This window comes from Mesobacillus sp. LC4, assembly GCF_053543455.1.
Map to the genome: position 1 here is coordinate 748,004 of NZ_JBGCUB010000002.1, position 57,378 is coordinate 805,381.

At 44.4% G+C, this 57,378-nt stretch carries 57 protein-coding genes, 1 pseudogene, 2 riboswitches and 1 other annotated feature (2 of these 61 only partly in view); of the genes and pseudogenes, 36 read left to right on the top strand and 22 right to left on the bottom strand.

What is annotated here, in order from left to right; translation table 11 throughout:
- Nucleotides 1-211: the 3' end of an FAD-dependent oxidoreductase gene (locus AB5I83_RS09985; protein WP_448974972.1), read on the top strand. Its footprint begins 353 nt before the window's first position; only the last 211 of its 564 coding nucleotides appear in the window; its start codon lies off the left edge, out of view; its stop codon occupies nt 209-211.
- Nucleotides 212-268: 57 nt separating this feature from the next.
- Here the strand turns inward: AB5I83_RS09985 and AB5I83_RS09990 are convergent, their stop codons facing one another.
- Nucleotides 269-538 (bottom strand): DUF2188 domain-containing protein, encoded by a 270-nt coding sequence (locus AB5I83_RS09990; protein ID WP_167833081.1) that lies wholly within the window; start codon nt 536-538, stop codon nt 269-271.
- 90 nt (nt 539-628) lie between these two features.
- Nucleotides 629-1,183, bottom strand: coding sequence for a DUF6944 family repetitive protein (locus AB5I83_RS09995; protein WP_448974974.1), 555 nt, complete (start codon nt 1,181-1,183; stop codon nt 629-631).
- Nucleotides 1,184-1,366: 183 nt separating this feature from the next.
- On the opposite strand from AB5I83_RS09995, the gene AB5I83_RS10000 reads away from it, so the two are divergent.
- From AB5I83_RS10000 to AB5I83_RS10015, 4 genes are all read left to right on the top strand, one after another.
- On the top strand, nt 1,367-1,795 hold the full coding sequence (locus AB5I83_RS10000; RefSeq protein WP_448974976.1) for a cell wall hydrolase: 429 nt from the start codon (nt 1,367-1,369) through the stop codon (nt 1,793-1,795).
- Nucleotides 1,796-1,933: 138 nt separating this feature from the next.
- The gene (locus tag AB5I83_RS10005; protein ID WP_448974978.1) at nt 1,934-2,389 is read left to right on the top strand and encodes a MarR family winged helix-turn-helix transcriptional regulator; all 456 of its coding nucleotides are present in this window, start codon (nt 1,934-1,936) and stop codon (nt 2,387-2,389) included.
- 1 nt (nt 2,390) lies between these two features.
- On the top strand, nt 2,391-5,510 hold the full coding sequence (locus AB5I83_RS10010; RefSeq protein ID WP_448974980.1) for an MMPL family transporter: 3,120 nt from the start codon (nt 2,391-2,393) through the stop codon (nt 5,508-5,510).
- A gap of 513 nt (nt 5,511-6,023) precedes the next feature.
- Nucleotides 6,024-6,566 carry a GNAT family N-acetyltransferase gene (locus AB5I83_RS10015; protein ID WP_448974982.1) on the top strand — a complete coding sequence of 181 codons (543 nt, stop codon included), beginning with the start codon at nt 6,024-6,026 and terminating at the stop codon, nt 6,564-6,566.
- Between the two features lie 47 nt (nt 6,567-6,613).
- Here the strand turns inward: AB5I83_RS10015 and brnQ are convergent, their stop codons facing one another.
- A complete protein-coding gene (gene brnQ, locus AB5I83_RS10020; RefSeq protein WP_448974984.1) occupies nt 6,614-7,945 on the bottom strand; it encodes a branched-chain amino acid transport system II carrier protein in 1,332 nt (443 codons plus the stop codon).
- Between the two features lie 95 nt (nt 7,946-8,040).
- Nucleotides 8,041-8,283, bottom strand: a binding site (T-box leader).
- A gap of 466 nt (nt 8,284-8,749) precedes the next feature.
- Between brnQ and AB5I83_RS10025 the strand changes: the two genes are divergently transcribed.
- The 3 genes from AB5I83_RS10025 (at nt 8,750) to AB5I83_RS10035 (ending at nt 10,259) form a co-directional block, all read left to right on the top strand.
- Nucleotides 8,750-9,628, top strand: coding sequence for a selenium metabolism-associated LysR family transcriptional regulator (locus AB5I83_RS10025; protein WP_448974986.1), 879 nt, complete (start codon nt 8,750-8,752; stop codon nt 9,626-9,628).
- Nucleotides 9,629-9,712: 84 nt separating this feature from the next.
- Entirely contained in the window at nt 9,713-9,985 is a 273-nt protein-coding gene (locus AB5I83_RS10030; protein ID WP_448974987.1) for a ubiquitin-like small modifier protein 1, read from the top strand.
- Between the two features lies 1 nt (nt 9,986).
- Entirely contained in the window at nt 9,987-10,259 is a 273-nt protein-coding gene (locus AB5I83_RS10035; protein WP_448974989.1) for a hypothetical protein, read from the top strand.
- A gap of 273 nt (nt 10,260-10,532) precedes the next feature.
- Here the strand turns inward: AB5I83_RS10035 and AB5I83_RS10040 are convergent, their stop codons facing one another.
- On the bottom strand, nt 10,533-12,374 hold the full coding sequence (locus AB5I83_RS10040; RefSeq protein WP_448974991.1) for an aldehyde ferredoxin oxidoreductase family protein: 1,842 nt from the start codon (nt 12,372-12,374) through the stop codon (nt 10,533-10,535).
- Nucleotides 12,375-12,519: 145 nt separating this feature from the next.
- Here AB5I83_RS10040 and AB5I83_RS10045 point away from each other — a divergent pair, with 145 nt between their 5' ends.
- The 3 genes from AB5I83_RS10045 (at nt 12,520) to AB5I83_RS10055 (ending at nt 16,064) form a co-directional block, all read left to right on the top strand.
- Complete coding sequence (locus AB5I83_RS10045; RefSeq protein ID WP_448974993.1) at nt 12,520-13,548, top strand: ThiF family adenylyltransferase; 1,029 nt, start codon at nt 12,520-12,522, stop codon at nt 13,546-13,548.
- A gap of 279 nt (nt 13,549-13,827) precedes the next feature.
- Complete coding sequence (locus AB5I83_RS10050; RefSeq protein WP_448974994.1) at nt 13,828-15,195, top strand: FAD-binding oxidoreductase; 1,368 nt, start codon at nt 13,828-13,830, stop codon at nt 15,193-15,195.
- 386 nt (nt 15,196-15,581) lie between these two features.
- On the top strand, nt 15,582-16,064 hold the full coding sequence (locus AB5I83_RS10055) for a hypothetical protein (RefSeq protein WP_448974996.1): 483 nt from the start codon (nt 15,582-15,584) through the stop codon (nt 16,062-16,064).
- A gap of 104 nt (nt 16,065-16,168) precedes the next feature.
- Here the strand turns inward: AB5I83_RS10055 and AB5I83_RS10060 are convergent, their stop codons facing one another.
- On the bottom strand, nt 16,169-17,188 hold the full coding sequence (locus tag AB5I83_RS10060) for a YeiH family protein (protein ID WP_448974998.1): 1,020 nt from the start codon (nt 17,186-17,188) through the stop codon (nt 16,169-16,171).
- A gap of 184 nt (nt 17,189-17,372) precedes the next feature.
- Between AB5I83_RS10060 and AB5I83_RS10065 the strand changes: the two genes are divergently transcribed.
- The 4 genes from AB5I83_RS10065 to AB5I83_RS10080 all read left to right on the top strand — a co-directional run bounded on the left by AB5I83_RS10065 (nt 17,373) and on the right by AB5I83_RS10080 (nt 21,542).
- The gene (locus AB5I83_RS10065) at nt 17,373-18,578 is read left to right on the top strand and encodes an MASE3 domain-containing protein (RefSeq protein WP_448975000.1); all 1,206 of its coding nucleotides are present in this window, start codon (nt 17,373-17,375) and stop codon (nt 18,576-18,578) included.
- Nucleotides 18,579-18,868: 290 nt separating this feature from the next.
- Nucleotides 18,869-20,245 (top strand): N-acetylglucosamine-specific PTS transporter subunit IIBC, encoded by a 1,377-nt coding sequence (gene nagE, locus AB5I83_RS10070; protein WP_448975002.1) that lies wholly within the window; start codon nt 18,869-18,871, stop codon nt 20,243-20,245.
- A 104-nt stretch (nt 20,246-20,349) separates the two neighbouring features.
- A complete protein-coding gene (locus AB5I83_RS10075) occupies nt 20,350-21,267 on the top strand; it encodes a DUF7916 family protein (RefSeq protein ID WP_448975004.1) in 918 nt (305 codons plus the stop codon).
- Between the two features lie 83 nt (nt 21,268-21,350).
- A complete protein-coding gene (locus AB5I83_RS10080) occupies nt 21,351-21,542 on the top strand; it encodes a hypothetical protein (protein ID WP_448975006.1) in 192 nt (63 codons plus the stop codon).
- A 58-nt stretch (nt 21,543-21,600) separates the two neighbouring features.
- On the opposite strand, the gene AB5I83_RS10085 is transcribed toward AB5I83_RS10080, so the two are convergent.
- From AB5I83_RS10085 to AB5I83_RS10130, 10 genes are all read right to left on the bottom strand, one after another.
- Nucleotides 21,601-21,756: a hypothetical protein gene (locus tag AB5I83_RS10085; protein ID WP_167833554.1), complete on the bottom strand. Its 156-nt coding sequence runs from the start codon at nt 21,754-21,756 to the stop codon at nt 21,601-21,603.
- 166 nt (nt 21,757-21,922) lie between these two features.
- Nucleotides 21,923-22,231, bottom strand: a complete 309-nt coding sequence (locus AB5I83_RS10090; protein ID WP_448975008.1) for a hypothetical protein — start codon at nt 22,229-22,231, stop codon at nt 21,923-21,925.
- A gap of 45 nt (nt 22,232-22,276) precedes the next feature.
- The gene (locus AB5I83_RS10095) at nt 22,277-23,626 is read right to left on the bottom strand and encodes a HAMP domain-containing sensor histidine kinase (RefSeq protein WP_448975010.1); all 1,350 of its coding nucleotides are present in this window, start codon (nt 23,624-23,626) and stop codon (nt 22,277-22,279) included.
- Nucleotides 23,627-23,772: 146 nt separating this feature from the next.
- Entirely contained in the window at nt 23,773-24,525 is a 753-nt protein-coding gene (locus AB5I83_RS10100; protein WP_448975012.1) for a (S)-benzoin forming benzil reductase, read from the bottom strand.
- Between the two features lie 44 nt (nt 24,526-24,569).
- Nucleotides 24,570-25,040 carry a hypothetical protein gene (locus tag AB5I83_RS10105; protein WP_448975014.1) on the bottom strand — a complete coding sequence of 157 codons (471 nt, stop codon included), beginning with the start codon at nt 25,038-25,040 and terminating at the stop codon, nt 24,570-24,572.
- 268 nt (nt 25,041-25,308) lie between these two features.
- Nucleotides 25,309-26,040 (bottom strand): ABC transporter ATP-binding protein, encoded by a 732-nt coding sequence (locus AB5I83_RS10110; RefSeq protein WP_448975016.1) that lies wholly within the window; start codon nt 26,038-26,040, stop codon nt 25,309-25,311.
- Nucleotides 26,037-26,735, bottom strand: a complete 699-nt coding sequence (locus tag AB5I83_RS10115) for an ABC transporter permease (RefSeq protein ID WP_448975018.1) — start codon at nt 26,733-26,735, stop codon at nt 26,037-26,039. The genes AB5I83_RS10110 and AB5I83_RS10115 overlap by 4 nt, the downstream gene beginning before the upstream one ends.
- A 51-nt stretch (nt 26,736-26,786) precedes the next feature.
- The gene (locus AB5I83_RS10120; protein ID WP_448975020.1) at nt 26,787-27,647 is read right to left on the bottom strand and encodes a substrate-binding domain-containing protein; all 861 of its coding nucleotides are present in this window, start codon (nt 27,645-27,647) and stop codon (nt 26,787-26,789) included.
- A 2-nt stretch (nt 27,648-27,649) separates the two neighbouring features.
- Entirely contained in the window at nt 27,650-28,570 is a 921-nt protein-coding gene (locus AB5I83_RS10125) for a substrate-binding domain-containing protein (RefSeq protein WP_448975022.1), read from the bottom strand.
- A 762-nt stretch (nt 28,571-29,332) separates the two neighbouring features.
- The gene (locus AB5I83_RS10130) at nt 29,333-30,115 is read right to left on the bottom strand and encodes an undecaprenyl-diphosphate phosphatase (RefSeq protein WP_448975024.1); all 783 of its coding nucleotides are present in this window, start codon (nt 30,113-30,115) and stop codon (nt 29,333-29,335) included.
- Nucleotides 30,116-30,522: 407 nt separating this feature from the next.
- On the opposite strand from AB5I83_RS10130, the gene AB5I83_RS10135 reads away from it, so the two are divergent.
- Nucleotides 30,523-31,698, top strand: a complete 1,176-nt coding sequence (locus AB5I83_RS10135) for an FtsW/RodA/SpoVE family cell cycle protein (protein WP_448975026.1) — start codon at nt 30,523-30,525, stop codon at nt 31,696-31,698.
- A gap of 43 nt (nt 31,699-31,741) precedes the next feature.
- On the opposite strand, the gene AB5I83_RS10140 is transcribed toward AB5I83_RS10135, so the two are convergent.
- From AB5I83_RS10140 to AB5I83_RS10155, 4 genes are all read right to left on the bottom strand, one after another.
- On the bottom strand, nt 31,742-32,809 hold the full coding sequence (locus AB5I83_RS10140) for a Ger(x)C family spore germination protein (protein ID WP_448975028.1): 1,068 nt from the start codon (nt 32,807-32,809) through the stop codon (nt 31,742-31,744).
- A complete protein-coding gene (locus tag AB5I83_RS10145; RefSeq protein ID WP_448975030.1) occupies nt 32,796-33,896 on the bottom strand; it encodes a GerAB/ArcD/ProY family transporter in 1,101 nt (366 codons plus the stop codon). The genes AB5I83_RS10140 and AB5I83_RS10145 overlap by 14 nt, the downstream gene beginning before the upstream one ends.
- Before the next feature lie 19 nt (nt 33,897-33,915).
- A complete protein-coding gene (locus AB5I83_RS10150) occupies nt 33,916-35,460 on the bottom strand; it encodes a spore germination protein (protein ID WP_226085787.1) in 1,545 nt (514 codons plus the stop codon).
- Between the two features lie 385 nt (nt 35,461-35,845).
- Nucleotides 35,846-36,811 carry an ABC transporter substrate-binding protein gene (locus tag AB5I83_RS10155; RefSeq protein ID WP_448975032.1) on the bottom strand — a complete coding sequence of 322 codons (966 nt, stop codon included), beginning with the start codon at nt 36,809-36,811 and terminating at the stop codon, nt 35,846-35,848.
- 277 nt (nt 36,812-37,088) lie between these two features.
- Between AB5I83_RS10155 and AB5I83_RS10160 the strand changes: the two genes are divergently transcribed.
- From AB5I83_RS10160 to AB5I83_RS10180, 5 genes and pseudogenes are all read left to right on the top strand, one after another.
- Nucleotides 37,089-38,093, top strand: a complete 1,005-nt coding sequence (locus tag AB5I83_RS10160; protein ID WP_448975034.1) for a FecCD family ABC transporter permease — start codon at nt 37,089-37,091, stop codon at nt 38,091-38,093.
- Nucleotides 38,090-39,145: a FecCD family ABC transporter permease gene (locus tag AB5I83_RS10165; protein ID WP_448975035.1), complete on the top strand. Its 1,056-nt coding sequence runs from the start codon at nt 38,090-38,092 to the stop codon at nt 39,143-39,145. The genes AB5I83_RS10160 and AB5I83_RS10165 overlap by 4 nt, the downstream gene beginning before the upstream one ends.
- 23 nt (nt 39,146-39,168) lie before the next feature.
- Nucleotides 39,169-39,990: an ABC transporter ATP-binding protein gene (locus AB5I83_RS10170; protein ID WP_448975037.1), complete on the top strand. Its 822-nt coding sequence runs from the start codon at nt 39,169-39,171 to the stop codon at nt 39,988-39,990.
- On the top strand, nt 39,987-40,748 hold the full coding sequence (locus tag AB5I83_RS10175; RefSeq protein WP_448975039.1) for an IucA/IucC family C-terminal-domain containing protein: 762 nt from the start codon (nt 39,987-39,989) through the stop codon (nt 40,746-40,748). Before AB5I83_RS10170 ends, AB5I83_RS10175 begins: the two co-directional genes overlap by 4 nt.
- A gap of 19 nt (nt 40,749-40,767) precedes the next feature.
- Nucleotides 40,768-41,009: pseudogene (locus AB5I83_RS10180) on the top strand (YusU family protein).
- Nucleotides 41,010-41,643: 634 nt separating this feature from the next.
- On the opposite strand, the gene AB5I83_RS10185 reads toward AB5I83_RS10180, so the two are convergent.
- On the bottom strand, nt 41,644-41,991 hold the full coding sequence (locus tag AB5I83_RS10185; RefSeq protein ID WP_226643472.1) for a spore coat protein: 348 nt from the start codon (nt 41,989-41,991) through the stop codon (nt 41,644-41,646).
- A 24-nt stretch (nt 41,992-42,015) separates the two neighbouring features.
- Nucleotides 42,016-42,300, bottom strand: a complete 285-nt coding sequence (locus AB5I83_RS10190; protein ID WP_167833572.1) for a hypothetical protein — start codon at nt 42,298-42,300, stop codon at nt 42,016-42,018.
- A gap of 217 nt (nt 42,301-42,517) precedes the next feature.
- On the opposite strand from AB5I83_RS10190, the gene AB5I83_RS10195 reads away from it, so the two are divergent.
- Entirely contained in the window at nt 42,518-43,435 is a 918-nt protein-coding gene (locus AB5I83_RS10195) for a proline dehydrogenase family protein (protein ID WP_448975041.1), read from the top strand.
- An 84-nt stretch (nt 43,436-43,519) separates the two neighbouring features.
- Here AB5I83_RS10195 and AB5I83_RS10200 read toward each other — a convergent pair whose 3' ends face one another.
- Entirely contained in the window at nt 43,520-43,651 is a 132-nt protein-coding gene (locus AB5I83_RS10200) for a YuzL family protein (RefSeq protein ID WP_192470116.1), read from the bottom strand.
- A 237-nt stretch (nt 43,652-43,888) separates the two neighbouring features.
- Here AB5I83_RS10200 and AB5I83_RS10205 point away from each other — a divergent pair, with 237 nt between their 5' ends.
- From AB5I83_RS10205 to AB5I83_RS10270, 14 genes are all read left to right on the top strand, one after another.
- Nucleotides 43,889-46,273 carry a 3-hydroxyacyl-CoA dehydrogenase NAD-binding domain-containing protein gene (locus AB5I83_RS10205; RefSeq protein WP_448975044.1) on the top strand — a complete coding sequence of 795 codons (2,385 nt, stop codon included), beginning with the start codon at nt 43,889-43,891 and terminating at the stop codon, nt 46,271-46,273.
- Between the two features lie 61 nt (nt 46,274-46,334).
- Nucleotides 46,335-47,510 (top strand): acetyl-CoA C-acetyltransferase, encoded by a 1,176-nt coding sequence (locus tag AB5I83_RS10210; RefSeq protein WP_102264238.1) that lies wholly within the window; start codon nt 46,335-46,337, stop codon nt 47,508-47,510.
- A 54-nt stretch (nt 47,511-47,564) separates the two neighbouring features.
- Nucleotides 47,565-49,349, top strand: a complete 1,785-nt coding sequence (locus AB5I83_RS10215) for an acyl-CoA dehydrogenase family protein (RefSeq protein WP_448975046.1) — start codon at nt 47,565-47,567, stop codon at nt 49,347-49,349.
- A gap of 256 nt (nt 49,350-49,605) precedes the next feature.
- On the top strand, nt 49,606-49,962 hold the full coding sequence (locus AB5I83_RS10220) for an arsenate reductase family protein (protein ID WP_167833576.1): 357 nt from the start codon (nt 49,606-49,608) through the stop codon (nt 49,960-49,962).
- Nucleotides 49,963-50,015: 53 nt separating this feature from the next.
- Nucleotides 50,016-50,396, top strand: a complete 381-nt coding sequence (gene gcvH, locus AB5I83_RS10225) for a glycine cleavage system protein GcvH (protein ID WP_448975048.1) — start codon at nt 50,016-50,018, stop codon at nt 50,394-50,396.
- Between the two features lie 132 nt (nt 50,397-50,528).
- A complete protein-coding gene (locus AB5I83_RS10230; RefSeq protein ID WP_448975050.1) occupies nt 50,529-50,768 on the top strand; it encodes a YusG family protein in 240 nt (79 codons plus the stop codon).
- 197 nt (nt 50,769-50,965) lie between these two features.
- Nucleotides 50,966-51,322 (top strand): toprim domain-containing protein, encoded by a 357-nt coding sequence (locus AB5I83_RS10235; protein WP_448975052.1) that lies wholly within the window; start codon nt 50,966-50,968, stop codon nt 51,320-51,322.
- 6 nt (nt 51,323-51,328) lie between these two features.
- Nucleotides 51,329-51,640 (top strand): thioredoxin family protein, encoded by a 312-nt coding sequence (locus AB5I83_RS10240; RefSeq protein WP_448975054.1) that lies wholly within the window; start codon nt 51,329-51,331, stop codon nt 51,638-51,640.
- Between the two features lie 132 nt (nt 51,641-51,772).
- The gene (locus AB5I83_RS10245) at nt 51,773-53,038 is read left to right on the top strand and encodes an MFS transporter (protein ID WP_448975056.1); all 1,266 of its coding nucleotides are present in this window, start codon (nt 51,773-51,775) and stop codon (nt 53,036-53,038) included.
- 182 nt (nt 53,039-53,220) lie between these two features.
- Complete coding sequence (locus tag AB5I83_RS10250) at nt 53,221-53,559, top strand: hypothetical protein (protein ID WP_448975058.1); 339 nt, start codon at nt 53,221-53,223, stop codon at nt 53,557-53,559.
- Nucleotides 53,560-53,644: 85 nt separating this feature from the next.
- Nucleotides 53,645-53,749: riboswitch (SAM riboswitch) on the top strand.
- Between the two features lie 83 nt (nt 53,750-53,832).
- Complete coding sequence (locus AB5I83_RS10255; RefSeq protein WP_448975060.1) at nt 53,833-55,149, top strand: O-acetylhomoserine aminocarboxypropyltransferase/cysteine synthase family protein; 1,317 nt, start codon at nt 53,833-53,835, stop codon at nt 55,147-55,149.
- A gap of 112 nt (nt 55,150-55,261) precedes the next feature.
- Nucleotides 55,262-55,376, top strand: a riboswitch (SAM riboswitch).
- A 257-nt stretch (nt 55,377-55,633) separates the two neighbouring features.
- Nucleotides 55,634-56,659 (top strand): methionine ABC transporter ATP-binding protein, encoded by a 1,026-nt coding sequence (locus AB5I83_RS10260; RefSeq protein ID WP_448975061.1) that lies wholly within the window; start codon nt 55,634-55,636, stop codon nt 56,657-56,659.
- The gene (locus AB5I83_RS10265) at nt 56,652-57,320 is read left to right on the top strand and encodes a methionine ABC transporter permease (protein WP_226643489.1); all 669 of its coding nucleotides are present in this window, start codon (nt 56,652-56,654) and stop codon (nt 57,318-57,320) included. The genes AB5I83_RS10260 and AB5I83_RS10265 overlap by 8 nt, the downstream gene beginning before the upstream one ends.
- 14 nt (nt 57,321-57,334) lie before the next feature.
- On the top strand, nt 57,335-57,378 hold the 5' portion of the coding sequence (locus AB5I83_RS10270; RefSeq protein ID WP_448975063.1) for a MetQ/NlpA family ABC transporter substrate-binding protein. 796 nt of this gene lie beyond the right edge of the window; only the first 44 of its 840 coding nucleotides appear in the window; it begins with the start codon at nt 57,335-57,337; the stop codon falls past the right edge of the window.

The window sequence follows — 57,378 nt, forward strand, 5'->3', positions numbered from 1 at the left end:
AAAAGATGGCACAGAGCCAAGAATCAAGACGGTTTTTGATGTAGATGCTGCCGGAAAAACAAATGTTGAAGGCGTTTGGGCTGCAGGCACTTGCGCAGGCGTCAGCATGCACACAATCATCACAGCTGGAGACGGCGCGAAGGTTGCCATCAACGTCATCAGTGACCTGAATGGCGAGCGTTATGTAGACCACGATGTATTAAAAGCATAATTTATCAAAGCCTTGCAGCGGTCTGCAAGGCTTTATCTTAGTAAAATTCTATTGAAATCATCTGCTGCTGTAATTGACCTGGTCCTCAATCTGCCCGTCTTCATCATGGATGTAGGCTATCGTACCGGCTTCTTCAGCCATTCGTTGGGCTTCATTTACAGCCTCGGATTTTGAATCAGTCGTGAGTTCCGGCTCATCCTGTCCTTCTCTTTTGACTGCCCAGCCTTCTTCATCATGGGGCACGGCGTGGAATCTTGCATCATCTGTTCCAGCGCGGTCCTTGAAATAACCTTCGCGTTCCCTTCCGTTATCACTATTCTTTGCCATGTTTATTACCTCCTCGATTGCTGGATTACCTGTATAAAGGTATTATGAATTTACCCTGGGCTGATTTGAAGGAAACAAGAATATTTCTGCTTATGAACCATATTTATCCACAAAATCATTTGTAACACCGACTGCCTGGATAATGGAACCTATGGCTTGAATCCAGCTTCCAGAGGTGATGATTTTCCCGCCTTCACCGCCGCGCAGGTCAATAATTCCCCCGATTGCCTGCATCGAGTTGCCTATTACTTGCAAGAGTATTCCATATAAAATGTAGAGAGCGTCAATTGAAGATTCCTCAACTAAAATTACTGAGAGGGAAGCACTGCCACCGAGGGCTTGGAGCAGATTACCTTTAATATCTAATTTCAATGTAGTCCCTTCACCGACAGGCAGAATAAAGCCAGCGAGCGTGGTGACATTTCCGGTAGCCTGGATTTGGTTTCCGATCTTGTCTATTGTAAAGTTGGTTTCACTGTCTGCAATCAGTGAATTGCCTAAAGCCTGCAGTTCGTTCCCCCACACAATAAAATTTATAAGCTGACTTTCCGTAAAGCTCTTCAGAGGAGTACTGCCAATTGCAGCTAGTGTTGTTCCGGCCGCCTGTACCCACTCACCAAAAAGTTCCTTGGTCTCATTTTTCATCCTAATCTCCGCCTTCGTCCTTCTAACATCTTATACAGTGCAAAGGGATTTCGTTATCAAATAACAAGAAATCCGTATAGCCCGAGCTCTTGAACAATATGTTTAATAATGCAAGAGTGCAGCCTAAGAGAGCAGAAGAATTATTCACCTATGTAATAAGAATTTGTTGGTGGAGGTATTGCCATGGCAGTTGTTAAGCATACAGAAGCAGATATAGATTTGTTGGCGAGGCTCCTGAGGGCAGAGGCAGAAGGGGAAGGCCAGCAGGGAATGTTGATGGTCGGGAATGTTGGCATCAATCGGATCAGGGGCAATTGTTCTGACTTTAAGGGGTTGAGGACGATTCCACAGATGATTTACCAGGAACACGCCTTTGAAGCTGTCCAGAAGGGATATTTTTACCAGAGAGCCAGGGAAGTGGAAAAAAGGCTGGCAAGGCGGGCCGTTAAAGGCGAACGTATATGGCCGTCTAAATTCGCTCTCTGGTATTTTCGGCCATCTGGTGATTGCCCGCCGACCTGGTATAATCAGCCGCTGGCAGGGCGTTTTAAGCTGCACTGTTTCTATGAGCCGACTGGGGAAGAGTGCGAAAATATTTATAATACTTTCTGATGGCTGCCAATTCATTTTTGGCAGTCTCTTTTTATATTGACATCATAATTGTTTAAGATTAAAGTTAAATTTGTTAATAGTTAAACAGTTTAACAGTTAAACAATGGAATAAGTTTTGAGCGAGGTGAATAGACATACATGTGTGAGAAATCAATAAAGGATTTAGTGGACCATTATATTCATGTTTCTTTTTCAGTCAACAAGATTGCCGAGGGGATGATCAAGGAAGAAATCGGATCAGATCTTACGAATGATCAGCACTATACATTGCGCTATATCAATAAGGTAGGTTCATGCACATCGTCCGAGCTGGCAGAAGTTTTTGATGTAAAGAAGAGCGCAATCACCGCAATCATTTCGCGCTTATGGGAAAAAGGCTTCATCCAAAGAACGAGGGATGAAAATGACAGGCGTTTGGTATATCTGGCTTTGACGGATAAAGGAAACGAAATGTTTCAAAAAACAGAGGAGCGGATTCACTCACTTGTTGAATCGTTTATTACACAGTTCGACCAGGATGAAATCGTCCAGTTCCTTAAGACATACGACAAGCTGAATGATATTTTAGCAGAAAGAAAGAATAGGGTGGAATAGCGTGAAATTCATAATTAAGCAGAAATGGATTGTTATTATTGCGTGGATTCTTGTGGCTGCAGGTCTGTTCATGGCCGCACCGAATATGGCGGATCTTGTCCGGGAAAAAGGACAAATCACCGTACCTGATGAATATTCATCGACCCTGGCTGGCAAGATCATGGATGAAGTCAGGGAACAGGAAGGCGGAGGCGATGAAACCCAGGTCGCTCTCGTCTTCCACAGTGAGAAAAAATTGACTCAGGCAGAAATCAAGGAGGCGGAAAAAGCAATCCGCGAACTTGAAGCTAACAGGGATGAAATCGGGATTACCGACATCCTGACTCATTTCAATGAGGAGAGCCTGAAGGAACAGCTTGTATCAGAAGATGGAAAGTCAATTTTGACATCGGTGACGGTCAGCTGGAATGACCGGGAGCCCTCCGAGGTAAGCAAGCTGCTTTATGAAACGATTGAAGATGTCGAAGTTGACCATTATTACACAAGTCAGTGGCTGATCAATGAAGACTTGATGAACAGCTCTGAAGAAGGTTTGAAAAAGACGGAAGGAATCACGGTCGTCTTTATCCTTGTCGTGCTTTTACTTGTGTTCAGGTCGATCATCGCTCCTATCATTCCATTGCTGACAGTTGGAATGGCCTATCTCGTATCACAATCGATTGTAGCGATGCTCGTTGATCGAGTGGATTTCCCGCTCTCGAACTATACGCAGATATTCCTCGTGGCTGTATTGTTCGGAATCGGAACCGATTACTGCATTCTATTGCTCAGCCGATTTAAGGAAGAGCTTGCCCACCATGAAAGTGTGGCAGATGCGATTGTCGCTACCTATAAAAATGCAGGACGTACTGTATTTTTCAGTGGCATAGCGGTTATGATCGGTTTCGCGGCCATCGGATTCTCGCAGTTCATTTTATATCAGTCCGCTGCTGCAGTTGCGATCGGCGTGGCCATGCTTTTGATTGGATTATTCACTATTGTCCCATTTTTTATGGCGGTATTAGGAACAAAGATTTTCTGGCCTTCAAAGCAAAGTGCCGAGCATGGGGAAAGCAAATTATGGGGCACGGTCGGAACCTTCTCGCTGGCACGCCCATTCCTGAGCCTGCTGATTGTGGCAGCTGTGTGTGTGCCGTTCCTCGTGGCTTATGATGGAGAATTAAGCTACAACTCACTGGATGAAATCAGCGGCGATGTAAATTCCATCAAAGCCTTCAATGCGATTGCCGACAGTTTCGGACCTGGTGAATCGATGCCAACCCAGGTCATCTTGAAAAATGATGAAAGAATGGATTCGGCTGAATACATCGAGCTGGCAGAGAAGATCAGTCGTGAATTGGAAAAGGTCGACCTGGTTGACACAGTGCGCTCGGTGACAAGGCCAACTGGTGAACCAATCGAGGACTTCTTTGTGTCGAAGCAGGCTGAAACACTAGGTTCCGGACTTGGAGAAGGAAAAGACGGCCTGGATAAAATCAGCGAAGGTCTTCAAGAGGCAGAATCTGAACTGTCAAAGTCAGCTCCAGAATTGGAGGGTGCCGCTGATGGCATTAATCAGTTGATTAATGGCACAACTGAAATTAAATCAGGTCTTGGAGAAATCCAAGGAAATCTGGCCAAAATCGAAAACGGCATCCGCCAGGGATCTGCCGGTTCTGACCAGATACAGGCCGGTTTGGCAGAAGCGAAGGCAGGAGCCGAGGCATTGCTGGCTGGGTATAAGGAGCTTCAGGGTAAGTATGTGGAAATGCAAACTGGGCTGGATCAGCTTGAAAAGGGCTACAAACAGGCTGGAGAGGGAATTGCCGGACTATCGGGTGGAATCTCCCAGGCAAATGGTAAGCTTTTTGGTTATTTAGAAAATAGAGATGAAACGTTAAAAGCAGACCAAAACTACCAGGAAATAAAAGGCCAGCTCACTTACATGCAGACTGAGCTTGCATCAGCTTCAGCCGGGTTGAATCAACTGAATCAGAAACTACCTTTGATTACAGGTGGCATGTCAAAAGCAAACGAAGCATTTGCAGGTGCACTTACCAAGCAGGCTGAGTTCGGCCCGGTACTTCAACAGCTCATCGACGGGATTGAGCAGCAGCAGGCAGGATTGAATCAGCTTGCCGACGGACAGGGGAAGATCGTTGATAATTTTCCTAAGCTGACAAATGGTTTGACTGGAATCAATGCAGGACAGGAGCAGCTGCTTGCTGGTTTTGGCGGTCTTGGAGGCCAGTTGGCACAGCTTACGGATGGACTCAACCAGAGTACGGACGGGTTGAATCAGGTATCGGAAGGTCTTGGCTCTGCGCAGGAATACCTGGATGGGCTGGCTGAATCGGGTTCCAACGGTTTTTATTTGCCTGCGGATGTCCTTGAGAGCGAGGATTTCACTCAGGTATTTGATGTATATATGTCAAACGACCGTAAAGTCATGACAATGGATGTTATTTTCGAGGCTAATCCTTATTCCAATGAGGCAATGGCGAAGGTGGCTGAAATTGAAGAAGCGGTTGAGCGCGCGACAAAAGGAACGAAGCTTGAAAATGCCGATGTAGCCATTGGCGGCATCACCAGCACCAACGCAGACCTCGATACGATGTCCGGCCAGGATTATTCCCGTACGGTCATTTTGATGCTGCTTGGGATCGGCATCATCCTGGTATTCTTGTTCCGTTCCATCATCATGCCGATTTATATCATCGGGTCGCTGATTTTAACGTATTATACGGCAATGGCAGTCAACGGGGTCATTTATGTTGATATCCTTGGCTACTCAGGCATCAGCTGGGCGGTTCCGTTCTTCGCCTTTGTCATTCTCGTTGCCCTTGGCGTTGACTACAGTATCTTCCTGATGGACCGTTTCAATGAATATAAGAATCTATCCATCTCGGAAGCGATGCTGCTTTCGATGAAGAAGATGGGAACAGTCATCATCTCGGCAGCCGTCATCCTGGGCGGAACGTTCGCAGCTATGATGCCATCCGGAATGATGTCATTGCTGCAAATCGCGTCGATCCTTCTCGTAGGATTGTTCCTGTACGCATTCATCATGCTGCCGCTGTTCATCCCGGTACTGGTGAAGAACTTCGGCCAAGCAAACTGGTGGCCTTTCAAAAGAGTATAGATAGAGAAGCGTAAGCACACTATTCAGACCGAATCGGCTGAGGGGCTGGGCGCTGGTACTGGACAATTTTCGAAGTTTGATATTTTCTGTGATAACTGAATGGTGTCATCAAATTGTTTGAAAAATACACGGAAAAATTCCGGTTAAATTAGAACCGACCCTTATTTCTTTAAAAATAAGGGTCGTTTTTCCGTTTATTTCTTCCAAATCATTAAATTTCGCCTTATTTTTTGCAGGTAAACGGAATATCTCCGCTTATTAGCAAATCATATGCGCCCTCTATATATAATAGCCGGAAATTCTCCGCTTATGAATTCTCCTACCTGCTAACAGAGTCTAAAGAGGCAGACCACATGGTGGCTGCCTCTTCTTGCTGAATTTTTATTGCATAACATGCCCAAAAACCATAAGATGGAAATATCAAACTTAAAGGGGATAGAATATTGCGTACATATAAATGGTTTTTTTCATATAAAGAGGTGAAATTTTTATAATAGAATGGGAGACTAAAAAATGACAACAAATCTTTTTCGCGGAAAAACTTTAAAGCTTACAGCAAAAAGGGAAGGGGATACCGACATCATCGCTTCCTGGGATGAAGATCCGGAGTACCTGAGGAATGTGGACACGGATATAGCTTTACCACGACCGGTTGAGCATTTTGAAGGTGAGGGTAATCCTGGCTCGAACAGCTTTTACTTCCGCTTAAGAACAATTGAGGATGACAGGCTGATCGGATTTATCGTCATTCACAGCATCGAATGGAATAATCGGGCTGGAATGCTTGCGATGGGCATAGGCAATGCCAATGACCGTGGTAAAGGATATGGTTCTGAAGCGCTGCAGCTCATTCTTAGATATGCCTTCCATGAACTGAACTTGAACCGTGTCGGGCTGGATGTCATTGAGTATAATGAGCGGGGAATCCGTGCCTATCAAAAAGCTGGCTTTCAGATTGAAGGCAGAGTGAGGCAAGCAGTCCATCGTGATGGCAAAATTCATGACCGAATCAATATGGGGATTTTGCGGTCGGAGTGGGAACAATTAAATAGTTAAAAAATAATGGACCGGGCATTCTTTATGCCCGGTCCACTTTTTTCATTTTACTCTGAAGCAGCCTTTAACCCCTTAAATGGAATTAGCCTGTCAAAAGCCCAACCGGCTAGCGCACCGACAAGTGCTGGCAGAAGCCAGCCGAGTCCCTCTGCATATAGCGGCAATGATGTTAGTAATGCACCGAGTGCTTCTGATTCAACTCCGAACGTCTTAAAACCGTCTACAACACTTACAAGTGCTGTTGCAAACACTGCTCCAACATAGACTCCGCGTGCTCCCTTGAAGAAACGGTCAAGGAAGCTCAGGATGACAAGCACGATTGTGATTGGATAAAGAACGATCAACACCGGTACCGAAATCGATATGATCTGGTTAAGTCCAAGATTCGCTATTAATAAACTGACCAATGTGACAACGAGTGTGTAGGTCTTATATGAAAGCTTTGGCATCATTTTTGCAAAAAATTGGCTTGTCGCCGCTACGAGGCCAACTGCCGTTGTGAAGCAGGCGAGCGTTACGATCAAGCCGAGCAGCAGCATGCCAGGTTCCCCGAACATCTGCTTAGCCGATTCTGTTAAAATCGCACCACCATTTTCGTATTCACCAACCGATGCCATTTTTGCACCAAGCAGGCCGACAGTTACATATACAAAAGCCAATCCGATGCCAGCGATTACGCCAGCTTTCAATGTTTCCCTTACAACCTGCCTGCGTTCCAGCGCTTTTTTCTGCTGGATAGCCCCAACGACAATGATCCCGAAGGCCAATGCGGCAATCGTATCCATCGTCAGGTATCCTTCAAGGAAGCCTGTAGCAAATGGTGCTGCTGCGTACTTTTCAGATACCTCTCCAAACGATCCATCAAGTTTGAAAAAGCTGCCAATTACCAGCATGACGATAGCGGCGAGCAAAACAGGAGTCAGGATGCTCCCAATTCGTTCAACCATTTTTGAAGGGTTTAACGTAACCCAGTAAACAAGTGAGAAAAAGATGAATGTAAACAGTAAAAGCAGCAGGGGATTTGATCCTGATTCCCCAATGAATGGCTTGACAGACATTTCAAACGCAACGTTTGCGCTTCTAGGAATACCGAAGAACGGCCCAATCGATAGATAAACAGCAGCGCTGAAAATCACTGCAAATACAGGGTGAACTTTTGACCCGATTTCCTTTATGCCATCCTTAGCCATTGAAATGACAACAACCGTCAGTAATGGCAGCCCCACTCCGGTTACAACAAAACCAAGCATCGCTGGCCAAAAGTTCGCTCCAGCTTCCTGTCCTAAAAACGGCGGGAAAATCAGATTCCCTGCTCCAAAAAATAATGCAAATAACATTAGACCGATTGTGAGTGTTTCTTTACTCCTTAAGCTTCCCATCCTTTTTCTCCTCCTAATATAATGTTCTGGCACTGAGAGTATAGGAAATTCGGAACGGAATGTTATACAATGGAAAACAAAAAACTCGCCCCTGAAATAGGGACGAGTTGCGCTCGCGTTACCACCCTGATTCCGCACAAACATGCGGCTCTCATCAACGTACCATCATACGTGTTCCATTTAACGGCGGACAAGCCGGCAAAAGCTTACTGCAACAAGTTTCAGCTTTGCATCTCAGAGATGATGTTCCTCTATAATCTGAACACCGGCTTGCAGCAAATCACCGGCTCTCTGGGGATCAGGTTCCATAAAGGACGTATTCTCGTCATCGATTTTTATTATTGTAAAATATATTTACAAGAACTATGATAATATTCAGATAATATTATGTCAATACTAATAGCAAGGAAATTTTTTCATTAGACATTTTAAATCTGCTCACTCCTATTATGTCTAAAAAATCCGTTAATAGACATTTTGAAGCCTGGCACTCGCAGAAATGTCTAAGAACCCCCGTTTAATAGACATTTTGAAGCTATGCGCCTGCTGAAATGTCTAAGAAACCCCGTTTAATAGACATTTTGATTCCGAGTACCTGCTGAAATATCTAAGAAAATCGGTTTAATAGACATTTTGAAGCCGTGCATCTGCTGAAATGTCTAAGAACTCCCGTATAATAGTCATTTTGAAGCATGTCACTCCCTAAAATGTCTATTAAAACCAGTTAAAAGGAAAATATATTGTCCATATCAGTACAGTTCGTATTAATATTGAGTTATATAGGTCTAGAATTGGAGAAATATCATGAATTTAAAAAAGCTAGAGGCATTCATCATGGTTGTCGAAAAGAATAGTTTTTCCGAAGCAGCGGCTGTACTAAAAAGCTCACAGCCTTCTGTCAGCCTGAAAATCAAAAGCCTGGAAGATGAGCTCGGATTTGAACTGCTTGACAGGGGCTTATCAGGAATCAGGCCGACGCCTGCAGGGATGGTGGTTTATACAGCCGCAAAGGACATCGCCAACCGGTGGAGGACGTTGGAGGGCGAACTGGGTGAATTCAAGGGAACCCTCACTGGGACACTGACGATTGGGGCGAGTACCATACCTGGAACCTATTTGCTTCCCGACTGGATTAAAAAATTCCGCAGACTTTTTCCAAAGGTGGATGTCAAAATCGAAATCGGCGATTCGAAAAAAATACTTGAGAAACTGCAGAACCATCAAGTTGATGCTGCAATTATTGGGATGAAGGTCGAATCCCGATTGTTAAGAAGCAAACCGGTTGCCCTGGATTCGTTGGTGTTAGTCACACCTGTTGACCATCCATTAGTTCAAGAGGCATCAGCTGATTTTTCACAAATTCAACAATATGATTTCGTCATCCGTGAAGAAGGATCTGGAACGCGCAAAATGATGGAGCATTTCTTGGCAGAAAAAGGCCTGTCATTTGAAGATTTGACAGTTGCTGTATCCATCGGGAGCACAGAATCCGTAATTGCTGCCGTTGAAGCGGGACTCGGCATCAGTTTTATTTCCAGATTGGCAGCTATGCCTGCACAAAAAGCCGGCCGCATTACGATTGTCGATACTTTTGAGCCATACGAGCGGGAATTTTGTCTCGTGACTCATTCAGATGCTGAAAATCGGCCGATTATCAGACAGTTTTCAGATATAGTCGATTAATAGTGAAGAGTTCGGACTGAAAGAGCTAATGACATTTTTCATTTTTCAATTTATTATTAATGTTAGGAGAAAGGGGCGTTTTGGATGCAGGTTAAGGTATTTGCTAATCTCAGGGATATTTGCGGAGGCGTGACAGTCGAAGTGAAGCCTGATGGACACCGGGTAATGGATGTGCTTGATAAAATGTGCGAAATGTTCCCGGATTTGCAAGAAGAAATTTTCACAGAAGAAAAGACGCTCAAGCCATTTGTACACGTTTATATCAATGGCCGTAATATCGTCCATGATCAGGAACTTGAAACGCATGTAAAAGAAAGCGACCAGTTCGCGTTGTTCCCTCCGGTTGCCGGTGGCTGATATGGTTGATAGAATACTAGAATTCCGCGGAATCAACAGGGACCATCTTGGCATGTATTTTGAAGAACTGGGCGGCAAGCTCGTCACCGATTCCTTCCCATTTGTATATGAAGCAGAGAACTGGAGGGCGGAGATCTTAAGCGAGGATGAACTTTCTTTTACAAAAACATTCATCGTCAATGCCGTACATATCCGCTTTGAAGCGGAAAGCCTGGAAGAACTCGAGCAGCTGATCAAAAATTACCGTTATAAAACAACCCGGGTTGGCGGGTAGCAGAGGTTTCGGCAGTTTACTGCCGGAGCCTTTTATTTTTACTGGAAAAAAACAGCTGTTTTTTCCAGTTCGCTATAAAAATGAAAAAGTCGCTATATAAACAGAAGAGTCGCTATAAAAATGAAAAACTCGCTATATAATCCAAAAACTCGCTATATAAATAAAAAACTCGCTATAAAAAATGAAATTTCCGTTTAAAAGATTTTCTGGCAACACATTTGCGTCCAATAAAAACAAAAACCAGGCAAATCGCCTGGTTCTCTGCAAAAAATATTAAACTTCTTCTGTTGCTGGAGTTGTTTCTTCGCCGATGATGCCTAGCTCGCGAAGTTTTTCTTCCGTAACAACGCCATCTTTCCAGCCGCGGACATTATAGTAGTCATCAAGCATGATATCCATGCGAGAAACGAGGCCTTCACTGTTGCCTGATGCGCCTTCTTCAGTAAAGCGTTTTGGCAGGAAGTCGTCCTCACGCTTGTTGAAGCCAGCTAGGTTGTTGTAGTAACGCTCAAGGTTGTAAATTCTTTCCCCTGCAAGCATGACATCGTCTGCTGTCATTGGAATGCCAGTCATTGTGCTGTATTGCTCAGCATAATGCTCTGCATTTTCAGAGAAAGATGAGAATTTACAGATATTCATAGAGTCAGAGAATGAAAGCAGGTTCTGGAATACATTCAGAAGCTCCGCTTTTCCTTCTGCTACTGTACGGTCTGTTGGCTCAGGAATGCCGGCGATTTCAGATGCGATTGTGTAGCCGCGAAGGTGGCAGGCACCACGGTTACTTGTCGCATAGCCAAGGCCGATACCCTGGATTCCGCGTGGATCGTAAGCTGGGATGGACTGGCCTTTTACTGACATAGACAGTTCAGGAACGCCCCATGCAGCTGTCGCGCGTGCAGGACCTTCAGCAAGGATGCCGCCGAAGCCTTCACGGAATGCGATTTTGCGAGCGATTTCGATCATACCGTCAGCGTCGCCCCAATCAAGCTTCTCGTCAACGATGCCTTTTTCATAGGCTTCCATTGTGACAGAGATGGCGTGGCCAAGCTCGATTGTGTCCATACCGTATTCATTACAGATGTCGATTAAGTATGCGATTGCTTCAGAGTCGCTCAATCCGCTGTTTGCACCAAGTGCCCATGCAGATTCGAACTCAAAGCTTTCTACGCGAGTCTTATATTTGCCTTCCTTGACTTCAACTTCAATTTTACAGCCGACCGGGCAAGCGTGGCATGTGTTGTTAGCAACGAGAATGTGCTCGTTTACCCACTCGCCTGAGTGCTTTTCAGCCTCATCCCAGTGTGTCAATTGGGAGTTGCGTGTTGGAAGCGCTCCCACTTCATTGATCAAGTTAGTAAGGACGTTTGTTCCATATACGGACAATCCGCCTTTGTTAGGAGCTGTCAGGCCGCCTTCAAGAATCGCTTTAACCGCTTTCTTGTTCGCCTGGTTGTAATCATCTTTTTGTGCAGGTTCAGGCATATTTCCCTTTTGCGCTGCTTTGATGACGATTGCTTTCAATTTCTTGTATCCAGCAACCGCACCGGTACCGCCACGTCCAGCTGCACGGTCATGCTCGTTCATGAAACCGGCAAAACGAACGCCGTTTTCGCCAGCCTGGCCGATTGTCATGACGCTTAGGTTTTCTTCGCCATGTGCATCTTTCAAAGACTGTACAGTCGCGCGCGTGCTCAATCCCCACAATTGAGAAGCGTCGCGGATCTCTGCCTTGCCGTCTTCGATATAAAGGTACACAGGCTTGTCGCTTTTGCCTTTGAAAATGACGTTGTCGATTCCAGCCCACTTCAGACGGGCAGCTGTCCATCCACCCATGTGTGAGTCAGTAACCGTGCCTGTCAATGGAGACTTCGTCACGACTGCCAAACGTCCGCTCATCGATGAACGTGAACCTGTCACAGGCCCCGTCATGATGCACAGGATGTTTTCTTCAGACAAAGGCTCGACTTCAGGTCCGTTGTCAAGAACATACTTAACCCCAAGACCGCGGCCGCCGACATACTTTTTCACATCGTCTTCATTGATGCCTCTGTAATCGACAGTTCCGTTTGACAAGTCAACTACGACTTCTTTGTTTTTAAATCCCCCAAAATTCATCTTAACTAATCCACCTCTTTCATTTAGTATGGATAAAAAATAATACAAGAGGCCTATTTTCCTCTTAATCTTAAGTATAGTGAAAATTCAGCCTAAAAAAAAGCTTTATTTAAAGATATAATAAAATAGAAATGAGGGGATCTGAATGAAAGATATGGAGCGTTATTCAAGGCAGATTTTATTCAAGCCGGTCGGCAGTGAAGGACAAGAGAAACTATTGAACAGCTCGGCCGTCATTGTCGGGATGGGAGCATTGGGGACGGTTATTTCCAACCATCTGGTCCGGTCAGGTGTCGGGCATGTGCGCATCATTGACCGTGACCTTGTTGAGCTTTCCAACCTCCAGCGCCAGACTCTTTATGATGAAGATGATGCGCGCGAAAATCTGCCGAAGGTCATCGCCGCTGAAAAAAAACTGACAAAGATCAATTCAGAAGTAAAAGTGGAGGCAGTTATCGCAGATTTAACGCTAGACAACGCAGAGGACCTGCTTGCAGGGTTTGATGTGATTGTCGATGGAACCGATAACTTCATGGCCCGTTATCTCATAAATGATGTTGCCGTCAAGCATGGCATTCCGTGGGTATATGGGGGGGCTGTCAGTTCACGAGGGATGTTCGCTGCCATCAAACCAGGGGAGACACCTTGCTACAGATGCTTGTTCCCATCGGTTCCTGCTGGGTTGGGTGAGACATGCGACAGCATCGGGGTTCTTTCGCCGATTACGGATATTATTGGATCCTTTGAAGCGGTCGAAGCACTCAAGCTGCTTGTGGGGGCAGAGTCGAACCCGAATCTTGAGCAGATGGATATTTGGTACAACTCCTTTTTGCAGATGGACGTCAGCCAGGGACGCAATCCAGAATGCCCGGCATGCGTTCACCATAATTACGAATTCTTGGACCGCTCCTCACACCAGCAAATTAACTATGCATCCTTATGCGGACGGAACACCATCCAGATCAACCCGCGGCAAAAAACGAAACAGGACCTGGAGAAGCTCGCCGGCCGCCTGAAAAATAATGGTGAGGTCAAAGGCAATCCATTTTTGCTCCGCTTCATGCCGGATGATGAAATCACCATGGTCATTTTCCAGGACGGAAGGGTGCTCGTCCATGGGACGGATGATACGGTAAAAGCAAAGACCTATTATGCAAGATACTTGGGTTCCTAATGGACGATAGGGTAAAAGCAAAATCCTATTATGCAAGATTCCTGGCTTCCTAATGGATGATAGAGTAAAATCAAAATCCTATTATGCAAGATACATGGGTTCCTAATGGACGATAGGGTAAAAGCAAAATCCTATTATGCAAGATTCCTGGGTTCCTAATGGATGATAGGGTAAAATCAAAATCCTATTATGCAAGATTCCTGCGTACCTGACGTATGATCGTGTAAGAGTAAAGCGAGAAACCTGGGTTCATAACATTTTTTAAAAGGGGAGATTGACTTGGCAGGCTACTTAGATGAATTAAAGAGAGTCATAGATGAAGAGCTGGTAACGATTAATGGAACGGTTTTGGAGCTTCACAGTCGGGATGAGTCTTATCATGAACCACGCCTGCCAGATGTCGTGGTTTTTCCCCGGAGCAAAGAAGATGTCAGTAAGGTGCTGAAATTTGCGAACGAGCGGAAAATTCCTGTCGTACCCTTTGGCTTGGGGACGAGTCTGGAAGGGCATGTCATTCCGGTGAACGGGGGGATTTCGTTAGACCTTTCACAAATGAATGCGGTCCTGGAAGTGAAGGAAAGCGACTTCCTAGTTAAAGTACAGCCCGGGGTCACGAGGTCGATCCTGAATAAGGAACTGAAAAAGTATGGCTTGTTTTTTACCGTCGATCCTGGAGCGGATGCGACGCTTGGCGGGATGGCCGCTACGAATGCAAGCGGCACAACTTCAGTACGGTACGGCATCATGCGCGACCAGGTTAGGGATCTTGAGGTGGTGCTTGCGGACGGTAACATCATCCATACCGGCAGCCTGGCCGCCAAGTCTTCTTCAGGTATCCACCTGAACGGCATGTTTGTCGGCTCGGAAGGAACGCTTGGGGTCATCACGGAGCTTACGCTGAAGGTATATGGCATTCCAGAGGCAGTTACCGCAGCCCGGGCCGTTTTTCCATCTGTGAAAAAGGCAGTTGACGCCGTGGTTGGCATTTTAGCGGGAGGAATACCTGTGGCCAGGATTGAATTCGTTGATGCGCAGTCGGTGAAAAAAGTAAATCAATACATGGAAACGAAATACGAAGAAAGTACGACGCTGTTCATGGAATTCCATGGCAACGAGGCAGGACTGGCTCAGGATGTAGAGTTTGCTACTGAGATCTTGAAGGATCACGGATGCTACAACTTCCAATTTGAGGCGGACTCAAAAGCACGGAACCAGCTTTGGGAAGCAAGACATAATCTTTTGTACGCCTATAAACACACAGCCGGCAAGAAAAGCATCATGCTGACGGATGTCAGTGTCCCGATATCTGAATTAACCGGTGCGATTCTGCATACCCGCGAGCTCATTGATGCATCTTCCATTGAAGGCTCAATCGTTGGCCATGTCGGGGACGGCAACTATCACGTGTTGCTGCTGATCGACAAGGAAAATCCTGAGGAAGTAAAAGATGGCGAACGAATCAATGAAGAAATCGTCCACTATGCCCTGAAGCGAGGCGGCACCTGCACCGGCGAACATGGTGTCGGCCTTGGCAAAGCAAAATACCAGCGACTCGAGCATGGTGCTGCCTATGAAGTCATGAAATCAATCAAGAAAATGCTTGATCCGAACGGAATCCTGAACCCTGGGAAGATTTTTATAGATTAGCGGGATTGAAAGCGGCGGCCAGTGCCCCGCTTTTTATCTTTCTCTACGAAAATCGTTGAAGACTCTCGATCTGGTGAAAGAAATACCGATAAAATGGAAAACCTTCAGATAAAAAAACTTTATGAACTAGTGCATTATTTATACGCTAACGAGCGGGAGGAGCGTCATCCAAACGAGCTTCTCAATATCATCAATGGGATGTTTTATAGGCATTAATGAAGCAGCAAGGCAGCTGCTTTTTCATTTGGAGTTAAATGGATGTTCATTAAATTTAATGCTTCTATTGGAAAATAATGTTGAAAAAATAAACGAATAGGTATACTCTTATACATAGTAATCCTATGTACATAGGATTACTTTATATGATGAGGAGCAGTGAAAAGTAAATGAGACCTAGAATACTTAGTTTTATTGCAATTACTATTATATTTTTAACAGCATGCGATCCCTTTTCCAAAGACAAAATGGATTTTTACAGCAGCACGAAAAGTGTTGATCTATCAGGAGAAAATGTTAAATCTATCTCATTAAGTTCTAACGAAAAAGAGATAATGAATATTTTCGGATCACCAAATGAAGTCACAGAAATAGAAAATGCAAAATATCTGACTTACGATGGGATAGAATTTGGAGTCATTAAACAACAGGTTAATCGCTATTATTTCAATCGGAAGTTTCAAACTGCCAAAAAAATAAAAATTGGTGATGCTGCAGAGAATGTGCAACATTCATATGGTGAAGATTACTACGAAAGATTTGAACAAGGTGCCAGGATCATCGGATATTTTGATAAGGAAAAAAACATGAACATGGAATTTATATGCTATGAAAATAAGGTCACAGGAGTAATTTTGGAGAGAGTCAGATGAAAACAGAGTAAGCGAATGGAATAGTTAAAGTCTTGATTGATTTGTTAAAAAGATCCTTTAAAAATAGGCCATCAACAGATGGCCTATTTTTAAATAGAGAACAACTAGACAAAAATCTGAACTAACAAATACCCAAACAACGAAAGCAGCACAGATCCAGCCAAACCAGCCGACAGGGCCTTTCCGCCCATTTGCTTGAATGATTTAAAGTCGACATTCAACCCGAGTCCTGCCATTGCCATGCCGATCAGCAAATAGGCGAGGCTTACGAGTGCTGAAGCAGCACTATCGCTGACAACTCCTAAAGTATTAAACGCACTAACCGCAAGGAATCCAAGGATGAACCAGGGAATCGGGAGGTTTGCGAGCGTCATTTTTTGACCGGCATCACTGCTTTCCTTCCTTTGGATCAGGTATCCTATTAAGATCGCAACTGGTACCAGCAAGGCCACCCTGGTCAATTTTACAATAATGGCAAGGTCGAGCGCGGCCTGGCCAGCCGGGTCGGCTGCAGCGACGACATGGGCGATTTCGTGGAGGGTACCGCCCGCAAAAACACCGTATTCCAGCGCATTAAAGTCAAGATACGAGAAGATCAAAGTATAAAGGATGGTGAAAGTCGTTCCAAGCACAGCAACATTGGCTGCCCCAACGGCAGTCTCTTTTTCATTTGCCTTGATGACCGGTGCTATAGCAACGACAGCTGCCGCTCCGCAAATCGCTGTTCCGCAGGCAGTCAGGATGCCAAGCCTTTTTTCGACCTTGAACATCCGGCTCAGCAAATAGACGACCAGCAAGGCAAAGGTTAGATTCGCGAATGCGATAAAAAATACCGTCGTTCCGGCATTATAAATATCGTAAAGATTCAGCCTAAATCCGAGCAAGATGATTCCAAGGCGAAGCAGTTTTTTGCTGGAATAGGAGGCACCTTCCAAGAGTCCGCTGTTCACTCCGATAGAGGCCCGCCATAGCATTCCGAGTATGATGGCGATCACAAGCTGGCCCATGATCGCGAAGAATGGAAGTCCTGCGATCATGCGAGCAGCCAATGCCAGAACCAGGGTTAACGCAATACCTTTGAAGACTGGCAAGCTATAGCGAGGTAAAAGTTCTTTTATTTTCATGATTACACGTCCTTCAAAAATATCTAACTACCACTTTACCGAATAAAAGAAAAATAGCAAAACCCATGTATGTATTTGACTTGAATTGTCAATATTCACAAAACAGTTATATGTACGCAGACCAGGGGGCATCGATGGTGCTTATAATGAAGGTAACTATATTCTCCCTAAGCAGGTGAGCAAAATGGGTAAGAGCATGTCGGAGGGAAGGTTTCTTGTTTATATTGTAGCGGCGGTCATACTTTTGATGCTGATCCATCTCTATCATGCTGACCTTTCCTCTTATTTGAATCCTGAAAACTATCTGGCCATCCATACGATTCTGGAATTTTTCAGTATTGCTGTTTCTTTTTCGATCTTTTCATACGGATGGAAAGTATTCGGCTTCTCGAAATCGCGAAGAATCCTGTTGCTGAGCTTTTTATTTTTCATTGTTGGGACGCTCGATTTACTGCATACACTGACATTCAAAGGCATGCCCTTTTTCATAACTGAAAGTTCGATCGCGAAGGCAACATGGTTTTGGGTTTCAGCGCGTATCATCGAATCATTGATGATGGTGCTTGTCCTTGTCCTACCGGAACGCAGGCTGCAGAAGGATCGGAGACGAAGCTGTCTGGCCATTTGCATGGCGATCATAGCTATCCTGATGTTCTTGTTTTTTAAGTATGAACAAAGCCTTCCGCTGCTAGTCATTGAAGGCAAAGGGACCACCATATTGAAAAATCTCATCGAGTACGGTGTCAGTTTCCTTCATTTCATCTCCATTGTCATATCGCTTTACTTTTATAATGAAGGCAAAAACGGCCAGCACTTATACGTAGGTCTGGCATTCACATTCCTGTTCTTGTCCGAGCTTGTGTTCACTATTTACCAGAGCGTCTATGATATCGACAATTTTACTGGTCATCTATACAAGGCGCTTGGCTACTTTTTCATCATGAGGGGCTTCTACTTCTCAACGCTTGCGGATGACAGCTTCCTGAAGGACCCTTCTGAAAAGATATGGAGGCAGACCGAAGAAATGATTCAGAGTCACTATGGGATCATTTTCAAGCTGTCAAAGCAGGGAAATGATTTCATCCACCACATTGTTGGAGGCGGGCTGTTGGATGACCTGGGCTTCACCCCGAATGAAATCAATGGCAAGACGATTGGGGAATTCCTGCCCGAAAAGGCGGGGAGAGTTGAAAAGTACTATGACTGTGTCTGGAAAAATAATGAGAAGATTGTTTTTGAAATCGAAATTGGCGGAAATACATACGCTATTTCCCTGATGCCTGTGATGAACAATGGTGAGGTAGTGGAGATTGCCGGAGCCGTCATGGGTATTGTCAGGTATTCACGGCTGGACCGCTGCTCACGAAATACAAAGGCAAATGCTTTATAAGAGTAACAATAACCTGCAGGAATGCAGGTTTTTTCATGTCTTCAAAGTCCTCTATCGCTGAATGGAATTTTATAAAAAAAGCCGAATAAGCTATATTATCAGCCCTGTCCGATTGTCAGGGCGACAGCTTAAGAAGGGAGCGTCGGTTTTATAGTCTGAAAAGTAAAAATAGTCAATTTTCAGGATGTTATTTAGATAGTCGAAGTGTTAAACTGGATGTGTTTACAAATTTCTACAAGATTCCCTGAAAAATGTAAGCGCTTATCATTTTAATGGAAGAGGTGTTGACGATGCTAGGATTTTTACAACGAATCGGGAAGGCATTGATGCTTCCCATCGCCGTTCTACCTGCAGCTGCACTATTGCTGCGACTTGGGCAGCCGGACTTATTGGATATTGCTTTTATTTCTGCGGCAGGTGACGCGATTTTTGCCAACCTTGCATTATTATTCGCGATTGGTGTGGCAGTCGGAATTTCGAAGGATGGGCACGGCGCGGCCGGGCTAGCTGGTGCAATTGGTTACTTTGTATTGACCAAGGGGGCAGGCGCTGTCAATGAGGAAATCAATATGGCGGTGCTTGGCGGGATTTTATCCGGGGTCATTGCCGGTTTGCTCTACAATCGTTTTCATGATATTAAGCTGCCGGACTGGCTCGGTTTCTTCGGCGGAAAACGTTTTGTCCCTATCATAACTTCATTGGTGATGATTGTCCTAGCAGGAATTTTCGGTTATGTTTGGCCGCCAATCCAGGCAGGCATCAACAACGTCGGTGAATGGATTGTTGGCGCAGGTGCAGTAGGAGTAGGCGTATTCGGTTTCTTGAATCGTTTATTGATTCCAATGGGCCTTCACCATGTTCTGAACACACTTGTCTGGTTTGAGTTCGGTGAATTCACGAATGCAGCCGGGGAAATTGTAAAAGGTGACTTGAACCGCTTCTTCGCAGGTGATCCGAAAGCCGGAATCTTCATGAACGGATTCTTCCCAGTCATGATGTTCGGTCTTCCAGCTGCAGCATTCGCGATGATTGCCGCTGCGAAAAAAGAACGCAAAAAGGCTACTGCCGGAGCACTTTTAGGATTAGCCTTCACATCATTCCTGACAGGTATAACCGAACCTATTGAATTCTTGTTCATGTTCCTTTCTCCTGTCCTTTATGGAATTCACGCCGTATTGACAGGTTTGGCCATGTCCATTACCTACATGCTTGATATTCACCATGGTTTTGGGTTCTCGGCAGGTGCGATCGATTTTGTGCTGAACTACGGCATCGCCCAAAAGCCATTGCTGCTGCTCGGTGTCGGCCTTGTCTACGCCGTGCTGTATTTCGTGATTTTCTACTTCCTGATCATCAAGCTTGACCTCAAGACGCCAGGTCGTGAAGAAGAGGTAGAGGGAGAGTTTTCGGAAAGCGGCGCTTCAAAAGGCAATTACGCAGAGCTTGCAGATCACTATCTTGCAGCATTAGGCGGCAAAGGCAATCTCAAGGACCTCGACAATTGCGTTACACGCCTTCGTTTAAAAGTCGATGATATGACAAAAGTAAATGAACCAGAACTGAAACGCCTCGGTGCAAAAGGCGTATTGAAACTGAATAAAACAGACCTTCAAGTCATTGTTGGAACCGATGTTGAGTTTTTGGCCAATGAAATGAAGCGGAAATAAGAAAGACAGACTTGGCGGCAATTCACCGCCAGGTCTTTTTTACACAGATAGGTCTTAGAGCATCAGCTGAAAAACGGAGCTTACATAAATGGAGGGATATTTTCATGAAGCGACTGCTTGACTGCACGGCATCAGATTTTGAACAAATGACAGGACAGGATTTGAAAAAGGCAATCATTGCTTCGGAGGGAAGGACGATTTTATCTGAGGTGATAGAGGTGTTCTCACCGCTTTATCCTGCCGTGACGAATGCGGAACTGGCAGCGGCCTTCGGAGCCGACCTGATTCTGCTTAACTTTTTCGATGTGATGAACCCTGCGATTGAAAGTTTGCCAGAAACAGAACCATCGGAAGTGATCACCCAATTAAAAAAGCTGGTCGGCCGTCCTATTGGCTTGAACCTTGAGCCGGTCGACCTCCAAGCGGACAAGCTTGAAGCGCTGCAACAGCTGCCGGCAGGAAGAATTGCTACCGATGCTTCGCTTAACAGAGCGATGGAACTTGGCTTCGATTTCGTCTGCTTGACAGGCAATCCCAAAACAGGCGTCACCAATGCCGAGATTACGAAGGCGATTGAGAAAGCCAGAGCGGCGTTCGGTCCTGATGGATTGATTATTGCAGGCAAAATGCATGGAGCTGGGGTGGCAGGAGAGACGGGCAGTTCGATGATGACGGAAGAAACTCTGCAAAGCTTTGTCGAGGCAGGTGCCGACATCATCCTGATTCCATCTCCAGGCACAGTTCCAGGCTTTACGGTAGAAAAGACGGCAAAGCTGGTTGACCTCGTCCACCAAAATGGAGCGCTCGCAATTCTGACGACAGGTACAAGCCAGGAGGGGGCAGATGAACAAACCATCAAACAGATCGCGCTGAACAGCAAGATGGCGGGTGCCGACCTCTACCATATCGGGGACGCCGGGGCAGCGGGCATCGCTTTGCCGGAGAACATCATGGCTTATTCGGTCGTCGTCCGCGGCAAGCGGCATACGTATGTCCGGATGGCAGCCTCTGTCCAAAGATAATTCATGATTTCTTAAGTTCGATCTGCCATTATCCGGGTAAAAGTAAAGTCCAAGGCTGATACTAACTTCAGGAGGGATGCAACATGGATAAGGATAAGTATGTAAATATTAATTCGCACGCAAAGCCTGCCAGCCCAGTTTCAGAAAAAGAACAACTGGAAACAGCAGAAGCGAACATGAAGCTACAAGAAGCTTTTTACGATGAAAACGAAAGCGATGGAATTGACCCTGCAAACCTGAATAATCAGACTGCCATCCTGACTGAAATGGACTGAAAGCCGGCATTGATTTGCCGGCTTTCCCTTTTGGAGGCTTCTCTTTGCAAAAGCCATCCTAATGATGTCTGTCTGTTTTATCGCTCTGGTCTTTGTTGCGCTTGTTTCCCTTACTGTTGTCGCCGCTTGTCAATTCACCGGAAAACTCCGCCATCTGGTTTCCAAGCTTGGGAGAATTTTGATTGTTGCTGCCTTTATTGAACTTTTTCGTCATTGCAAGCCCTCCTTAAAAGTGAGTACAAAGTTAGTTTTCCCGGTTAAAGGGTGGCAATATGTAAAATTTAAAAACTTTAGAACTCCAAATCCATTTCAGGGCTTTTCACCACTCATTAGGGCACTGAAATTAAAAAAGGCAGCCCTCAAAACGGCTGCCTTTTGAATCATTTCCCAATTAACACATCAATCTCTTCCTCGCTGACCAACTCAACCTCTGCGAGACTTTTCAGTTCTTGTATTAGTTCGTTTGCTTCTTCATACAGCGTGTCGTCGGTGAAGACTTCTGAGTAGTAGAGTGAATTGTCCAGCACTGCTTTCATGTGGAGCCTCGTTCCTGATTCTGTGTCTTCGTCACCCAATGTGACTGCGGAGCGCGAGGTTTCGTGCTGATTGAGCAAAATCTTATGATCATTGCTATCTTCCTTTACAGCTTCAACAATTTCCACCAGTGAATTAACTTGTTTCAATGACATCACCCCTCTAGTTATGTATTCCATGTTTCACGATTTTAAAACCAATCAAATAATAATTTCGAAAGTTGTGCCCTTGCCAAGCTTGCTGCTAAGTGTGATTTTTCCGCCATGCGCTTCTACGAGCTCCTTTACAATCGCTAGTCCAAGACCTGAACCCCCTAAAGCACTTGACCGAGATTTGTCTACCCGGTAAAAGCGGTCAAAAACCCAGGACTGGTCCTCTTCAGGGATGCCTTTTCCTTCATCCTTCACGATGATCTGAACTTTGCCGCTCTTTTTGAAAACCGTCATCGAAGTCGCAGTACCTGCTTCAGAATACTTTCTTGCATTGTCCAGCAGATTGATGATGATTTGTTCAAAGCGGGTCGGATCAGCCTCGATATAGACTTCCCCATGACAGACTAAATTAAGCGCAATATTTTTTTCGTTAAAAGAAGGAGCCAACCTCGAGTGAATGCCACGCATGAATTCACAAAGCTCTACCGTTTCTTTTTGGATGGTAAAAGTGTTCTCGTCCATTTTTGCAAGGTCGAATAACCCTTTGACGAGACCGGAAAGCTTCGTTGCCTCTTCATGGATAATTTGCAGATAGTGACTTCTGTCCTCAGATGTTGTTCCTGCTTTCGCCGCGATGTCTGCATATCCTTTTATATACGTGAGCGGTGTCCGTAATTCATGGGAAATGCTCGCGAGGAACTCATTTCGCTGCCTTTTCATGTGGCTAAGGTCATCGGCCAGTACCTGGATTGATTCTGAAAGCTCGCCCAATTCATCATTTCCGCCTCGGGGCAGCGTAACAGAATAGTCGCCCTGACGAATTTTTGAAGTCGCTTCATTCATTTTAATTACAGGCTTGGTGATGAATCTTGATAGGAAAAGGATGATCACCGCCATTGAAACAAGCAGGAGGATTCCGGCAAGCCAGAAATGTTTGTTCAGTTTGGTTATCAAGCTTTGGACCCGCTCAGTGTTCTTGAACATATAAACAGCCCCGCTGTTCTCCAAAGGACTGACAGACGCTATATATTGCTTATCCTTCCAGTCATTTTCCAAGACCAAGCCATTTCGCGGAACATCATCTGGTGTACCTGTGATGATTTCTTGCATTGAATCATCGGTTGGAACCGAAGAAGACACGATCTCACCTGTTTGGTCAGTGATAATGACATGGGTGTCCGTCCGCGATTCCATAGTCGTGATGTGGTGGATGGTTTCCTGACTATAGGAAGTTTCAAGAATATCACGATGGTTATTGCCGCGCGTTTGCAGGGAAGCCAGCTCCTCGTCAATTCTTGAATGGATGATAGAAGAATGAAGGTAGTAAAACAGAACACCTTCGACCAGCAGTATCGTTATGAAAAAAACTGTCCCGATCTTAAAAGAAATCCGATCCATTTATGACACTCCCATGATCAATCTTACCTCCATCATACTAAAAAAGTATCCAGAAACAGAGCAGAAGAACAAAAAGGCGAAGGAGGGAACCTTCACCGTTGTTCATCAGGCGGTTTTTGCGTGGATAGTTTACGAAAACAGCCTAATCATAATAAGTTATTCACATTATAAACCTTCCCGTTATCGAGATGATCGGCTAATACAAGTTTGACAAGCGCCCCGGCAACAGTATCGGGACTGCGGAGACTGCCGCTTTCTTTGTAGTTCCTGAAAGTATCCACGTCAGCGAATGCCTCCTCCGATGAAGAACGGATTGTCACTTGCATGTCAGTATCCATGATCCCCGGGCTGAAGGCAATGACCTTGTTGCTGCTTCCGCTGTTCTCAAGCTCAAGGGCAGCAGTCTTCGTGAACATATTGACAGCGGCCTTTGTGCTGCAATAAATGCTCCAGCCCTGGATCGGCCGCTCTCCTGCACCGGAGGTTACATTTGTGATGATAACTCTGGCCCCAGTTGCCTTTGCTTTTTGTAAGAATAAATTACTGATCAGGATTGGTGCCGACAAATTCACCTGGATATTTCTCTGAACTAAAGCAGCATCCAGTTCTCCGGCTATATCAATCGGTTCAATCACTCCAGCATTATTGATAACATATACATTTTCAGCATGTTGAAAAACTTCCTCGCAGATGTTTGCGAAGACGCTTTGCACCTGTTGTGCAGAAGAAAGGTCGCAGCTATAGTGTGTATAGCTGACCCCAGCACTCTCTGCAGTCTGTTTCAAAGTACTATTTTCACTTCTGGAAACGGATATGACAGGGATTCCTTTTGAGATGAATTCTTGTGCTGCAGATGCTCCAAGTCCCTTTGAGGCACCCGTTACGATTGCGTATTTCATTTTTGATTCTCCTTTATGTAAACTTCTAGTTCGTAATCTGGCTTTTACACTGGTATGAATCCTGAGCTGACTGAATGAATATTCTTCAAGAGCCAGCTTCTATTGGCTTCCGTTTCTACCTTTTCAGCAGTTTCAAGCGCGAGATTCATATATCGTTCCTGGTCGGCAGCGTCTCCTGACAGGGCATGTGCACGCGCGATCGCCTCATAAGCAAAACTGAGGTCAAATTCGCCAAGGTCATGCTTCCGACAAAGTTTCTCCGATTTCCTCGCATGGTGGAGGGCAGCCTCGCTTCTCCCAAGTATCGCATACACTCTTGAGATCTGCCATTCCCCGCGGGCAAAGTTCAGCGGCGTGCCGACAAGTCCCCAATGGTAGCGTGAAGACATTGCCGCATAAAGCATGGTATCATCATCACTTTCCGTCCGATCCTGTTTCTCGATAAGATCCCAGGTCAGGTTGAACAAATCAATCGCCATTTGCTTGTGAGTTGTAAAATCCGTATTCATTTCCATGTAAGCAGACTCCTTTGAAGGTTTTATAAAGTAGTAATTAGACAAAAGAGAGGGAATTCCTTTGAAAAAACAGCATGGCTTCTTTCAACCATGCAACAATCCAATTGAAAAGCCGATTCCAAGCAGAAAAACCAGCAGGTTTCTTCAACCATGCATCAACCAATTGAAAAGGCTATTCAAAAAAAAATTATTGGCTTTCAGCCATCCAATTGAAAAGCCTATTCCAGCGACGAAAAAACAGCATGGCGTTTTGCCATGCTGTTTGCAACTAATTGAGAAGACTTTTCCAGTCATTTATAAATGTGGAAGCAGATGCGTTGGGGGATGACAACACTTCCTCTGTGGGACCGGTTTGTTTGAGCTCGCCATCCATTAGGATCGCCAGCGTTCCGGCAAGGTATTTCAGTTCCATTAAATCGTGGCTGACAAAGACCGTAGTCGTTTTCGTCTGCTCGATGATCGACTTAATGTCCTTCAATAACTGCACCTTCGTGGGGAAGTCAAGTGCAGAGAAGGGTTCATCGAGAAATAGGACTTCGGGTTCCAGAACCATTGCCCTCGCAAGGTTGACACGCTGAGCCTCGCCGCCGGACAGATGGACGGCCTGCTTTTTTGCGAGATGGCTGATCTGGAATTTATCGAGCCAGTATGCAACCTTCTGTTTTACTTCCGTACGTGGAAGATTTCTTAGTTTCAAGCCGATTGCGACGTTTTGAAAAACGGTTGTGTCCAGGAGCAGCGGCTGCTGCATCGCGACAGCGAATTTCCTGCGCATCTCAAGAGTCAAGTCATTAGAGATATCCTGACCTTTGAACAAAATCGCTCCTTGAGCTGGCTTTTCCAGAAGCGACAATGCTTTGATGAAAGTACTCTTTCCGGCACCATTCGGACCCATGATTCCAAGGACTTCCCCCGCTTGTATGTCAAAATGGGGGATGGACAGCAGACTTTTCTTGCCTGCTTTTACTTCCAGGTTTTTTACAGTGATCAGTGGGGTCATAGGCTCCGCTTCCTTTGCTGTAAATAAGTCAGAGTAAACGTAATGATGAATGCCAGAGTCATCAGAATGAATGAAAGTGCCAGGGCGATATCGAAATTACCTTTTGATACTTCCATGACGATCGAGGTCGTCAGAATCCTTGTCTCGCCGCTGATATTGCCGCCAACCATCATCGCGGCTCCGACTTCGGCAATGACCCGTCCGAATCCGGCGATGATGGCTGCAAGAATCGCAAGCTTTACCTCTTTCATCAAGATCCAGTAAAGCTGCATTTTCGTTGCGCCCAGCGCTTTTACCTGCAAAATCAACTTCGGATTGATCTGCTGGAAGGCCGTACTTGTTAACGCTGTAACGATCGGCAGAGACACCAATATTTGGGCCATGATGATCGCTGTGGGTGTGTAAAGCCAGGCAAAATCACCTAGCGGGCCAGATCGCCATAGGAAAAGAGTGATCCACAGACCAGCGACGACAGGAGGGAGGCCCATGCCAATATTGACCAGGGCAAGGATGAACTTCCTGCCTGGAAAGCGGGCAAGTCCAAGGAACATCCCAGCCGGAATGCCGATCAATGTGCTGATCAAAACAGCGGTAATCGAGACTCTCAGGGTAAGCAAAGTAATCTCGAAAATTTCCTGATCTCCCGATAAGATCATCTCTATCGCTTTTTTTAACCCTTCTAGTAAAAGTTCCATAGGCAATCAGGCTTTCTTTCGAATTTAGTCTAATAAACGAATCTAGTGTTATTATTCAAAAAGGAAGAACAATGGCTGGCCGTATTCGTCCACACCGAACTCCTTGATGATCTTCTTTGTATCATCTGAAACCATGTACTCAACAAACGCTTTTGCACCTTCTGCATTTACTTTATCATGTTTTTCATCGTTCACTTGCATAACATGATAAATATTCAGCAGGCTTTCGTCACCTTCCACCAAAATTTCAGTGTCAGGCATATTCTTTTTCTGGGCGAGGTAGGTAGCTCTGTCTGTCAAAGTATAGCCCTTTTTCTCAGAAGCGATCTGCAATGTCGCACCCATGCCCTGTCCAGCCTCAATGTATGAATCACCAAGGGTTTTCGGATCTAGTGAAGAATCTTTCCATAGAGCAAGTTCTTTTTTATGAGTGCCGGAATCATCACCGCGGGAAACGAATGACGCTTTCGATTCAGTGATTTTTGTCAATGCATCAGAAACTGATAAGCCTTTTACCTTCGCTGGATCTTCAGCAGGTCCAACAAGGATGAAGTCATTGTACATGACCTTCTGTCGGTTGATAGCATCGCCGCTTTTCACGATTTCTTCTTCCGCTGCAGGAGCATGGACGAGAAGGACATCCGCTTCACCGCGTGTACCCATTTCAAGTGCCTGTCCTGTACCTACTGCAATGATCTTAAGGTTGTAATTATTTTTTTCTTCAAAATCAGGTTTCAGGACATCAAGCAGCCCGCTGTCCTGAGTACTTGTAGTGGTCGCAAGGATCAAATCGGTTTTTTCTGTTTTCGTTTCTGGTTCCTTTTCAGCTTCTTTTGTTGCTGAATCAGAACAGCCTGTTACAAAAGCGAACATTAGTACAAGTAAAAGTGCAATTAATTGTTTGAGTTTCATGCTTATGCCTCCGATAAGTGATTTCCGTAAATGATTTTTCCGAACTCCTCAGCATCATAGCCATCAAGGTCTGCAATGCTGTCTTTGAAATTGGTGAGCTGGATCAGATCGATCAAATGCTGGAGAGCTTCCTTGTTTCCAGGTGTCCAGCGGAATACAATGTCAAACTGTTCCTTCGTGAGCGGGATGAAATCGAGTCCAAGCTGGCTTGCTGCGCATCTTATTCCGAAGGCAGCATCTGCACTTCCTCTGCTGATATGGGCCGCAGCTCCAAGATGGGTCCATTCCTCACTTTCATATCCATTCACTGCTGCAGGCTCCAATTTTTCACTGGCCAGGAAGGAATCGAGCAGGAAGCGGGTTCCGGCACCTTTTTGCCGATTGATGATTGTGACATCACTTCTTGCAAGGTCTTTGACTCCGGTGATGTTTTTGGGATTGCCTTTTGCGACGATCAAGCCCTGCTCCCTGGATGCAAGTCGCATTACCGTTATCGGCTCATGGACAAACAGCTGGCGGATGAAGGGAAGATTGTATTGCTGCGATGCTGGATCGAGTAAGTGGACCGCTGCAATATCAGCACTGCCTCGGTACAGCATCATCAATCCCTCAAGACTGCCGATGTAGGAGGGGGTGATGGAAAGCCCTGTTCCTTCTGATGCTATGTACTTTACCAGTTGTTCTACGAGAAAATCATGGCTTCCTGCCAGTTGTAATGAATGCTGGGCTTTACCCTTTGATTCTTGCGTTTTCATCGGGTTTGCGGACATGCTAGCTTTATATCTTTCAAACTCACTTTCCTCAATTCGCATTTTATTGCCGACTTTGAAGGCTGCAAGATCGCCGCGCTTTATCATCTCATAGACAGTATTCTTTGAGATTTTCAGCATGGAAGCGATTTCATCTGGAGTGTAGATTTGCAAATGGTTTCCCTCCTTTTCATCCTAAACTAAATATAATAGAATATTTAGTAGATGGGTATACTTTTTTGTTTGGTTTTGTTAAGTTTTGTTTAGTTTCGTCATGTTTTAATCACAAATCGTTCACAATTAAAGCTGGAGAAACTCGTTTTTTCCAAATATAACCTTCACAAAATACTCCGGGCAGTATTGTGTATTTATTATTGATACCATGGTAAACTAAGCACTAGACAGAATTGATGTAGAAAGGAAAAGGGAGAATGCAGATTTCAGATAAAGCGCGCGACATTTTAAAAGAAATCCTCGCTGAGCGTAACGCAGAAGGTATCCGCGTATACTTCGGCGGCTTTGGCTGAGGAGGCCCGCAGATTGGTCTGGCTCTGGAGGAGCCGGAAGAAGATGATCATGTAATCGTAATCAATGAAATCCAAGTCGCAATCGAATCCAATATCGTCGACTATACTCAAGGTATGGCGCTAGAATATGACGAGTATCGTGAAGGTCTTGTCCTGATGGGCGGAGACGGCGGCTGCTAATAGAATGGAAAATGCACACCATTTTGTGAATGGTGTGCATTTTTTTGATGTTTGAATGAATCTATCTGGAAAAAATCAGCGGGAAATTCCAGTTCGCTATAAAAACTGTGAAGTCGCTATAAAAACGGAAAACTCGCTATAAAAAAGAAAAAGTCGCTATAAAAAAGTCAAAGTCGCTATAAAAAAATAAAAACTCGCTATAAAATCCAAATTCCCGCTATAAAGTATTTTAGAACTGCCCTGCATACTGAAAATACAGAACAACCAGCCCCATTATCCATACATAGATCGCAAATGGCTTCAAAGAGTGATTTTTCAAATAGCCGATCATCCATTTTACCGCGATATAACCGAAAATCGCAGCTGAAATGATGCCAATCAACAGTGCCTGGATTGAAATCGTCTCACTTCCGCCGCTGAATAGGTCCTTTCCTTGTAAAACGATTGCGCCAAGAATCGCAGGGGTTGAAAGCAGGAAAGAGAAGTAGGCAGCAGTCTCGCGATCGAGCTTTCGCCAGAGCGCCGCGACAATCGTCAAGCCCGAACGGGAAATCGCCGGAAAAATCGCCGCTGCCTGGAAGCTGCCAATCACGAGCGCATCTGTATAACTAATATCATCCATCTTTTTACGGCCATTTTTGATCGAGTCCGCAAACCACATCAGAGTCCCGGTAATCAGGAATTCCCAGCCAATCGTCACACCGGTTTTGGAGATTTCATCAAAGTAATCCTCGAACAGCAAACCGACAACAACAGCCGGCAGCGTACCGACAACAAGGAGGAAGGTAAGCTTCCCAAACGGATTTTTCAAAATCTGGATGAATTCGTATCTATAAAACACAAACACCGCCAGCAGCGTACCTACATGAAGCATCGTATCCAGCAGCAGGCCGGCCTCCTCAAGGCCAAACAAATTTCTGCCCAGATATAGATGGCCGGTAGAGCTGATCGGCAAAAACTCAGTCAGGCCCTGGATAATCCCAAGGATGAAAGCTTCAATTTTTGATAGCATACAGAATCCCCACTTTTTCAAAGACTTTGTCCCTTACAAAGCTATGAAACATGTCCCATCTCTATGCACTTAAATTTACAGTTGACTCAATTAACGGAACCACATACTAGGAAAAGCAGATAGTCTGTCCATCATCAGGATCATGACGGACAAAATCCGGGAGGCAGCAGGAAAACTGTCCGTCATTAATGCACAAAACTCAAAAAGGAAACCCTATCCATTTCCCTCCGCCAAATTGCCTGAATAAAAATTTTTAGATATGTAATAATAACCATTTCATAGTCAGAAGTTGTGATTTATTGTCGAAAAAAATATAATGAAGTATTGAACAGTTCTTCATTTAAGGTTACTTTATAACACCTTTGTTCTCAGTAGGAATCTGCCTTCATATTAAAAGGGGAATACAAATGACTTCGAATCCAAAAACGAATTCCCGGCTCGATTACGGGCTGGTAACGATATTGATCTTACTATTTCTTTCAAGCTGTGTTGCCATTTACAGTGCCCAGACGACGGGGCAGTATGGATCTGAAAACTTTCTGATTAAGCAAATCATCTGGTACGTCATCGGGGCGGGCATCATTACCGCGGTCATCACGCTCGATTCGGATCAGCTGCAAAAATTGAGCTGGTATGCCTATGGCTTTGGACTTGTCCTGCTGATCGGTCTTATCATTGCACCTTCCACCATCGCTCCTGTCATCAATGGTGCGAAAAGCTGGTACAGAGTGCCGGCAATGGGTACTCTGCAGCCGTCAGAGCTGGTGAAGGTGTTCATCATCCTGGCACTGGCGAGAGTGATTGTCGACCACCATCAGAAATATCGGCTTAAATCCATTCAATCGGATTTTTGGCTCTTGATAAAAATCGGTATTGTCACGATGGTCCCGCTCTTGCTCGTCATGCAGCAGCCTGACCTTGGTACATCGCTTGTGTATATTGCGATCATGCTAGGGATGATTTTTATTTCAGGCATCACCTGGAAGCTGCTTGTGCCGATTTTCGGAACAGGCATCTCGCTGATTTCGATCATCTTTTATTTTGTGATATGGAAGCCCGAGATTCTTGAAAAATACCTTGGGGTGAAGGAATACCAATTCGGCCGGATCTATTCCTGGCTTGACCCTTATAATTACCAGAGCACCACAGGTTTCCAGCTTACAAGGTCGCTGCTGGCCATCGGTTCAGGTGAAACTGTCGGGAAGGGGTATGGAACGAGGGAAGTGTACCTGCCCGAAAGCCATACAGACTTTATATTCAGCATCATCGGCGAGGAATTCGGCTTCGTTGGAGCAAGTATCCTCGTAAGTTTGTTTTTCCTGCTGATTTACCAAATCACGAAGATTGGCATGGAAACAAAGAACGATTTTTACACTTACATTTGTGTCGGTGTCATCAGCATGATTACCTTCCACGTATTCCAGAATATCGGAATGACCATCGGACTTCTGCCAATCACGGGAATCCCGCTGCCGTTTATCAGCTACGGAGGAAGCTCATTGATGGGGAATATGCTCGCAGTGAGCCTCATCTTTTCGATACGGTATCACTATAAGAAATACATGTTCTCGACTTCTGCATAAAAAGAGAGGGTTTCCCGTTATCATCTGGGAAACCCTTTTTCATTTATTCAACAATCCCTACTTCGGATATAATCACATCTGTTTTAACATTGACTGTTATATTTTTATATTCATCTTCCCATCGTTTAAAATCGAAGCCTCTTGTTTTGCTTTTTATAAAATGTCCTAATCCTAATGGGTCAATGCCCCGTTCTTGGAAGTCTTTTATCATGGCGGAGGATTCCTGGTTGACCTGGTATTCAAATTCTTTTTCGATTTTCTTGATGATGGCTGGGGTCACAATTTCTCCGGTATATTCACGGATCAGGCCCTTAATTTTGAGTTCAATAGTCACAGTGTATGGATCTCGTTTTATCAATTTATATTTGTGTTTGGAATCCAAATCCTTAATTACCACAGTCTCTTTATCCACTTTCAGCTTGAATGCCCCTTCGCTGAACTTATCAGTCAGAAGCTTGAAAAAAAACATTTTCTCGGTAGGAAGTTCAGTTACCATCTTATCTTCTTTGAATAGTGCAATTCCAACTATATCAATGATCTCCGGCTCCACTTTTTTTAGAATTGGGAGATGGGGGTCTTTTCCTTTCTGATAGAGATCAAATAAATAGCGATGCATATTGGTGACTGGAAGATTACGTGTTTCCATATTATGCTCAATCAGCCGGGACAAGTGGACAGCGTTGCCCCTGTTGCCATAGGTTCCTGATAATATACTCTTTGCCGATTCATCGGCTACTGCAAAATATACTCCTGCACCGATACTTGCATCGCGTTGAAAAGCATCAGAAAACTCGCTAATTCCTTTTTTTGCGATTTCTTCACCGAACAAAGCAATTTCCAGTGAACCGGTGACGATTGGCTGGGCAGACTTGCGCTGCACTTCTTGGATGAGATCCCTGCTGCTTGAAGCCTTGGCGGAGAAAGTGAAATTGCCGATTTTTTTATCGGGGTTAAAGATCGGAATCATAATGGTGCCTTCAATTTTATCATCTTCAACCATGTCATATCCCACGCCCATTTCAATATTGACATCGTCAATGATTTCTTTTTCAACACAACCAGAAAGGATGGTTATCGCGGCTATTAACAAATATACTTTATTCATTCTCATTTTTACTTTTCACCTTCTTGGCGATCATTGTGGCGATAAATAAAATCGGAATATAAACATAGGTCATAGCGAAACCGATTTTTGCAGTCCAATCATTAAGAAGATTGATTTTAGCACGAGTATCAAAAAGGCAAACGGCAACAAGGCAAATCAGTGCCAACACAATGACTCCTTTTCTTTGCCGAAGCTTAAACGCCCTCTTTAAAATCATGCTGCCTCCCCAAAGCGCTATGCAGATATTCGGCAGGATAATCAAGTTCCAGTTGGCAATCCCAATATATTCAAACCTCTCGACGAAGGGCATGGTGACAATTTTCCACATTTCCAATGTCGCCCAAATGGATTTGGCCAGCTGAGCCTCTGAAAAATAGGCGAACGTAACGATCGCCAGGATGGTATAAATGAAAGTAGTCAAAAATACGCCAAGATGGGCCCATTTTTGGGATTTTGGTGCGTCTTTGATAAATGGATAGAAAAATAGGGGTATTTCAAATCCAATATAAGTTAGGGACATATGATAGGCACTGGTAGCGAGTTCTTTAATAGAATGATCAAAAATGGGCAAAAGGTTGCTGAACTCCGCGTATTTCAGTGCAAAACCAAAGGTCAGCAACAAGTAACTTGGAAGAACGATACAGAAAAAAGCGATTCCTGTCACTGTTCGGAAACCGCCAAAAACGATATAAATCGCCAGGATCATAAATACAAGGCTATACCAGAACACCTTGATCTCCGGGAACATCCAAACTTGAATGACTTCAATAAATGTGCGCAGAACAGCCATGGCAAAAATAAGCAGGTAAACAATGAACAAAACACTTAATACATTGCCGATCTTCTTTCCGAAAACGTATGCATTTGCAGCTACAATATCACCTTGTACTGTACCGCAAATTTTATAAATCATCCAAATGATGATATGGATACTCAAGCCGGCAGCAAGAACGGAAATCCAGGCGTCATAGCCAGCAGCCTTTGCGATGATGCGCTGATAACCAAGCACCCCGATACCGATTTGCATGGACATGATTAAATAGAGAACGAGAAACGGTGAAACCTGCAATCTTTCGGGAACTTGCTGCTGCACTAATCAAAACCTCCAATGCTCATTCATCGATGTCCTTCTTTTCCTTAGCTTTCTTCTCGTTGAAACGGACAGGGTTTTCCGTCCTCAAATATTGTGGCCGATTGTATTGCATTGTAAACGGCAGGCGGATGATCGCATCTTTGAAGTCAGTGATTCTTGGAGGATACAAAGGCTCCAAAAAGGGTCTTCCTAGCGATGTCAGTCTGAGCAAGTGAGTCAGCAGGAAGGAAAAAGAGACAACAATTCCAAGTAACCCCCAGAGTTCAGCGAAGAACAGGAAAGGAAAACGCAGTAACCTGATGGTGTTGCCCATCCGGTATACGGGTGTTGTAAAGGATGCCAGTGCGGCAAGGGCAACAATAATCAGCAGGACATTACTAGTCAGTCCAGCTTCAACAGAAGCAGTCCCGATTACGATACCGCCCACGATACCAATTGTCTGGCCGACCTTTGTTGGCAGCCGGGCTCCGGCCTCACGCAATAGCTCGATCGTCAGCTCAAGGAATAACGCTTCAAGTATAGGAGGGAGCGGAATCTCCCTTCTTGATGTAATAAGTGTGCTTAAAAGATCCTTTGGAATTAATTCGTAGTGATAGGACAAGGTTGCGACATAGATTGGCGTGATCAGGATCGAGAAAGCAACCGCGAATAAACGAATCAGCCGGAAAAAAGAAGACAATAGATAATTCAGGAAATAGTCTTCGAATGAGCCGAAAAATTCTACTAAAGTTGTGGGTCCTATCAATGCGTGTGGTGAACCATCTACAAGGATGGCAACTTTCCCTTCCGCTAATATTGCCGCTACCCGATCCGGTCTTTCTGTATCAAGAAGCTGTGGAAAGGGAGAGTTCTGATTATCAGAAATCAACTGGACGATATAGGAGCTATCGGTGATTTCATCAAACTCAATCTCTTTGACCCGCTGAACAACAGTTTGAACGTTTTCTTGATTGGTAATGCCATCAATGTAAAGAATGGCCACTCCTGATTTGGAAATGGATCCTACTGTGTATTTCTCGATGATTAACTCTTTTACAGGAACCCTTTTCCGGATCATGTTAAGGTTCTGGTCAATGGATTCAACGAATGATTCCTTTGGGCCGATTACACTGAATTCTACTTCAGGCTGTGCAACTGTTCGGACAACCTCTTTTTGAGCTGCAACAAAAGCAAAGTACTTCTCTTCATCCTCAAGGGTCAAAAGGACATATCCATTAAACAATTTTATCTCAATGTCCTCGTTTTTATCTGTAACTTGAACATCCGCAATAGGTATCAGCTTTTTAACATCCTCTATTTCATTGAAATCTCCTTCCAGCAAATAGGGAAGGGCGTTGTTCTGAAGGATGCTCTCATCCACAAGAGTAGACATGAAGGAAAAACAGAATTTTTTTTTCGTCTTCTGATTGACATAAAAAGTCTTTTTGTAATCGTTAGATTTAAAAAGTGTATTTTCCCACTCGTGTTCATTTAAATATTGATCAGGCTTTTGGCCTTCGGTATCCTGTTTAGCAACTTCTTTTTCAATGTCTTCCATTAACTTTTTCTTGAATAGCTTCTTCATTGCAATCTCCGCCAATCTTGATTTACGTTTATCATTTCCGAAAATGGGAGGATTATGAAAACTCTTTCGGAAAATTTGGGATGGGTACTAGTCTTAACGCGAAGGGCTGATAAAATGGAGAAAACCCGCAGAATTCTGCGGGTTTTCTCCATTTTATATATATTGGGGAGGGTGGATTATTCAAATAAAATCTTGGGGGGATTTTATTTGAAGTCAGCTTTTGTAAAGATTGTTGTTAAAATCTTAAAGCCGATTTTAACGTATACATACAAATTGTGCTGGCCGGTATTAAGTTTGCAAGCTCTTTTCTCATTATAAAGAGTCAAGTTTGCAAGTCATTCAATCCTATTTTGTAATCAAAAGCAACAATGTTTGAGAAAAGAGCTTATTTCAACATATGTTTTTCAAGATCATCAAGCATCAAGTTGGCAGCTTTGACTCCGCCAGCTGTATTCCAGATGGCGTCATCCACTTTGTAGACTTCACCTTTTTTCGCTACCTCGAGGTTTTGGAATAACGGATCCTCAATCCATTCTTTTTCGACTTCAGTTGCTTTGCCGTCGCCTTCATCATATGTGAAGTAGAATAGGATATCCCCGTCCATTGCCGGAATTCTTTCTTTCGTTACACCTTTTTCAGCAAAGTCTTCTTGATCCTGGCTTTCTGGACGAGCAAGGCCAATCTGTTCAAGGATAACGCCTGAGAATGAATCCTTATGGTAAATACGTACATCGCCAGCCATGAAGCGAACCATGGATACTTTTGTATCTAACTTTTCTCCAAGCTTTTCTTTTAAGTCTTCTATACGCTGGTCATAAGCAGCAAGGACTTCTTTGCCTTTTTCTTCTTTGTTGACAGCTTTTGCGTAAAGCTCGAAGTTGTTCTTCCAATTTCCGCGAAGGTCCTCAGCAAAAACGGTAGGTGCAATTGCTTTCAACTGCTCATAAATATCTTCTTGGCGCATTTTATTTCCGATGATCAAGTCAGGCTGAAGCGCAGCAATGGCTTCCACATTAACCTGGCTTTCAACACCAACGACTTCAACATCTTTCATATCCTCAGCAATATGGTCATACCAAGGATCACCAGTCCATGACTGAACGGCACCAGCTGGAGTGACTCCTAGAGCAAGAAGTGCTTCTGTTCCTTCATTCGTCAGGATGACGATTTTTTCCGGAGTTTTTTCCAGAGTGGTTTCACCCATTGCATGTTCAACTGTATAGCCTTGTTCTTCCTTTTCCTTTGGTTCTTCAGCTGTATTTTTTGCCTCATCTTCATTATTGCCGCATGCTGCCAAAAGCAGGATGGTGAAGATGCTGATTAGAGCCAGTAAATGTTTTGAGACTTTCATATGTACTTCCTCCTAGATTGGTATTGATAATCGTTTTCAATTACTGCATCCTTATGATAAAATGCAAGAGAGTGAGATGTCAATACTAATTGATAATGATTTTCATCATCATTGACGATTTTGTGAACTTGTTAGACGAACTGGTGAAAAGAACCCTTTTTTCACGTAAAGTTAAATTAACAACATAATCAACTTTTTAAAATACTTTTATCAGCTGTGATCAATGCTATTTGAAGAATAGATAACAGTATTCCCGGCGGAAAGAAAGGTAATCAAAATGCTTCTGAAAACCAACGGTCATAGATGGATTGGATTAATGGCGGCCATCTTCTTCCTTTTATTTTTAATATGCGCAAGTATCGTTTACGGTTATACCGATACATCTTGGGGAACTGCTTTAAATGCGTTCACCGATTATGATGGATCGAATGAACATATCATCATTCAATCTGTCCGGCTTCCGCGCGCGTTGATTGCGGCTGCTGTCGGTGCGAGCCTGGCGATTGCCGGGGTCCTGATGCAAACGTTAACGAAAAATCCTCTTGCTTCACCAGGTATTTTTGGCGTGAATGCCGGAGCTGGATTTGCTGTAGTGGTTGCTGTGACCGTTTTTTCAGTTGGCAGCCTCCAAGCGTTTGCGTGGATATCCTTTATGGGTGCGGCTATTGCAGCCGTTAGCGTTTATGTGATTGGCTCTGCTGGTCGTGAAGGATTGACACCTATGAAGTTGACTCTTGCCGGCGCAGCGATGACAGCAATGTTTTCCTCCTTCACTCAGGGACTGCTTGTTCTCGATGAGGCCGCCCTTGAGCAAGTACTTTACTGGCTTGCAGGCTCTGTACAGGGGCGCAAGCTGGAAACACTCGGCACTGTTCTCCCATATTTAGCGTTCGGCTGGCTGGCTGCTATCTTGATTTCTACGAAAATGAATGTGCTGTCCATGGGAGAGGATGTTGCGAAAGGCCTCGGTTTGAACACTGGTTTTGTAAAGCTCGGTGCAGGCGTGATCATCGTCCTTTTATCTGGAGGTGCCGTGGCTGTAGCCGGACCAATTGGATTTATCGGAATCGTGATTCCACATTTGACAAGGGCGGTGGTTGGCATTGACCACCGCTGGGTGATCCCTTTCTCGGCAATTTTTGGAGGAATGCTGCTGCTGGCGGCAGATATCGCTGCCCGATACGTACTGATGCCGCAGGAAATCCCTGTTGGTGTCATGACCGCTATGATCGGGACTCCATTTTTCATTTATATAGCGAGAAAGGGGTTCAACGGAAAATGAGCCAATATAGAACTCTAAGGATTTTTAAAGATAAAGTATCTTTCTTGATTGATAAAAAGGCAGCCGGAATTTTTGTCGGTCTGCTGATTGTGGCATTGGCCGTGTTTGTCATCAGCACCGGCATGGGCGATATGGCGATAAGTCCACTAAGCGTCATTTCAGTGTTTTTTGGCGGAGGAAGCGATATGGAGAGATTGGTCGTGCAATCCTTCCGCTTACCGAGGATCATCGTGGCTCTGATGGTGGGCATCAGCTTGGCTGTAGCCGGAGGGATCCTGCAGGGAATGATCAGGAACCCGCTTGCATCACCTGACATTCTCGGAATCACCGGTGGTGCGGCTGTGGCAGTTGTCGGATTTCTCGCCGTTTTCAGCGGGGATAATAATGCACTCACAGTGAGCATAGAATGGATGCCAGTAGCAGCTTTTGCGGGTGCTTCCATTGTAGCGTTCCTGGTTTATTTCCTTTCCTGGAAAAATGGAGTTTCTCCTGTGCGCCTTGTATTGATTGGGATCGGGATTTCCGCGATGATGCAGGCCTTGACGACCCTGATGATGATTATGGGCCCTATCTACCGGGCTAGCCAGGCGAATATCTGGATTACAGGAACTGTGTATGGGTCCACCTGGAGCAATGTCGCAGTGCTTGTGCCATGGACTGTTATCATGCTGTTGATTGCTTTTATTTTTGCAAGGAATGTCAATGTACAGGAACTTGGGGAAGATATAGCCACAGGCGTCGGGGGGCATGTCCAGAGGCAGCGTTTTGTGCTGTTGCTTGTCAGCACGGCTCTGGTTGCGAGTTCGGTCGCTTTTGCCGGAGGAATTGGTTTCGTTGGACTGATGGCACCGCATATGGCAAGAAGGCTTGTCGGATCTGCATTCGGTGCACTATTGCCAGTATCAGCCCTTATTGGCGGGATCTTGGTCATGCTGGCTGATTTGATCGGACGTACAATGTTTTCGCCATTAGAGGTCCCCGCAGGCGTATTTACCGCTGGGATCGGCGCGCCGTATTTTATTTATCTGCTATATAAAACAAGAAATTCTTAAACCAGACAGAAAGGGGAATCGACATGACCCAGGCTATTGAAACGGAAAAACTGACGCTTTCCTATGGAGATTCCATTATTATAAATGAACTAGACATACAAATTCCTAAAGGCGAAATTACCGTTTTTATCGGAGGGAATGGCTGCGGAAAATCAACCTTGCTGCGCTCAATCGCGAGGCTGCTGAAGCCGCAGGCTGGAGCGATCCTTTTGGAGGGAGAGGCAATCTCCAAACTGTCGACGAAGGAAGTTGCCCGCAAAATGGCAATCCTGCCCCAGTCTCCCACAGCACCCGAAGGACTGACGGTCATGCAGCTTGTGAAACAAGGCAGATATCCGTACCAGACCTGGCTGAAGCAATGGTCGGAAGAGGATGAAAAAAGTGTGGGAAATGCTTTGAAGGCAACAGGCATTGACCACCTGAAGGACCGGACAGTCGATTCATTGTCAGGGGGACAGCGCCAGCGTGCCTGGATTGCAATGACACTGGCGCAGGACACAGATATCATCCTGCTCGATGAACCGACAACCTACCTGGATATGACTCATCAAATCGAAATCTTAGATCTTCTTTTTGAGTTGAATGAAAAAGAAGGCAGAACGATAGTCATGGTTTTGCATGACCTGAACTTGGCCTGCCGATATGCGCATAATATTGTCGCCATCAAGGACCAAAAAATCTTTGACCAGGGGAAGCCGGAAGTGGTCGTTAACTGCGGTCTTGTGAAGCATGTTTTTGGGATGAACTGCGAAGTGACCATTGACCCGTTATTCGGTACGCCGCTATGCATTCCGCATGGCAAAGGCCGCCGTATTCTAAAGGACAAAGTAGGAGCGCCCGTATGAAGAGAGAGCTGACAGCAACTGAAATCGGAATTCTAGCCAACTACCGTTTTGTCGACTCCGAGCCTGAAAAAGATGTCCAAATCGATTTCAGGCCTTTTACGGATGAATCGGCTATGGGCGCTTATTTGGAAAAGTTCAATGAAGGTTTGAAGGCTCCGGATGCAAAAACGGCGGCTTCTGTTTTCATGAAACGGCATGCCTTTCTTGCCGTTCTCTACCTATACTCCATGACCGCTTTTAACAAAAAGCTGGATGTTTCACCCGAAAATATTATTCTGGCAGATGCCATCAAGGATGGACTGTGGTTGCCTGGTTTTTATCTGAAAAACAAAAGCACCGAACTGTGTCCTTCTGGCCAGCGTGAAGAGTGGAGGAAGGAAGCAATCGGGCATTTGTTCTTGGATAATCTATCCCCTGTTATGGATGCTATCTCAAAATCTGCGAAAATCTCAAAAATGATTCTATGGGAGAATGTCTCAGTCTATATTTTCTGGCTTTATGAAAAAATCTTAAGCCAGGTCGATGATCATGAAGTGAAGGAGCGGGCACAAAAGGACTTCTCTTTTTTGATCGAGACGGCCCCGGGAAAGCTGTTTGGACGCTATCATAGCAACCCGATTGCGAGGTATCACACTGAACCAGTCTATCAGGAAGAGGCAGATACATATATCAGGATCCGAAAAACCTGCTGCTTCAGCTATATGCTAAAGGATAAAGGAAGCTACTGCAAAACCTGTCCCCGGACATGCGGAGCTTAAAAAAGGAAGGAGTGTCATAATGGATAAAACACTTACAGAACAAATGGATGGGTTGCTGGAAAAATACACAGAGCTTTTGGTCGGTGAAGGTTCAGTTGAAAATATCGAAAAGGTAAAACATGGATACTATACAGCCATATCGCCAAGTCAATGCCTCCGTTGGCTCAGCACTGGAACGCAGAATATCCAGATGCTAAAGAGCAAATCAAGAACGTGATCACCCAAGTCAAAGAAATGAATGAGCAGCAACGCAAGAAGTAACGAATCTAACCATCTCCAAGCGAGGTGGTTTTTTCATTGTGTGAAAAGATGTGCAAACGAAGTTTTAACACCATAACAATAGTGAAAAGTGCAAGAAAAAGAAGAGGAAAATGTACGAACATGCAACAAAAGATTTGGAATGGGGCAAAAAGTGCGCGTGCAATTATGACATAGGCTCTATCGGACAAAACTATGAGGAATCACCAGAGAAGTGTCCGTTAGAAGAGCTCTATCGGACAAAAACATGAGGAATTCCCGGAAAAGTGTCCATAAGAAGAGCTCTATCGGACAAATACATGAGGAATCACCAGAAAAGTGTCCATTAGAAGAGCTCTATCGGACAAAAACATGAGGAATTCCCAGAGAAGTGTCCATTAGAAGAGCTCTATCGGACAAAACCATGAGGAACTCCCAGAGAATTGTCCGTTAGAAGAGCTCTATCGGACAAAAACATGAGAAACTCCCAGAGAATTGTCCGTTAGAAGAGCTCTATCGGACAAAATCATGAGAAACTCCCAGAGAATTGTCCATTAAAAGAGCTCTATCGGAGAAAACCATCAGGGATTCTCTGAAAAGTGTCCTTCAAAAAAAGAACCGGGAGAATAAGCCCGGTTCAATCATGAAGACAGCTAATTTATTGAAGCTGCTGTCCGCCATATGGGAATTGGTTTGTATAACCTTGGAACTGCTGGTGTGACTGCTGAAGCTTTTGAGCATCTGCCGCTTCCACGCCATACCAACCTTTCTTGAACATCAGGTTATAAAGGCTGCGCTGGGCGTTGGCTGTTTCTGTGTAGATTGAAAGTAAGTCCTGGTAGAGCTGGTCATGGCTAACTTCGTTCAAAGCTGTGTCATAGCCCCGAGTCATGTATTTTTCTGTCGTTAATATATCATTGATGAAATCGCGGTCATTCATCTGCGGTGTCTTCTGGACTTGTGTTTCTGGATTCTGTATTTTTTGCTGGTTCTGATTCTGGTTCATCCGCTTTTTCCTCCTGGTAGTTGATTATTGCATTCCTGGCATTTGGGAATATGTCTGGTTTTGCGGGCTATTCAAGTGAGTAAGTATTTTCTGGTAATGTTTCTGATGCATTTGGCCGCATTTTTCGATTTCCATCTTCAGCTCCTGATCCTGGCACTGTTGGGCAAAGAAATGTGCTTTTTTCATGGCAAGTAAATTCCATGAAAGCATATCTGTTAAGTATAAAGAATCTTTAGTGGAAACAACTGATGGCGGCGTCTGCATGATCCCTTGCTGCTGACCCTGAAAATTCATGTTTTGCTGCTGCATATCAAGACCTCCTGTTTTATGTTCATTCCTACGGATATTATCGTTCCCGTGCCGAAATAAAGTATGCAGGACAAGATTCGTCAAAAAAGAACATTTTCCTACGAAAGTAATATTCAAAGCTAATAAAAAGTGATAAAATAATTTTGCAAAATAGATATAGATGAAGCAATTTTTTTAAAGGGTGTTGTAATCGTTTTCATTAAGGGGAGGAAAAGCTATGGAACAATTAATGAGGAACTTCTTTCTTTTTCTATCGAAAAATAAATTTTTCACGAAGATGGCCAAGAAATATGGTCTTCGTCTAGGGGCAAAACGTTTCGTTTCCGGCGAAACGGTCGAGCAGTCAGTTGAAGTCATTAAAGAACTGAACCGCAAGAACCTTGCAGCAACCGTCGATTTCCTTGGCGAATTCGTCGACAATGAAAGAGAAGCGAATGAGAGAGCGGAAAGCTCAATTGCAATGATAAAAGCAATTGGCCGCGAAAAATTAAATGCCCAAATGAGCGTCAAGATGACTTCACTTGGCTTTGATATCTCTGAGAAAGTTGTCATGAGCAATATGCGCCGAATCATGGATACAGCCAAAGAAAACAATGTATTTGTGACCATCGACATGGAAGATTACGAGCGCTGCCAGAGGACTCTGGATATTTTCAAACAGCTTAAATCCGAATATGACAACATCGGCACGGTCATCCAGGCTTATTTATACAGGACCGAAAAAGATATTGAGGACCTTAATCAATACTCTCCGAATCTCCGACTTGTGAAGGGCGCCTACAAAGAATCACCAGAGGTTGCTTTCCCTGAGAAGAAGGATGTGGATGAGAACTTCAAGAAAATCATTAAAATGCATATGTTGAACGGCAACTATACAGCTGTTGCATCACACGATGACAATATCATCAACTTCACAAAGGAGTTTGCGAAGGCAAACAATATTCCGAAAAGCCAGTTCGAGTTCCAAATGTTATTTGGAATCATGCCGGAAAGGCAGCTGCAGTTAGCCGAAGAAGGTTATACAATGCGCGTTTATGTCCCGTTCGGTACAGACTGGTACGGATATTTCATGCGCCGCCTTGCAGAACGCCCGGCAAACGTAGCATTTGTTTTAAAAGGAATGTTGAAGAAGTAATGGTTCCAGGCTGACGATTGTCAGCCTGCTTTTTTATTTGTAATCCAGCTCCAACGCTTGTCAGGCGGACCGAGGCGCTTCGCTTTATTTTTTATACTGGCTATTCTGGCTGTTTTGTTTTCTTTCTCCGCCCTTACTCATTGACGGGCCCGCATCTCCTTTTACACTCGCAGCGCTGACCCCAGCTTTGGATGGATCCTTTTTCAATCTTGCCATGTTCATACCTCCATGTTTTCAATGTTGAGAGTATCTCCTTTTTATAGTGCCCAAGTCTGTAGAAATAAGCATGAGGGTCAAAAATTCAAAAAATTTTCTTTTTTCCGCACCTTATTATTGCGGAAATTTTTAAAATATTTTATAGTAGTAATTAACAGAGCTCATTTATATGCATATTTTTTTTGGTGCAAAAATGAATGAGTATTCATTCAAAAAGAGTCGAAGGGGGAGACAAATTTGATGCGACAAATTCAAAAGGCAGCGGTGCTTGGTTCAGGTGTCATGGGATCAGGGATTGCCGCACATCTGGCAAACATCGGGATTCCGACATTGCTGCTGGACATTGTACCTCGGGAATTAACGGAACAGGAAAAAGCGAAAGGCCTGACTCTAGAAGATAAGCAGGTGCGCAACCGGATCAGTGCAGGAGCTTTGCAGAAGTTATTGAAGCAGAAGCCCGCACCCCTGGCTTCCAAAAAGAATCTCGCTCTAATTGAAGCAGGGAATTTCGAAGATGATATGGAAAAACTCAAGGATGTAGACTGGGTGATCGAAGTCGTAGTTGAAAACCTTGATATTAAAAAGAAAGTTTTCACGAATGTAGATAAATACCGTAAGCAAGGAAGCATCATCAGCTCGAATACTTCAGGAATCTCAGTCGAGGCAATGGCTGAAGGACGTTCCGAAGATTTCAGGAAGCATTTCCTGGGCACGCATTTCTTCAACCCGCCACGCTATCTGAAGCTGCTTGAAGTCATTCCTACTAAGGATACGGATCCTGAAGTCCTTTCATTCATAAAGAAGTTCGGTGAAGATGAGCTTGGAAAAGGCGTCGTTGAAGCAAAGGACACACCTAACTTCATCGCCAACCGAATCGGCACTTACGGATTGCTCGTGACAGTAAGGGAAATGGTCAAAGGCGGCTACAGTGTTGGTGAAGTTGACTCCGTGACTGGTCCAATGATCGGCCGTCCTAAGAGCGCAACATTCCGCACACTGGACGTAGTTGGTCTCGATACCTTCGCACATGTTGCCAAAAACGTATATGACCAGGTTGACGGGGAAGAAAAGGAAGTCTTCGAAGTACCTGAGTTCATGAAGAAGATGCTTGAGAATGGCTGGCTTGGCAGCAAGTCTGGTCAGGGATTCTTCCTGAAGCAAGGCAAGGAAATCCTTGAGCTGGATCCGCAGACTTTGGAATATGGACCACGTAAAAAATTAAAAACAGCGTCTACTGAAATGGCCAAGCAGGAAAAAGGGCTTGCCAATAAAATGAAAGCGCTTGTTTATGCTAAGGACCGCGCTGGAGAGCTTTTATGGAACATCTTTAGTCCTGTACTTGTTTACTCAGCTGACTTGCTGGGCACGATTGCTGACGATATCGTCGCCGTTGACCGTGCGATGAAGTGGGGCTTCGGCTGGGAGATGGGGCCTTTTGAAGCATGGGATGCGCTTGGTGTCGAAAAAGCCATCAGCAAAATGGAGTCTGAAGGCAAGACCGTCCCTGCATGGGTAAAAGAAATGGTCGAAAAAGGCTTTACTTCTTTCTATAAAGAAGAGGAAGGCAAGTTGAGCTATTACCATAATGGTGAATACGTTGCGGTAGAGGAAAATCCAAAGGCAATCAATCTGAAACTCTTGAAGAAGCAAAAGGGTGTCATTAAAAAGAATGGCGGAGCAAGTCTGATCGACCTTGGCGATGGCATCGCATTGCTGGAGTTCCACTCACACAGCAACTCAATCGGACCAGACATCCTTCAGATGATCAATTTCGCGATTGACGAAGTCGAAAAGAACTTTAAGGGACTTGTCATCGGCAACCAGGGCAAGAACTTCTCGGTTGGTGCGAATCTCGCAATGATTCTGATGGAAGCACAGGACGATAACATTTGGGATCTTGACATGGTCGTTCGCCAATTCCAGCAGACGACGATGAAAATCAAATATAGCTCCAAGCCAATTGTAGCTGCTCCATTTGGAATGACGCTCGGCGGAGGCGCTGAAATGTGCTTGCCGGCTGCACATATCCAGGCGTCAATGGAAACATATATGGGACTTGTTGAAGCAGGAGTTGGTTTGATTCCTGGCGGCGGCGGAAACAAAGAGCTTTACATCAAGCATCTTGAAGGCCTGCCAAAAGGCGTTGATTTTGACCTTCAAAAGGTTGCGAACAAAGTATTCGAAACAATCGCGATGGCTAAAGTCTCTACTTCAGGTGAAGAAGCGCGAGAAAATAATTTCCTGAACGAAGCAGACGGCATCAGTGTCAACAGCGACCACTTATTGTACGATGCGAAACAGGCTGCATTGAACTTGTATGAAAGCGGCTATAAAGCACCGGTTAGAAAGAAAGTACCTGTAACAGGTGAACCGGGATATGCAACGCTGCTGCTGGGCGCTCAGACAATGCAACTGTCAGGATATATTTCAGAACATGACTTGAAAATCGCGAAGAAGCTTGCATATGTCATCTCTGGCGGTAAAGTGCCATACGGAACCGAGGTCGATGAGCAATACTTGCTTGACCTTGAAAGGGAAGCATTCCTTAGCCTTGTGGCTGAACCGAAATCACAGCAGCGCATGCAGCATATGCTCGTAAAAGGAAAACCATTGCGTAACTAATAGATTGATATTTTTGAAGAATAATATACATTACAACATCCGAGGAAAGAGAGGGAATGAGATGAGAGAAGCGGTAATCGTAGCCGGAGCCCGGACACCGGTCGGAAAAGCAAAAAAAGGAACTCTTGCAAATGTCCGGCCCGATGATCTTGGAGCTCTTGTAGTAAGAGAAACTCTTAAACGTGCAGGCAATTATGAAGGGAACATTGATGACTTAATCATCGGCTGTGCAATGCCAGAAGCAGAGCAAGGTTTGAATATGGCGCGAAATATTGGTGCACTTGCAGGTCTGTCACATGAAGTGCCGGCGATCACAATCAACCGTTATTGTTCTTCAGGTCTTCAGGCAATTGCGAATGCATCGGAAAGAATCATGCTTGGCCATGCAGACACGATCATCGCCGGTGGAGCGGAATCAATGAGTTTGGTGCCGATGATGGGCCATGTTGTCCGCCCGAATGCAAAGCTTGCTGAAACGGCTCCGCAATACTATATGGGAATGGGCCATACAGCTGAGGAAGTAGCCAAGAAATATGGCATTTCCCGCGAAGAGCAGGATGCTTTTGCAGTAAGAAGCCATCAGCGTGCAGCGAAAGCAATCCAGGAAGGCAAATTCGAGGATGAAATCGTTCCTGTCGATGTAACTCTTCGATCAGTAGGCAAAGATAATAAGCTTGTTGAGAAGACGATCCAATTCAAACAGGATGAAGGCGTACGTCCTGACACAAATCTTGAAACACTGGCGAAGCTTCGTCCGGCTTTCAACATCAAAGGTACAGTCACTGCAGGAAACTCTTCACAAACCAGTGACGGAGCAGCAGCAGTGATGGTGATGGACCGTGAGAAAGCGGAGTCTCTTGGATTGAAGCCGCTCGCTAAATTCCGTTCATTCGCACTTGGCGGTGTGCCGCCGGAAATCATGGGGATTGGTCCTGTAGTGGCAATCCCGAAAGCATTGAAGCTTGCCGGACTGCAAGTGTCGGATATCGGCGTATTCGAACTGAATGAAGCATTCGCTTCACAGTCAATCCAGGTCATCCGTGAACTGGGCCTTGATGAAGATAAAGTCAACGTAAACGGTGGCGCAATCGCACTAGGACATCCGCTGGGTACTACTGGCGCGAAGCTGACTCTAACCGTCATCCACGAAATGAAACGCAGAAATGAGCAATTCGGTGTCGTAACAATGTGTATCGGCGGCGGAATGGGTGCTGCTGGAGTATTTGAACTACTTTAAACAAAATATGGAGGGGTCTTAGCCCCTCCCCATAATGGATGGGAGGAAGAATAAATGGGTAACCAAACAGAAAAGCTTGTAAAAGGCGGAAGTTTCTTAATCGAGGATGTAACTTATGACCATGTTTTCACTCCAGAGGATTACACAGATGAGCACAAAATGATCGCGAAAACGACTGAGGATTTCGTAACGAACGAAGTATTGCCTCAGGTTGAATATATCGAGCAGCATGAGTTTGACCGCACTGTAAAACTATTGAAGGAAGCTGGAGAGCTTGGCCTTCTTGGAGCGGATGTTCCTGAAGAATACGGCGGATTGAGTCTTGATAAAATCAGCTCAGCGTTGATCGCTGAGAAAATGGCAGTAGCGGGCGGATTCTCCATCTCCCATGGTGCTCACGTTGGTATCGGTTCATTGCCAATCGTTCTTTTCGGTAATGAAGAACAAAAGCAAAAATACCTTCCAGAACTTGCAACCGGCGAGAAGCTTGCAGCCTATGCTCTTACTGAGCCAGGTTCAGGTTCAGACGCATTGGGTGCAAAGACTACTGCTAAACTGAATGCTGAAGGAACTCACTACATTCTTAACGGTGAAAAGCAATGGATCACAAACGCTGGCTTTGCGGATGTATTCGTTGTTTATGCCAAAATCGATGGCGAACAATTCACCGCTTTCATCGTGGAAAGAGAATATCCTGGAGTATCAGTAGGCGCTGAAGAGAAGAAAATGGGAATCAAGAGCTCTTCAACACGCACATTGATTCTTGAAGATGCTCAAGTACCTGTGGAAAACCTTCTTGGTGAAGCTGGAAAAGGACACCTTATCGCTTTCAATATCCTGAACATCGGACGCTATAAGTTGGGTGTAGGCGCCACTGGCGGAGCTAAGCAGGCATTCGGTCTGACTGTCAAGTATGCTAATCAGCGCCAACAGTTCAAAACACCTATTTCCCAATTCAACCTTACAAAAGAAAAGCTTGCGACAATGGCTTCGAAAATCTATGCAACTGAGAGCTCTGTATATCGTACAGTAGGCTTGTTCGAGGAAAGAATGAACCAGTTGTCTGAGGAAGAAATCAACAATGGAAAAGCAGTCGCTGATTCAATCGCTGAGTACGCAATCGAATGCTCAATGAACAAAGTATTCGCGACAGAAACACTTGATTATGTGGTTGATGAAGGCGTTCAAATCCACGGTGGATACGGGTTCATGCAGGAGTATGAAATCGAAAGAGCTTACCGTGATTCAAGGATCAACCGTATTTTCGAAGGAACGAACGAAATCAACCGCCTGTTGGTACCAGGAACATTCCTGCGCAAGGCAATGAAGGGCGAGCTTCCATTATTGCAGAAAGCTCAACAGCTACAGGAAGAGCTTATGATGCTAATGCCTGAAGAGCCAGGCGATGAGCCGTTGGCACAGGAAAAATACCTTGTTAAGAACGCGAAGAAAATCGGCTTGCTTGCGGCTGGATTAGCTGCACAGAAGTTCGGAAAAGCATTGGAAAAAGAGCAGGAGATTCTCGTCAACATCGCGGACATCATTTCAAATGCTTATTCAATGGAGTCTGCTGTTCTGCGTACTGAAAAAGCAATCGCAAAAGATGGAGTGGAAAAGAGCAAGCAAAAGCTACTTTACACACAAATCTTCTGCCAGGAAGCATTCAATGAAATCGAACGTGACGCAAAAGAAACTCTTGTGGCAACAGAAGAGGGAGATGCACTTCGCATGTTGACTTCCGCATTGCGCAAGTTCACAAGACACACTCCAATCAATGTGATCGCGAAGAAGCGTGAAGCATCTGAAAAGCTTATCGAAGCAGAACGTTTCATCGTTTAATCTTAGGATTTACGAACACTTCTCCTGTAAGAGGGAGAAGTGTTTTTTTATAAAACAAAAACTAACCAAAAGAGCAATTTTTTATAAACAATAATTCTGTTCCATGGAGGAATTTTTCGAAATATGTAGAATAAAGTAAGGGATGCCGAAAATGTCATGGAATTAAGCACGCAATGTTAGTATTTTTCAGCCTTATTATGTTACTATCCGATTAGAGGGTTTCATTAATGGGATACTAGCAAAGGGTGGTGAAAATATGGCAAAGACATTTTATTGGTACCCTAAATGCGGCACATGCCGGAACGCCAAGAAATGGTTGGACCAGCATGAAGTGAACTATAATGAAGTACATATTGTCGAAAATCCGCCTTCCCAATCGCAGCTTGAAGAAATGCTGGAAAAAAGCGGCCTCGATATCAAGAAATTTTTCAATACGAGCGGCCAAAAGTATCGGGAACTAGGGATGAAAGACAAAATCAAGACAGCATCAAAAAGTGAGCTGCTAGAACTGCTTGCATCAGATGGCATGCTCATCAAACGCCCGCTGATGACAGACGGGGAAAAAGTAACCGTAGGCTTTAAAGAGGAAGAATTTGAAAAAGCCTGGCTGTAATTTCGGTCCCATCGATAATAATCGATAGAGATATACAAATGGAGGGATAGTTAATGAGTTTACCAAATGAGTTACGTTACTCTAAAGAACACGAATGGGTAAAAGTTGAAGGAGAAAAGGTTCGCATCGGTATTACTGATTTTGCTCAATCTGAACTTGGCGATATCGTTTTCGTCGAACTACCAGAAGTAGGAGACGAAATCAGCCTTGACCAGCCATTCGGAAGCGTAGAATCCGTTAAAACTGTTTCTGAGCTATATGCGCCAGTAAGCGGCAAGGTAGTGGAAATTAACGAAGAGCTCAATGACAGCCCTGAATTCGTTAACGAATCTCCATACGAGAAAGCATGGATGATCACTGTCGAACTATCGGACAACAGTGAAGTAGAAAAGCTTATGACTGCTGAACAATACGAAGACATGATCAAAGAATAATTTTAACTGACGCCTTGATGCATTCAAGGCGTTTTCTAATTCCCGGGCATAATCTCCTTCATTTTTCCATCAATTCATTCCCTGAAATCGGACAAGCTAAAAGTACCGACAATTCGAGAAGGGTGAATACTCATGACACTTAACAAACAAAAGCTTGATATAACAGACAGGGTGACAGGAAAGCTGGAAAACGGCCAGATTCAGCTTTATCTGGAAAATGAACAGATTGGCAAAATAAAGCTTCCAGAAGGTGTACAGCTGGAACTGGATCATCACTATGAGGCAGAACAGAATAAGATTTACCAGCATGTATCAGTGCCGGATCAATCACAACCTCGGTATACTGATTGTGATGAAGGCGGCTGGTGTTAAGAATACCCAAACAGCGGCCAGCCATGCCGCTGTTTTTTCTTTAAATCTACTCATGAAGCTTTCCTTTAAGCAGGCTAGTCTAATTTTTTGCAATCTCCTCTAAAAACAGTGACAATAGAAATATGAACATAACAGCACAAATTTAATGATCGTGTTTATAATATGGTAAGGTAATTATCTCTGGTGCATAGGTGGTTATGACGATGGACGAAAATTACAAGGTGATCATAGTGGAGGGCTCGTCAGACAAAAAGAAAGTTCAAGCTGTGCTCAATGAACCGGTTGAAATTATTTGTACAAATGGGACGATTGGAGTATCGAAGCTTGATGAACTGATTGACTCCCTTTTTGATAAAGATGTTTATATTTTGGTGGATGCGGATGCGTCGGGAGAAAAGCTCCGTAAGCAATTCAAGAGAGAGTTTCCAGAGGCGAACCATTTATACATTGACAGGATGTACAGGGAAGTGGCGACGGCGCCTGAAAATCATCTTGCTACAGTTTTAATCGGGGCAAATATCGATGTTCATGCAGAGTATTTAGAAAAAGGATGACTGTAGATGGAAGAATGGAATAAGGAAGAGATCGAAACCTTCCTGGAGGAAAAACGAACGGGTTACCTATACTTTTACACGCCTATGTGCGGCACATGTCAGGTGGCAAGCAAGATGCTGACGGTTATAAAGCAGCTGTTACCGGATATGCCTTCAGGGAAAGCTGACTTAAATTATCTGCCTGAAATGGCGGAGCGTTTTGAAATTGAAAGTGTTCCATGTTTGGTTGTATTAAGAAAAGGAGAGGAGCAAGAGAAAATCTATGCTTTTCAGTCCGTTCCTTACCTATATGAAAAATTGAAAGAACTACATGTTTAATTAAGCGGCTTAGCCGTTTTTTTTTGTGCTAATTTCGGAGGATTTTACAAGATGGATTAGTTTAAACATATTTACATATCGTTCCAGAAGGATTATATTTAGTGTATCGAAATAATTGTGAGGCGAAATATAATGGCTCTATATCAGGAATGGGCTTCCCATATAAAAAGCTATAATCGAAACGTGAAACTTACCTTTTTAGCCAATATCTTGACACAGGTCGGTCTTGGGATCTTCATGGTGATTTACAACTTTTACATACGTGAGCTCGGCTTCAATGAACTGGTTAACGGAAAAGTGATTTCGATGACTTCGTTAGCGACGGCCCTAATTCTTATACCTGCAGGGATCTTAAGCGATAAAGCCGGCAGAAAAAAGCTGATGCTTTTTGGGGCTATATCGACAGGCTTCATCTTATTTGCCCGCAGTATGGTCGAAACGCAGTCATTGTTGATTTTGTTTGCATTTGGAACAGGTCTGGCGTCAGCTTTCATTCAGGTTTCCATTATTCCGTGGCTTGCGGAAAATTCCAAGCCTGAACAAAGAGTGCACCTCTTCAGTATCCACTTTGCAGCAATGACGGCCGCGAACGTGGTTGGCAGCCTTTTAGGCGGCATTCTTACGGACTTATTTTCATTGGTCGTCCCTGGTTTGGAAAGCATCCGATACACTTTGATTATTGGCTCTGCTCTGTTTATGTCAGCATTGATTCCGATTATGAGGTTAAGTGAAAGTCGGAAATCACACATATCGGCTAGCGATATAAAAGGAAAAACTAAAGGCATTCGCCACAAAGCAAGCTTCAAAATCATTCTCCTATTTGCTGTTGCGCAATTGATGATAGGCTTTGGTGCTGGATTGGTCATACCGTATTTGAATCTTTACTTTGCAGATCGTTTCATGGCTTCCAATTCACTGATAGGTTTGGTCATTTCACTGGGACAGGGAGCTACTGCTGTAGCAATGATTATCGGCCCTATGGTCGTTCGCAGACTTGGCGAAGTGAAAGCAGTGGTGGTTTTGCAGATGTTATCCCTGCCGTTTCTATTGCTGACAGCCTATACGCAACATTTTTGGCTGGCAGCTTTAGGGTTTTTGTTTCGTCAGGCACTTATGAACGCTGGCAACCCGATACAGATGTCATTAATGATGTCGAAGGTTGATGACTCAATGAAGGGTTTGGCCAACTCTGTGAATCAAATGGTGTTTAATCTCGGTTGGGCCGTCATGGGACCTGTGTCAACTGGGATTGTCCTCAAATACGGATCTTATTGGGGATATGCTACCGTATTTACGATCACAGCGATGCTGTATTTAGTTGGTTCCACGTATTTCTTTGTCGTTTTTAAAAGTATGGATAAGCCAAAATCCGGCATAGTGAGCCCCAAAACAGCCTGATGACCATTTTTCTTGGATTTATTTCTCGGGAAATGAAAGACAATGCCGAATTATCAAAGGGCATTGTCTTTTTTTACGTTATCCACGTTGCAAAATCTATTTTAATCGAATTATTTGTCGAAGGATTCTAACAGGTTTTTCCCCTTATACAAGGAATAGTTAAGGTAGGGGAGTTGATCGGAATGCGAGAACAGATTGAAAGGTTTGTGAGTGTAATTCCCAGCAAGGGACATGTTCATCAGCTAGTCAAGAAACTGGAAATGGTTTTGAAAATTGTAGCTGATCGCGATACACACTATTTATGCTTCAGGGATGGCAAGGTAAGTTACTGCGAATCCCTCAGTCCTAATGGTACTGTTGTAACGATTTCCGGAAGGGACGTATATTTGGGGCAATTATTTGATGGCGACCTGAAACTGATGCATGGAGTAAAAATGAAATACATTACAACGAATTGTCCTTTTCGAGCCCAATTAGTTCTGGAATCATTACTTTATCTTACAAGACCGCTTCCAGTATAAAATTTTATCTGAAAAGTCTAAATATATTGACCAATATTTATTCACATGATATTATCACGTTAACGCAATAAAAACGAATTGAATATTCTTATCCAGAGAGGTGGAGGGACTGGCCCTACGAAGCCCGGCAACCGGTTGTGAAAACACGGTGCTAATTCCAGCAGAGTTATTTGCTCTGTAGAGATAAGGAGAGATGATAAATGACCCTCTTCTTAGGAAGAGGGTTTTTTGTATCAGTTTTTCCAAATAATCATGGTGATTGGAGAGATGGAGATGGCAAATGAGCAAAAAAATTATCGGATTGAAACGCTGGGGGTACATGGTGGCCAGTCACCAGACCCGGTGACTGGGGCGAGAGCAGTTCCGATTTATTCGAGCAATGCATTCCAGTTTGAAAACACAGATCATGCCGCAGATTTATTCGCGCTTAAAGAACCGGGCTATATTTATTCACGGATACATAATCCGACCGTAACAGCCCTCGAAGAAAAAGTAGCTTTGCTTGAAGGTGGTGTTGGTGCGCTTGCATTATCAAGCGGAATGTCAGCCATCATGATGGCCATCCTGAACATAGCGCATGCTGGTGATGAAATTGTTGCTGCTGGTAATCTATATGGCGGAACTTACAATCTATTTGCTGTCACCCTGCCAAAGTACGGTATAAAAGTCCATCTGGTGGATTCCACTGATCCTGAAAATTTCCGTAGCGCTATTACTCCAAAAACAAAAGCGGTTTATGCCGAAACAATCGGGAATCCAAGTCTCAGGATCCTCGATATTGAAGCTGTGGCTGAAATTGCTCATGAAGCAGGAGTACCACTGATTATCGATAACACTTTTGCGACTCCTTATCTTTGCCAGCCAATAGAACATGGCGCAGATATCGTCGTCCACTCGGCTACCAAGTGGCTGTTAGGAAACGGAACAGTTATGGGCGGAATTATTGTGGACGGAGGGAAGTTTAATTGGAAATCAGCTAAGTTCCCAGGTTTCAATGAACCCGATTCCAGCTATCATAATATTGTCTATAGCGAGGCAATCGGTGCAGCGGCTTATATCGTAAAGGCAAGGGTTCAACTTTTGCGTGACCTTGGACCGGCAATCAGTCCACAGAGTGCGTTTCAATTCAATTTGGGCATAGAAACCTTGCATGTACGTATGAAGGAGCATATCGCCAATACACGGAAAATCGTAGACTATCTTGAGTCGCATCCCGCTGTTACATGGGTCAGCTATCCTGGCCATGAGTCCCATGCTGATAAAAGTCTTGCAGACCGCTATCTTCCAAAGGGAGCAGGGGCAGTCGTCATCTTTGGTATTGAAGGAGGCAGGGAAGCAGGAGCCAAACTAATTAACTCATTAGAATTATGGTCCCATGTCGCGAATGTCGGGGATGCAAAAAGCCTGATCATCCACCCTGCAAGCACGACACATCAGCAGCTGGATTCTGATGGCCTTAAAGCAGCCGGTGTTCCTGAGGATCTAATCCGTCTTTCGGTCGGGATTGAAAATGTGGACGATATCATTGAAGACCTTGAACAGGCGATCGAAAAAGCGACCGGAGTTCCAGGGGTTCCGGCAGGAACTTGACATCCATAAGCTTCCAGTTGATATTTAAGAATAATTTTTATTGACACCCTTTTTCACTCCGTGCTACAATCACACTCGTAACTTAAAACCGATTAGATAATTTAATAGCGTGCTCTTATCAAGAGAGGTGGAGGGAAGTGCCCTATGAAACCCGGCAACCGTCAATAAGCTTTGCTTACTGAAATGGTGCCAATTCACACAAAGCAAATTGCTTTGGCAGATGAGAGAAAGGAATCCACTATTACTATGCCTTTCTGCTCACTTGCAGGAAGGCTTTTATTTTGTCTTTTTTTGAAAAAGTTTTTCGAAAAGAGTTTTTTCGAGAGCATGATCATCTCCGATTAAGAGGCTATTTTCCATTTTAGCTAAAGTTTGAATTTTTTCGGTTAGGGAATGGGAAACTAGATTGATAACCTTCTTAAACATAGGAGATTTAACGGTTTTAATAAGTGTAGAATACTCGGTTGCAAAGAGGGGGAGTCAATTGATCACGATAAAGAATGCCAGAAAAATTTACCCTTCCAATAAAGGGGAGGTTAAAGCGGTAGATGATGTCAACCTTGAAGTCAAGGAAGGCGAAATATACGGAGTCATCGGGTACAGTGGCGCCGGTAAAAGTACTTTGATTCGAATGCTGAACGGCTTGGAGATCCCAACATCTGGTTCTGTGGTAGTAGCCGGAAGGGAAGTTTCCCGGATCAAAGGAGCGGAACTTCGCAAGGCCCGCCAGGAAATCAGCATGATTTTTCAGCATTTCAATCTGCTCTGGTCCAGAACGGTAGCGGAGAATATCGCTTTTCCGCTAGAAATTGCCGGAGTGGCTAAAGCAGAAAGAGAGAAGCGGGTTAAAGAATTGATCACACTTGTGGGACTTGAGGGCCGGGGAGATGCCTACCCTTCTCAGTTGAGTGGAGGCCAGAAGCAGAGGGTCGGAATTGCAAGGGCTCTTGCCAACAATCCTAAGGTGTTGCTTGGAGATGAAGCAACTTCAGCACTCGATCCACAGACGACTGACCAGATTCTTGATTTGCTTGTTGATATAAATAAAAGGCTTGGCCTAACAATCGTACTGATTACTCATGAAATGCATGTTATCAGGAAAATTTGCCATCGTGTGGCAGTAATGGAAGGCGGAAATATTGTTGAAACAGGTCCGGTTTTGGAAGTGTTCAAGAATCCGCAGCAGCCTATTACGAAAAGATTCGTCCAGCAGGTGACAGAACCGGAGGAAACAAAGGAAACAGTTGACCACTTATTGGAGCGTTATCCACATGGCCGCGTTGTTCAGCTGACTTTTGTAGGTGAAGGGACCGAGCAACCGCTGATCACAAACTTGATTCGTGAGTTTTCGATAACGGTCAATATTGTCCAGGGGAAAATTTCTCAGACACAGAATGGGTCATATGGAACTTTGTTCATCCATCTTGATGGTGACGAAAGCGAAGTAGCCAGGGCAATTGAGTATATTGGCCAGCATGAAGTCGGCGTGGAGGTGATTTCCAATGGCTGAAACATTGTTTCCGAATGTTAACTGGGACCGAATGTGGGAAGCGACACTTGAGACACTATATATGAGTGCCATTTCTGTTCTTGCTACCTTCATACTTGGAGCCATCCTTGGCCTGCTGCTATTTTTGACATCGAAGGGCAATATATGGGAAAACAAACCGGTCAATTTAGTATTGAGTGGGGTTGTCAATATTTTCAGGTCCATCCCATTCATCATCTTGATCGTTCTGTTGATTCCTTTTACGAAGTTCATCGTCGGTTCGATGATTGGCGAAAATGCAGCCCTGCCTGCATTGATCATTGGTTCGGCTCCATTTTACGCAAGGATGGTAGAAATCGGCTTGCGTGAGATTGATAAAGGGGTCATTGAAGCAGCAAAGTCCATGGGAGCGAAGACAACGACGATCATTTGGAAGGTTCTATTACCGGAATCGATGCCAGCCTTGGTGTCCGGTATCACGGTTACGGCGATCGCGTTAGTCAGTTACACAGCGATGGCCGGAGTGATTGGGGCCGGCGGTCTTGGAAACCTGGCTTATATGGAAGGATTCCAGAGAAGCCGGAACGATGTCACTTTGATGGCGACCATTATTATTTTGATTATCGTGTTTTTAATTCAGTTTGTTGGTGATTTCTTCACTAGAAAATTAGATAAGAGATAAAGGAGAGATATGAATTGAAAAAATGGTTATTAGCACTTTTAGCATTGATTTTAACAGC

Bases quoted from the DNA above. Each gene is read 5' to 3' on its own strand.
- AB5I83_RS10185 (WP_226643472.1), bottom strand. From the start codon at position 41,991: ATGAACCAGAATCAGAACCAGCAAAAAATACAGAATCCAGAAACACAA.
- AB5I83_RS10075 (WP_448975004.1), top strand. From the start codon at position 20,350: ATGAAGCGACTGCTTGACTGCACGGCATCAGATTTTGAACAAATGACA.
- AB5I83_RS10160 (WP_448975034.1), top strand. From the start codon at position 37,089: ATGCTTCTGAAAACCAACGGTCATAGATGGATTGGATTAATGGCGGCC.
- gcvH (WP_448975048.1), top strand. From the start codon at position 50,016: ATGAGTTTACCAAATGAGTTACGTTACTCTAAAGAACACGAATGGGTA.
- AB5I83_RS10220 (WP_167833576.1), top strand. From the start codon at position 49,606: ATGGCAAAGACATTTTATTGGTACCCTAAATGCGGCACATGCCGGAAC.
- AB5I83_RS10045 (WP_448974993.1), top strand. From the start codon at position 12,520: ATGAAAGATATGGAGCGTTATTCAAGGCAGATTTTATTCAAGCCGGTC.
- AB5I83_RS10035 (WP_448974989.1), top strand. From the start codon at position 9,987: ATGGTTGATAGAATACTAGAATTCCGCGGAATCAACAGGGACCATCTT.
- AB5I83_RS10110 (WP_448975016.1), bottom strand. From the start codon at position 26,040: ATGACCCCACTGATCACTGTAAAAAACCTGGAAGTAAAAGCAGGCAAG.
- AB5I83_RS10000 (WP_448974976.1), top strand. From the start codon at position 1,367: ATGGCAGTTGTTAAGCATACAGAAGCAGATATAGATTTGTTGGCGAGG.
- AB5I83_RS10060 (WP_448974998.1), bottom strand. From the start codon at position 17,188: ATGAAAATAAAAGAACTTTTACCTCGCTATAGCTTGCCAGTCTTCAAA.
- brnQ (WP_448974984.1), bottom strand. From the start codon at position 7,945: ATGGGAAGCTTAAGGAGTAAAGAAACACTCACAATCGGTCTAATGTTA.
- AB5I83_RS10230 (WP_448975050.1), top strand. From the start codon at position 50,529: ATGACACTTAACAAACAAAAGCTTGATATAACAGACAGGGTGACAGGA.
- AB5I83_RS10170 (WP_448975037.1), top strand. From the start codon at position 39,169: ATGACCCAGGCTATTGAAACGGAAAAACTGACGCTTTCCTATGGAGAT.
- AB5I83_RS10085 (WP_167833554.1), bottom strand. From the start codon at position 21,756: ATGACGAAAAAGTTCAATAAAGGCAGCAACAATCAAAATTCTCCCAAG.
- AB5I83_RS10025 (WP_448974986.1), top strand. From the start codon at position 8,750: ATGAATTTAAAAAAGCTAGAGGCATTCATCATGGTTGTCGAAAAGAAT.
- AB5I83_RS10005 (WP_448974978.1), top strand. From the start codon at position 1,934: ATGTGTGAGAAATCAATAAAGGATTTAGTGGACCATTATATTCATGTT.
- AB5I83_RS09995 (WP_448974974.1), bottom strand. From the start codon at position 1,183: ATGAAAAATGAGACCAAGGAACTTTTTGGTGAGTGGGTACAGGCGGCC.
- AB5I83_RS10040 (WP_448974991.1), bottom strand. From the start codon at position 12,374: ATGAATTTTGGGGGATTTAAAAACAAAGAAGTCGTAGTTGACTTGTCA.
- AB5I83_RS10065 (WP_448975000.1), top strand. From the start codon at position 17,373: ATGGGTAAGAGCATGTCGGAGGGAAGGTTTCTTGTTTATATTGTAGCG.
- AB5I83_RS10255 (WP_448975060.1), top strand. From the start codon at position 53,833: ATGGCAAATGAGCAAAAAAATTATCGGATTGAAACGCTGGGGGTACAT.
- AB5I83_RS10100 (WP_448975012.1), bottom strand. From the start codon at position 24,525: ATGAAATACGCAATCGTAACGGGTGCCTCAAAGGGACTTGGAGCATCT.
- AB5I83_RS10175 (WP_448975039.1), top strand. From the start codon at position 39,987: ATGAAGAGAGAGCTGACAGCAACTGAAATCGGAATTCTAGCCAACTAC.
- AB5I83_RS10140 (WP_448975028.1), bottom strand. From the start codon at position 32,809: ATGAGAATGAATAAAGTATATTTGTTAATAGCCGCGATAACCATCCTT.
- AB5I83_RS10095 (WP_448975010.1), bottom strand. From the start codon at position 23,626: ATGGATCGGATTTCTTTTAAGATCGGGACAGTTTTTTTCATAACGATA.
- AB5I83_RS10030 (WP_448974987.1), top strand. From the start codon at position 9,713: ATGCAGGTTAAGGTATTTGCTAATCTCAGGGATATTTGCGGAGGCGTG.
- nagE (WP_448975002.1), top strand. From the start codon at position 18,869: ATGCTAGGATTTTTACAACGAATCGGGAAGGCATTGATGCTTCCCATC.
- AB5I83_RS10150 (WP_226085787.1), bottom strand. From the start codon at position 35,460: ATGAAGAAGCTATTCAAGAAAAAGTTAATGGAAGACATTGAAAAAGAA.
- AB5I83_RS10215 (WP_448975046.1), top strand. From the start codon at position 47,565: ATGGGTAACCAAACAGAAAAGCTTGTAAAAGGCGGAAGTTTCTTAATC.
- AB5I83_RS10165 (WP_448975035.1), top strand. From the start codon at position 38,090: ATGAGCCAATATAGAACTCTAAGGATTTTTAAAGATAAAGTATCTTTC.
- AB5I83_RS10245 (WP_448975056.1), top strand. From the start codon at position 51,773: ATGGCTCTATATCAGGAATGGGCTTCCCATATAAAAAGCTATAATCGA.
- AB5I83_RS10155 (WP_448975032.1), bottom strand. From the start codon at position 36,811: ATGAAAGTCTCAAAACATTTACTGGCTCTAATCAGCATCTTCACCATC.
- AB5I83_RS10115 (WP_448975018.1), bottom strand. From the start codon at position 26,735: ATGGAACTTTTACTAGAAGGGTTAAAAAAAGCGATAGAGATGATCTTA.
- AB5I83_RS10265 (WP_226643489.1), top strand. From the start codon at position 56,652: ATGGCTGAAACATTGTTTCCGAATGTTAACTGGGACCGAATGTGGGAA.
- AB5I83_RS10090 (WP_448975008.1), bottom strand. From the start codon at position 22,231: ATGTCATTGAAACAAGTTAATTCACTGGTGGAAATTGTTGAAGCTGTA.
- AB5I83_RS10120 (WP_448975020.1), bottom strand. From the start codon at position 27,647: ATGAAACTCAAACAATTAATTGCACTTTTACTTGTACTAATGTTCGCT.
- AB5I83_RS10235 (WP_448975052.1), top strand. From the start codon at position 50,966: ATGACGATGGACGAAAATTACAAGGTGATCATAGTGGAGGGCTCGTCA.
- AB5I83_RS10055 (WP_448974996.1), top strand. From the start codon at position 15,582: ATGAGACCTAGAATACTTAGTTTTATTGCAATTACTATTATATTTTTA.
- AB5I83_RS10210 (WP_102264238.1), top strand. From the start codon at position 46,335: ATGAGAGAAGCGGTAATCGTAGCCGGAGCCCGGACACCGGTCGGAAAA.
- AB5I83_RS10105 (WP_448975014.1), bottom strand. From the start codon at position 25,040: ATGGAAATGAATACGGATTTTACAACTCACAAGCAAATGGCGATTGAT.
- AB5I83_RS10190 (WP_167833572.1), bottom strand. From the start codon at position 42,300: ATGCAGCAGCAAAACATGAATTTTCAGGGTCAGCAGCAAGGGATCATG.
- AB5I83_RS10135 (WP_448975026.1), top strand. From the start codon at position 30,523: ATGACTTCGAATCCAAAAACGAATTCCCGGCTCGATTACGGGCTGGTA.
- AB5I83_RS10195 (WP_448975041.1), top strand. From the start codon at position 42,518: ATGGAACAATTAATGAGGAACTTCTTTCTTTTTCTATCGAAAAATAAA.
- AB5I83_RS10130 (WP_448975024.1), bottom strand. From the start codon at position 30,115: ATGCTATCAAAAATTGAAGCTTTCATCCTTGGGATTATCCAGGGCCTG.
- AB5I83_RS10240 (WP_448975054.1), top strand. From the start codon at position 51,329: ATGGAAGAATGGAATAAGGAAGAGATCGAAACCTTCCTGGAGGAAAAA.
- AB5I83_RS10200 (WP_192470116.1), bottom strand. From the start codon at position 43,651: ATGGCAAGATTGAAAAAGGATCCATCCAAAGCTGGGGTCAGCGCTGCG.
- AB5I83_RS10250 (WP_448975058.1), top strand. From the start codon at position 53,221: ATGCGAGAACAGATTGAAAGGTTTGTGAGTGTAATTCCCAGCAAGGGA.
- AB5I83_RS09990 (WP_167833081.1), bottom strand. From the start codon at position 538: ATGGCAAAGAATAGTGATAACGGAAGGGAACGCGAAGGTTATTTCAAG.
- AB5I83_RS10015 (WP_448974982.1), top strand. From the start codon at position 6,024: ATGACAACAAATCTTTTTCGCGGAAAAACTTTAAAGCTTACAGCAAAA.
- AB5I83_RS10080 (WP_448975006.1), top strand. From the start codon at position 21,351: ATGGATAAGGATAAGTATGTAAATATTAATTCGCACGCAAAGCCTGCC.